The organism is Ruegeria sp. BE9 (genome assembly GCF_056538765.1).
In genome coordinates this window covers 57,126-111,997 of record NZ_JBQFTS010000001.1, presented here as the reverse complement: position 1 = coordinate 111,997, position 54,872 = coordinate 57,126, and the positions used below count along the sequence as shown (strand labels likewise).

Sequence of the window (54,872 nt, the reverse complement as noted above, 5' to 3'; positions counted from 1 at the left end):
GTTGCGACACCTGTCAGAGCAGTTTCCCATTTCCGTCCACGGTGTAGGTCTTTCCATCGGTGGCGAAGGCCCGCTGGACGAAGAGCATCTCGCACGCTTGAAACACCTTGTCGGCTGGCTCAACCCCGCCAGTTTCTCCGAACATCTAGCGTGGTCGACGCATGACAGTCACTTCCTAAACGACCTACTGCCGCTCCCGTATACCGATGCCACGCTGACCCGAATTTGCGAGCACATCGAACAAGTGCAGGAAACTGTCGGCAGACAGATGCTGTTAGAAAACCCCTCAAGCTATCTGGCGTTTGAAGAAAGCACCTGGTCAGAACCCGATTTCCTGCGCGAGATTGCACGCCGCTCGGGCTGCGGTTTGCTGTTGGATGTGAACAACGTTTTTGTCTCGGCCACCAATCTGGATTTCTCACCGCAAGGCTACATCGACGCCTATCCGCTGGATAAAGTTGGTGAGATTCACCTCGGCGGCCATGATGAGGACGAGGACGATCACGGCCACCCCTTGCTGATCGACAGCCACGGGCGCGAAGTGGTGGATCCCGTATGGGCTTTGCTGGATTACGTTTTGGAACGCTCCGGCCCAAAACCTGTGCTGATCGAATGGGACACGGATGTGCCCGATTGGCCAGTTCTGCGTGCCGAAGCAGACCGCGCACAGGCGGCCTTGGACCGCATCCCGGCATGAGTGTTTCGCAAACAACCTTTCACGTGGCCCTGCTGGACCCGTCAGCGGCTATCCCTGACGGATTGCTGGACGCCTCTGCACAGCCAGCGGGTCGCAGGTTCAGCGTGTATAGAAATAACGTCGCCGTTTCTTTGACAGAAGCGATGCATCAGGCGTTTCCGGTGATCACTAGGTTGCTGGGCACAAAGAACATGGATGGTTTGTCGGGGATATTTTTACGCCGACATCCACCGTCTTCCCCTTTGATGATGTTCTATGGCGAAGAGTTCCCTGGCTTCCTGACCGGAATGGAGCAGCTTTCTCATTTAGGGTACCTGCCCGACGTCGCGCGGTTGGAACTGGCCTTACGTCGTTCTTACCATGCTGCTGACAGCACGCCCGCTCCAGCAGACGCGCTGGCCGTGCCACCAGAAGAAATAATGCAAGCGAGGCTGGGGTTCGCCCCATCGATGCAGGTTCTGAACTCGGATTGGCCGATCTTTTCCATCTGGCGCTTCAACACCGAAGAAGAAGCACCCAAACCCGAACCCGGCCCCGAGGCCGTTCTGATTACCCGGCTCGACTATGACCCGATCCCGCACCTTCTGCCCACCGGTGGCGCGCATTGGATCGCTGGTCTTCTGGCCGGGCAAACCATTGGACACGCGTTTGAAGAAACGGCGACCAAATTCCCCGATTTTGACCTTGGGGCCACTCTGGCGCTGCTCCTGCAGGGCGGCGCAATAACCTCTGTGACTATCGAAAGGCTGGCGACATGACTGCCCTGATCTCATTGCACAACAACACCCTGGGACGGTTGGAAGTAACCTCCGGTTGGTTGACGCCAACCCTTGCCCGGCTGGTTTTTGCGGCGACGTTGCTGATCTATTACTGGAACTCGGCGACCACCAAACTTGGCAGCGGCTTCTTGGGCTTTCTTCGCCCATCTGACGGCGCCTACGTTCAGATTTTCCCCAAGGCGATGGAGGCCGTCAGCTATGACAGCTCGCAACTGGGTATCGTTCACTGGGCGATCGCTGTCGCAGGCACATGGGCCGAGTTCCTTTTGCCTGCTTTGATCGTAGTCGGCCTGCTGTCACGGTTCGCCGCCCTCGGTATGATCGCCTTTGTTTGGGTACAGACCATTGTTGACGTCGCTGGTCACGGTGCGGCGCTGGGTAATTGGTTCACGGCTGCACCCAACGTATTGGACCAGCGGACATTGTGGACATTCCTGCTGTTGATGATCGTCATCAATGGCGCAGGTCCACTGTCGCTGGACCGGATCCTGCGTATTAAGTGAGTTAGAAATGTGCCTTGGGCTCGTCCGGTTTACCTGCGGCCAGCCCAAGGAGACCCGCCACAGCCGCAAACGCCACCGGGAACATGGTGAACACATTGAAGCCAAAGGCGTAATACATCCCGGCCGCTGAAATCAGCAAAAGAACCCCACCGATCAATGCGCGCGCATGGGACATCGCGCCTCCGGCTATCGCCAGCAGAGGCGCAATGATCGAAGTCGCCTGAATGACATTCGCGTTGTCTACTTGTTCCGCCAGGCCTTGAACCTCGCCATATCGGTCGATGAGTTCGACATAACCATAGCCGACAAAGCCCACGATCATTCCAATCAAACCGGCAATGACGCCCAAAATCATAGCTGCGTTACGCATTCAAAACCCTCTTGCTTGGATCAACCGACATAGTCACCCATTCAGGTAACTCCAAGCCCTGCCTTTGTTTCGGCGGTCCAGCCCAAATAAAGAGTGCCGTCCTGCTCAATCAGAGGCCGCTTCATCAAGGACGGGTGTTCCGCAAGTAGTTCAAGCGGTGGTCGGGTGCGCTGATCTTCGGCCAATCCACGCCATGTCGTCGATCGAGTATTGAGCAAAGCCCCGCCGAAGGTTTCCAAGGCTTGCTTCATCACAGAGTCAGGCACACCCTGCGCCCTAACATCTACGAACTCGGCATCTTTTATTGATTTCAGTGCCTTACGACATGTATCGCAAGTTTTCAGGCCATAAAGCCGCATTTTCCAGGGACTCCCCTTAATTGTTCAATTTTCAGCAATTTTGCCTACTTGTGCCGGTAATTCTTGATTTTTTACTTCACCATGCAATGTTGAAAAAGACGAAACACGCAATCCGGGCTGTATCGTGTGGGCGACACAGTGACGGTTAGCGGCAGCGTCAATCACTACCCCCACAGATTATGTGGGTAAACGTGTAAGTAGAAGGAGACACGGGAAATGCCAACTGGCACCGTGAAATGGTTTAATACCACTAAAGGCTACGGGTTTATTGCCCCCGACGAAGGCGGCAAAGACGTATTTGTTCATATCTCGGCTGTCGAACGGTCAGGTCTGACCGGCCTCGCCGACAATCAAAAAGTCGAGTACGAGCTGCAAGACGGACGTGACGGCCGCCAAATGGCCGCTGATTTGAAACCGTTATAAAGCTGCCCCGCTCTTAGCGGGATACGAAATAGGACAACGGCCAATTTCCGGCCGTTGACCACCTCCCAAAGGTCATGAACCTTATCCTCGCGCCGGATCATCCTCGGCATGAGTGAACCAGTTTTGGCCCATTGCGACGATGCAGGACGTCCCTGTGGCGTAGGTCACGACCATGGTCCAATCACCTGATTTACTGGTCCATACTTCCATCAGTTGCTCTGGATTCCGCACGCCCGTAGCGGTGCGCTCTGCACCAAATTGCAGCTCAAGCTTTTCGTGCATTCGTGGTGTCGGCTCGCAGATGATTTCAGCTATCGGAGATTTCGCGACAGCCGGTGAAGCCACAGCAAAACACAGGCAAACTATTCGGGATACAGCAGAAAATGTCATGAAGTGAAGGTAACACTTTCATGACATTTTGTATAGACAAACGATATGCGAGAGCCACTTATCCTTCGCGAATTACAGCTTCAAATTCACGCCATTCGCGCGCCGTCATACCCGAGTTTTCCTGCGTGACAGTTTCACCTGCCAACATCCTGCGGAGGCTATCGACCATCTGTGCGGACAGATTTACTGCGCCCAGACGATAGTCTTCGAACGCCTTGTAGGCGAAGGGCACCCAGTCGGCGGCAATTTTGCACATCGCCTCGGCGTATACCCGGATCTCGTACTGTGCGTGCGGGTCGGCCCGCAGACGCAAGAAGTGGAACAGGTTATGCAGATCAACCTTCCAGTACCACTGCGTGTAAATGTTCGCCGGCAGGTTCATCCGAGCAAGCTCGCGGGCGAGCCCTTGCTGTCCATCCTGGCTGATCATCGCTTCGTAGCTGTCGTAACACCGCGCGCTATCAGCCTTTAAAATATCTAGAACACGTGCAGCTTCCTCGCCTTCCAGCGCGGACCCACGGCCTTGGTTGTTCACCTCAGACTGGGCCGCCACGTGATCGGGTGCCGGAATGTAGAACTCACGATCCAAAATCGAATAGCGCGCCGAGTATTCGTTCACATTTGCCGTGCGATGGCGGATCCATTGCCGCGCGACGAACACGGGCAGTTTGACGTGCAATTTAATCTCGCACATTTCGAACGGAGTCGAATGCCAGTGACGCATCAAATAGCGGATCAAACCTTCGTCGTTCTGTACCGATTTAGTGCCCTTGCCATAGGATACACGCGCGGCCTGGCAGATCGCCGCGTCGTCGCCCATATAGTCGATCACACGAACAAAGCCGTGGTCCAAGACCTGATGAGCCTTGTATAGGTGCTCTTCCATTCCCGCAGCCACAACGCGGCGTGTTGGATGCGATTGCGCCCTTTGCGCTTCGATCTCGGCCAGTTGATCAGAGGACAGCGGCATGAAATTTCCTTTCCAGCAATGAGTCGCCCACCACTATATCTCGGCAAACCACCGACCGGAACCGCGATATATGCGCTCATTTTCTCATTTTGGAAAATGTGTCTTCGCTGCCCCTCGACACTCTCGGACCGCGCGCTAAGCTGACGCGCATCACCTGAACAGAAAGGAAGCCACAATGGGGCTGACATATCTTCACACCATGGTCCGAGTGAAGGACCTTGAGAAATCCATGGCGTTTTTTGAGCTGCTGGGCCTCAAGGAAACCCGCCGTTACGACAGCGAAGAAGGACGTTTTTCGTTAATTTTCATGGCGCCTCCCGGGCAAGAGGACCGGCCAATTGAGTTGACCCATAACTGGGACGGTGACGATAAGCTGCCAAGCGACAGTCGTCATTTCGGACACCTCGCTTACGGCGTCGATAATATTTACGAAGTGTGTCAGCACCTGCAGGACAACGGCATTGTCATCAATCGCCCACCGCGAGACGGGCGCATGGCCTTTGTCAGGTCACCTGACAATATCTCGGTCGAATTGCTGCAAAATGGTGAAGCGCTGGAACCAGCAGAGCCTTGGGCCAGCATGGAAAGCACTGGTCACTGGTGAAACGCTGGCTAACAGCCTTGGGGCTGGCTTGCTTGGCCAGCCCATTGCGCGCAGATGCGTGCCGCCTTGCTTTGGCCTTGGCAATGGATATATCGACATCTGTCGATGCGACCGAAGACGCTTTGCAGCGACAAGGGTTGGCGGCCGCTTTGATTGCACCCGAAGTTACCGACGCTTTCTTTTCGTCACCGATGCCCGTTGCTTTGGCGATCTATGAGTGGAGCGGTCGGACCACCCAGCGTGTTATCCTGAATTGGACAATGATCGACACTCAGGCAGATTTGTTAGCCGCCGCAACTATTGTTCAAAAATCAGTCCGATCAGACAGCAGCTCAGCCACCGCTATGGGACACGCGTTGGCGTTTGGCGCTAAACTAATGCAACAGGCACCGTCTTGCTTGTTTCAAACCATCGATCTGTCTGGCGACGGATCAAATAACGATGGTTACGGACCGAGTTCGGCGTACAAGCACTTTCCGTTCGATGGCACGGTGGTCAATGGCTTGGTCATAAATGCTGCCGACTTCGAGGGGGAACTGTTCTTGATCCCTTTCTTCCAAGAAAACGTCTTATATGGACCCGGCGCTTTTCTAGAGGTCGCACAAGGCTTTGAGGACTTCGAACGTGCCATGCGTCGCAAACTTGAAAGAGAGCTCAAGGGGCGGGTCTTTTCAGATGCCAGCCCAGTCATCCGCCCCTGATCAATAGATGTACCGGATTTGATCCGTCCAATAACGTTCGACCCGGCGCAAGGACGTGGTGATGTCGTCGATCCCGTCCAATCCTAGCACGCCACGGGTTTGCAGCCCTTCGGCATGGCGGAAAAAAAGCTCGGCCACAATACCGCGTATCTCCCTGCCGCGCGGCGTCAGACGAACCCGCACAGAGCGTCGGTCAATCTCACATCGCTGGTGGTGCATGTAGCCCATTTCCACCAACTTTTTCAGGTTGTAACTGACATTGCTGCCCTGATAGTAACCACGGCTTTTTAACTCGCCGGCGGTAACCTCATGATCGCCGATGTTAAACAACAACAGGGCCTGCACGGCGTTTATTTCGAGAACGCCAACACGCTCGAACTCATCCTTGATTACGTCCAGCAGCAGGCGGTGCAACCGCTCAACTAAGGCGAGCGCCTCAAGATAGCTGGTCATGAACCCTTTGGCTTCCGGCGCGGAGACCTTCATTTCCATACTCATCCGATCCTCCGATTCAATCGCGCTGTTTCAGGCAGCATGGATCGAAATTCCGAAAAATCGGTTAAGCTGGATTTTCTTTTATTTCTGAAAGGTCTGCGCGATGTCGGCGATCAGATCAGCAAAAGGCGCAGGCGGATGAACCTGCCCAGTGACCCATTGGTACAGGTCCTGATCGTTTTCGTGCAGCAACGCATCGTAGTTATCCAGCGCTGACGGGTCCATATCGTTCAGGTTTCGGTCAGCATAGGCGGAAAGGATCAAGTCCATTTCCTTGATCCCCCGCCGCATGGACCGCATCTTCAGGCGTTTGATCCTGACGTCACGAGCTTCGCTCACTGACCCTGCTCCAACATCAGGCGGATCTTTTTCTCGAGTTTGGCTGCACGCTCTGCACTCGAGCGCATTTCACCGCGAATTGCCCGAAGCTCGGCGACGACCTCCGACATTTCCGGCGCGGTTTCGTTCGCATCCATAGGCGCGTCCATTCCCTCGCCTTCGCCGGTCAGCAGCCACATGATCGAGACATTGACCATCCCGGCCATCATGGACAGGCGGTTAGCTCGCGGCTCGGACAGATCATTTTCCCAACCAGCGATCGTGGCTTTTTTCACACCCAGACGCCGCGCCATTTGTGACTGAGACATTCCTGCAGCTTCGCGCGCTGCAGCAAGGCGATCCCCGAATGTCGCTGAATCCGGCCCATACCAGTTGCTTTCATCGTTCATCAGGGACTCCAATTCTCTTTTTTCATACTGCTTGATCGTCATTCGGGGGCACCCTATGACAGACAGGTTGAACATACAAACCGAGGCCGACCATGAGTTTCCTGTCTGCGACACTGTCACGCGTAAAACCCTCTCCGACCATTGCAATGACAGCAAAAGCGGCTGAGCTAAAAGCCGCCGGTCGCGACGTGATCGGCCTCAGCGCGGGTGAGCCTGACTTTGACACACCGCAAAACATCAAAGATGCAGCCGTTGCCGCTATCGCTGCTGGTAAGACCAAATACACAGCCCCTGATGGCATCCCAGAGCTGAAACAAGCTGCTTGCGCCAAGATGAAGCGCGACCACGGGCTGGATTACACACCTGCGCAGATCTCGGTCGGCACCGGCGGCAAGCAGACACTCTACAACGCGCTGATGGCGACGATGAATGCCGGTGATGAAGTCATCATCCCTGCACCGTACTGGGTCAGCTACCCGGATATGGTGCTGCTGGCGGGCGGCACACCGGTTGTGGTCGAGACGACGCTCGAGAACAGCTTCAAACTGACCGCCGAACAGCTTGAGGCCGCGATCACGCCAAAGACCAAGTGGTTTATCTTCAACTCGCCTTCGAACCCGACCGGCGCGGGCTACAGCCGAGACGAACTGAAGGCGCTGACCGACGTGTTGATGCGTCACCCGCACGTATGGATCATGTCTGACGATATGTATGAACACCTGGCTTACGACGGCTTCGAGTTCTGCACCCCTGCCGAAGTCGAGCCCGGTCTTTATGACCGTACGCTGACCTGCAACGGTGTTTCCAAGGCCTATGCCATGACCGGCTGGCGGATTGGATATGCGGCTGGTCCGGTCGAAATAATCGCTGCGATGCGCAAGATTCAGTCTCAATCCACCTCAAACCCCTGTTCGGTCAGCCAATGGGCCGCCGTTGAGGCATTGAACGGGACGCAGGCGTTTCTGGCCCCGAACAACGAGACGTTCAAACGCCGTCGCAACTTGGTGGTCAGCATGCTGAACGAGATCGATGGCATCACCTGCCCGACACCCGAAGGGGCGTTCTATGTCTATCCCTCTATCTCCGGGCTAATCGGCAAGACCACCTCGGCAGGAACAGTGATTGACTCGGACGAGGCATTTGCGACAGCGTTGCTTGAAGAGGCCGACGTCGCCGTTGTCTTTGGTGCAGCCTTTGGCTTGTCACCGAATTTCCGCGTCAGCTACGCCACTTCGGACGAAGCCTTGACCGAGGCCTGCGCCCGCATTCAGCGCTTCTGCGCGTCCCTGACCTGAGACGGAGTTTCCGATGACCGCAGAGCTGCCCGAATACTATTTCCGCATCCGCGAAAATGGCGCGGCGGTTTTCAGGATCGACACTGAAAACCGCCAACGGCGGATCGAGATGGATCAGATCGCGGTCATCAACATCCGCAATGGTGACGTGAAGCCGCAGGGTCAACGCACCCTGACCGAGGCCGATCAGGCTGAAATCACCCGCTGGATGGCCGAGCGCAAAGCCCTGCTGGCGCAGCGCGATATCGACGATATTCATCGCGCGGTCGACTACATGAACTTGACGACGCAATGGGCGCAATCCAAGGCCACAGAAGAACAGCTAGAGGATGTCACCGACCGGTTGCTGCTGGCGATGCACGATTTGCGCACCGTTCTAGTGCGCAAAAAGGCGGATCGGCTGACCAAGGGCTGACCGGGCGATTATTCTGCCGGCACACCAACCTCACGGACAGAACGCATCCAGAACCGCGCCATCAGCAAAACGGCCGCACAGGCGAGACCCAGCACAAGGCCAAGCCAAATGCCGATCCCATCCATGCCTTGCACAAACCCAAAGTAGTAAGAGGCTGGAATTCCTATCACCCAGTAGCTGAGGCCGGCCATCACCATCGGTATCTTGGCATCCTGCAACCCGCGCAGCAGACCCAGCGCGATCACCTGCGCCCCGTCCACCAGTTGGAACAACGCGGCCATGGCGAGCAATCCGGTACCGATGGCCAGAATCTGTGGGCGCTGCGGATCGTCAGCTTCCATGAACAATGAAATCAACGGCTCGGCGCATGTCAGGAACAGAATGACCGTCAGCACGGACATCACCAAAGACATCCCCGTCACTGCTATCGCACCTTTTTCAAGGTGCGGCCTGTCCTTTCGTCCAAGCGCGTTTCCGGCCCTGATCGTTGCCGCGTTGGACAACCCAAGATGCACCATGAATGTAGCCGAGGCGAGATTCAGCGCGATCCCGTGCGCGGCTAGCGGCACCTGACCCAGCCAGCCCATCATTATAGCTGACATGGCAAACAGGCTGACTTCGGCCAGTGTGGTCAGGCCAATCGGAACACCTAAACGCAGTACGCTCAGGAACATCTCCCAATCCGGCCGCCAGAAGCGTTGGAACAGACTGTGTTCCGGCAACACGCGCACCGCGTAGATCACCACAAACACCAAAGAGACGATCTGCGTCACAACCGAAGCGATGGCAGCACCGATCACACCCATTTCGGGCGCGCCCCAGTTTCCGAAGATCAGCGCATAGTTGGTCAGACCGTTAACGACCGCCGCAGTGACTGTGATCCAAAGTACGATCTGAGTCCGCTCAAGCGCGGCCAGATAGGACTTTAGAACCATAACGATAAGGGCCGGGAACAAACCCCAACCCGCGACACGCAAATATTGCGAAGCAGTTTCCGCCACCTGCGGCTCCTGCTTTAAGGCGATCAGAATCGGATAAGACCACCACAGCAAAGGCATCATCAGCGCGGCATAGATCAGCGACAGCCAAAGCCCCATTCGGGTCGACCGACGAATGCTGGTCTCATCCTCTTCGGCAGCAGCGGTTGCTACCATAGGCATCACCGCCCAGCCGAACCCGGCACCAAAAAGGAACAGTACAAAGTAATAGCTGCTGGCCAACGTTACCGCGGCCAGCGCCTCAACCCCGTACCAGCCCAGCATGATTGTATCCGTCAGGCCAATAGCAAACTGCGCCAGATGTCCGCCGATAAGCGGCAGACCCAGCACTGCAATCGCCCGAAAGTGGGCGCGATATGTCATCACCTTGTTCATCACACCAGCCTTATTCCCGGCCAAGGGCCGGGACAAGGGTGGATCGGTGAAATTTCAGAGTGATACTTGCGAGCCGAGGTCAAAGAGTAACCCCGGCATGGGCATCTGTCCGTTAGCGCGCGTCAGGATGCAGCGCGTTGCCCAGAATATGCTCGGACCGATGGATCACATGGTGGGCCTGCCCAACGATCAGGGGATCAGGGTCTCCAACAATGGAATCGTCCTTGTCCGGATAATCCAGTGTCGACAGGAAATGCCGCATGCAGTTCAAGCGTGCACGCTTCTTATCGTTTGATTTTACGATGGTCCAAGGCGCATCAGCAGTGTCGGTGTAGAAGAACATCGCTTCTTTCGCTTCGGTGTAGTCGTCCCACTTGTTCAGACTTGCTTTGTCGATCGGCGACAGCTTCCACTGCTTCAGAGGATCGGTCTCACGGCTTTTGAACCGGCGCTGCTGTTCAGTTTGCGTGACAGAGAACCAATATTTGTAAAGCTGAATTCCCGAGCGAACCAACATCCGCTCAAGCTCGGGCGTCTGACGCATGAACTCAAGATATTCGTTCGGCGAACAGAATCCCATGACCCGTTCAACGCCCGCGCGGTTGTACCAAGAGCGGTCGTAGAACACCATTTCCCCAACCGTTGGCAATTCTTGGATGTAACGCTGATAATACCACTGGCCCTTTTCTTCCCAGGTCGGTTTGTTCAATGCCACCACGCGTGCCTGACGCGGGTTCAGGTGCTCCATAAAGCGCTTGATGGTTCCGCCTTTACCAGCGGCGTCGCGCCCTTCGAACAACAGAACGAAACGCTGACCTGTCTCTTGTGCCCATAGCTGCACCTTGAGCAGTTCGGCCTGTAGCTGAGCCTTCTCGGCCTCGTATTTGCTGCGAGCCATCTTGCGGGCATAGGGGTATTTACCGCTTTCAAAGGCTTGACGAATCCGCTCCGGGCTTGGCTGCACAGCCTCGGGCTTGGGTGCGGGAATTACTTTAACGGGGGATTGGATTTTCTCGTTCTGCGCCACAGCTTCCATTCAAATGCTCCTCATTTCACTATCCTGAGGAGGAGCTAGCAGATGATCTATTTACGCGCTTTGATTGGGGTCAAATCAGGACGCAAAAATACATCAAAAATCCAACGCTAAAACCCGGCTATGCACACTCGCCTAGGTGTGCCCCCAATCTGCTGGGTCATCCGAATTGTTCGGTGACAATCCAAGAACATCGCCTTTCGTTGAGCACCCCAGTCCAAGAACAGTTCGGTTTGCGTAAGAGAAATACGCACAGACCTGATTGATCTCGAGGATCTCACCATCATCCCACCCTGCATTGCGCAGAGCTTGAACGTCTGCCTCAACCATATCCGCCGGGGCTTCGGTCAATTTTCGAGCGTAATGCATCGCTGCAATTTGTGCGGCATCCAAAGGCGCCGCTTCTGGCTTTTGGGCTTCAATGGCGCTGCGGATGGCGCTGCCCTGCTCCGGATCCTGCAATAGACGTTGCAATCCGCTGAAGTGATGCTCGACACAATATTCACACCGATTAAGAGAGCTGACCCACACTCCCAACACCTCAAGAAACCACTTAGGAATTTTGTTGGCCGAATGGTGCAGAACGTTTTTGTACAACGCCATGTGGCCTTCCATCGAGTGAGGCCGAAGCGAGTGGACCATCATGATATTGTCTACATTGTTGTTCGGCCCGGTGACCCGTTCGTACAGCTTCTTCAACTTGCCGCTCGCCTGATCAAACGGAACAGTCTTTATCCAGCTCATTTAGCCCCCGCCATGTTGTCGCGCCCTGCCCAATCCGGTCTACAAGAGACGAAACTGGATCGGCCCACCATGTCAGGCTAAGCTGCCCTATGGCAAGGGAGGGAGTATCCGATGGAAATGGCGGAAAAAACTGTTGCGGAATGGTATGCTAACCACCCTATTTCTGCGCCACATATTCTGACAAAGCTAAAAGACCTCCGCGGTTCAGTCGATGGTGTGACCCCCAAAGATCTCTACCCCTATGATCAGGATCACTATGATGGGCTGGATGCCAACGCCCGACTGGCAGACAAGGCCCAGATGAACCCCGGAGACAGTGTTCTTGACGTATGCGCTGGGCTTTGCGGCCCCGCGCGCTGGTACGTGTCCGAACGCCAGGTAGAGGTTACAGGCGTCGACATCAGCCCCAACCGTGTAGACGGGGCCAAGGAATTGAATGGACTGGTTGGATTGCAGGACAAGATTCACCCTGTCCTGGGCAGCGCAATGGAAATGCCCTTCGAAGACGCGCAGTTCGACGCAGCTGTCAGTCAGGAATCATTTCTGCACATTCCAAACAAGCCCAAGGCGCTGCATGAAGTGTTTCGCGTTTTGCGTCCGGGCGGACGGTTCGCATTTACCGACTGGGTAATGCACACCCCCCTGCCCGAAGATGAGATGGAGCAATACCGCCTGCGCTTTGCCTGCCAATCCTTGCTGAGCATTCCCGAATACGAAAGCGAGCTCCGACAGGCAGGATTCGAAATAGTCTCTGCCGAAGACGTGTCGGGGCCTTGGGGCGATATTCTCGCGCGTCGACTGAGTATGTATCAGACGCTGGATGCCGAGGCTGAGCGCGCGGGCAACCCATCCAAAGGGGATGACTTCCTGAAAATGTACGCGCATTTTGTCAGCGACGTGCAGCAACACCGCATCGGCGGGGTACGCCTGACTGCTGAAAAACCTAAATAACCCCGTCATTTTAGCCAGTTCTGCACAGTAAAACCGGTATCTGTGATCAGTTCTTTTGAGCGTTCGGCAATGTCAAACGCCCACAACACCTCGGGCCCCTCTTCCCCCGGACCACATCACCTGCCATAATGGGACCCAACCCAAAAACAAGAGCAGCACCGATGCCCGACGATCTGTTGACGCCTAGCGCGACCACCACCTACGACGCCTCCTCAATTGAGGTGCTTGAAGGCCTGGAGCCGGTCCGAAAACGCCCCGGTATGTATATCGGCGGCACTGATGAGCGCGCGCTGCACCATATGGTGGCCGAAATCCTCGACAACTCGATGGACGAAGCAGTCGCCGGTCACGCCAACCGGATCGAGGTTGAGCTGCACGCAGACTACGCCCTGACCGTGCGCGACAACGGGCGTGGTATTCCGATCGACCCGCACCCCAAGTTTCCGGACAAATCGGCGTTGGAGGTCATTCTATGTACCCTGCACGCGGGGGGTAAATTCTCGGGCAAGGCCTATCAGACCTCGGGCGGTCTTCATGGCGTTGGTGCATCCGTTGTGAACGCTCTGTCGGATTCGATGGTCGTTCAGGTGGCGCGAGACAAGACGCTGTTCGAGCAGCGATTCTCGCGCGGTATCCCGTTAGGCCCGGTGGAAAAGGTTGGTGCAGCCCCCAACCGGCGCGGCACCACTGTAACGTTCCACGCCGATGCCGAGATCTTCGGCCATCATAAATTCAAACCGGCGCGGCTGTTCAAATCCATTCGCTCTAAGGCCTACTTGTTCTCGGGCGTTGAAATCCGCTGGAAATCCGCCATCGACGACGGTGAAACCCCGACCGAGGCGACCTTCCACTTCCCCGGTGGACTTTCGGATTACCTGAAGGAGACGATGAACGGTTCCTCCACCTATGCCGAGCAACCCTTTGCCGGCACGGTGGACTTCAATGAAAAGTTCGGAACTCCCGGCAAGGTCGAATGGGCGATCAACTGGACGCCATCGCGCGACGGGTTCATCCAGTCCTACTGTAATACTGTCCCAACACCCGAAGGCGGCACCCATGTGGCAGGCTTCTGGGCTGCTGTTCTCAAGGGGATCAAAGCCTATGGAGAGCTGATCAATAACAAGAAGGCCGGCCAGATAACCCGTGATGACCTGATCACCGGTGGTTGCGCGCTGGTGTCGTGCTTTATCAGCGAGCCGGAATTTGTCGGCCAGACCAAAGACCGCCTCGCTACGGTCGAGGCGCAGCGGCTGGTCGAAAACTCCGTCCGCGACCATTTCGACAACTGGCTGGCCGCGGACACGAAATCCGCCGGCGCCATTCTGGACTTCCTCATCCTGCGGGCTGAGGAACGTCTGCGCCGACGGGCCGAGAAGGAAACACAACGCAAGTCCGCCACTAAGAAACTTCGTCTCCCCGGCAAGCTGGTGGACTGTTCTAGTTCAACACGCGATGGCACGGAACTATTCATTGTCGAAGGCGACTCGGCCGGTGGTTCTGCCAAAATGGGTCGCGATCGTAAAACACAGGCCCTGCTGCCATTGCGCGGCAAAATCCTGAACGTGCTGGGCGCGGCCAGTTCGAAACTGGGCACCAATGCCGAGATCAACGACCTGACGCAGGCGCTGGGTGTGGGCCTTGGCACCAAGTTCAACGTCGACGACCTGCGTTATGACAAGGTCATCATAATGACCGACGCGGATGTAGACGGGGCGCATATCGCCTCGCTGCTGATGACGTTCTTCTTTACCCAGATGCGCCCTATGATCGACGCGGGCCACCTGTACCTCGCCTGCCCACCCCTCTATCGCCTGACGCAAGGGGCGAAACGGGTCTATTGTCTGGACGAGGCTGAGCGCGACGAATGGCTTGAGAAAGGCCTAGGCGGCAAGGGCAAGATCGACGTCTCACGCTTCAAGGGTCTGGGCGAGATGGACGCCAAGGACCTGAAAGAGACCACGATGGACCCCGCATCCCGCAAACTAATCCGCGTCACCATCGACGAGGACGAACCCGGCGAGACCGGCGACCTTGTCGAGCGCCTGATGGGCAAAAAACCCGAAATGCGGTTCCAATACATTCAGGAGAACGCACGGTTTGTGGAGGAGTTGGATGTTTGAGGCCGAGTTCTTCGTGGCGATCTCATGAAAAGTGCCAAGTTAACTGTTAAGTCATGTTTAGGTTGAGGGTTACTTGGCCATCGCTCAATAGATAGTTTTCAATCCGGTTTTTTAGCTCTGCGGGTTTCATTCCTTTTTCAACTTCCAGAAATGGAATGCCAGCCCTTCTCAATGCCTCCCGCTTTACTGCATCGCGCATGAACGCTTTTTGTTGATGATGCCCACTACCTTGGTATTCAACGGCCAGCACGACAAAACCGTTTTTGTCAACAACGCAAAAATCCAACCGCTTAGAGTTAATTGACGCGAAGGCGTTTTTTTTCGCTCGCCAATCTCCTTCATCACGGCTTGGCTTTATAATTTCGCCTAAACTTGTTTGAGCCATCACTCGATGCCCAGCCCCGATACTGGCGATAGTATTCTCTAAGAACTTAAAAACCCTGTATTCTGCCGCGTTCATCAATTTGACTTTTTCAAAGTTGACACGGGACACTGCCTCAAGTTGATTTTTTGGGTCTGCTAGGCCCCAGTTGTCGGCAGGGCCTCTGTTGCGAGGCTTCCGGTGAAGTAGTTTTCTTCGCGTTTTTCGGTATGCCTTGACTGTAAAAACTGCGACAATGACAAGCAGAACTAAAAAAACAAAAAAAGTTTCCACAAAAACCTTCCCTCGACAACCAATCTAAAATTCCAACCAGTGAATGTATTTTAGTACAAATACACAGGGATCAAAAGCAACGTTGGATTTCCAGACTCTGAAAGGCAACAGGTAATACAAAAACACGCCCCTTGCCTAACCCGTTGATCTCGTTCACACTTACCCTCGAAATCGTCATTCAAGAACGACATTTGGGGTTCCGAGCGTCCAAGACCCAATGAGACCAAACACAAGATTTCGAACGGGAGGACAACATGAAGACATTACCCCTTGGGCTAGCCTTTGCACTGCTGGCCAGCCAAGCAACCGCGCAGCAAACGCTTAGCCTCGCTTCGCCCATTCCGGACGGCGCCGAGACTAAGTTCTGCTATTATGATGGAATGGCCTACTCCGAGGACGCTTTTGTCCTGCTGACCGGAGACAACACTGTCACGGAAACGGTCAGTACGATTCAGGAACGCCTGCTGCGTTGTCACCGTGAAAGCGACGGCACCCTTAAATGGAAGCCGCAGAGCACATTCTCGACCAATAATTGAATCGGTTGGTGGGCGGACCTAGCCCACCTTATCCTCCAGCCAGTCCGCGATCTGCGTGGCTGGCTTTTCCCAGCCGGGCTCCATGAACAGGAAATGCGCGTGATCTTCGACGGGCATGAAGGTCGCGCGGTCACCGTACAGATCTGCCAGCGCGCGGCAGGTGTTGGGGTTCACGGCCCGGTCTTCAGTTCCCGAGACAATCAGCACCGGGCAATCGACCTTGTCGATGTCCACCTTCATCGCGTGGTGATCGTCAAACATCCAGAAGAACATCTCGAACATCACCCGCCCGCTTTCAGCACCCAATTTGTCAAACACCTCATGCTGCTGCGCCTCGGGCATCTTGTTGAGTGCAAAGGGGGCCATCAGGTCGAACTCAACCCGCATGGGCTGTTTCCAAAATGCCCCGCCCTCCATCAACGCGCGTGGGATGGCGCGCTCGTCGTCAGTCTCGGGTAACGTCCCCCACGCGGCGTTCGGGTTGATCAGGACGACAGCGCTGGCCAACCCACAAGATGCGACCTGTTGCGCCACCACTCCTGCGATGGCATGGCCGAGCAGAACGGGTTTGCAATCCAATCCTCGCACAAACTCAGCGATATCATTGGCGTAGTCCAAAACGCTGGTGTCAGTCAGTCCCGGATCAGGTTCAGCTTTGGGGTCGCCCCCATGATAGCGCAGCGCTGGGGTGTGCACCGTCCATCCCCGGTCGCGGAAGAAACCTGCGTAATCTTCCATACACCATGGCCCGGCAAAGGCCCCGTGGATCAGAACAATCTCTTTTGTCATGAAAACCTCCCTCACCTCTGATCAGTATGAGAGGTGAGGGATGGGTTAGACAAGCCTGTTACAATGCGGCCTTGAACAGCGTGCTCAGATTGTCTTCGGTCAGTTCAATCGGGTTGCCGCCGCAAGACGGGTCGATGATCGCGCCTTTGACCAGTTCAGGGATCGCATCCTCGGTCACGCCCAGATCGGACAGTTTGCGCGGGATACCCAGCGAGTCGTTGAATTCCTGAACAAAGGCACGGAACCCGTCAAAACCACCATTGATGTTCAAGTAAGCAGCAGCGGACTGAAACCGGTCCGCAATGGCAGGTGCGTTGAAGTCCAGCACAGCGGGCATACAGACTGCATTGGTGGTGCCGTGATGGGTATTGAATACCGCGCCCACAGGGTGGCTCATTGCGTGGATCGCGCCGAGGCCTTTTTGGAAGGCGGTTGCGCCCATAGCCGCCGCGCTCATCATCTGGGCACGGGCTTCAATATCGGTGCCGTCCGCGTAGGCCCGCGGCAGGTACTCCATGACCAGACGCATACCTTCCAGCGCAATGCCCTGGCTCATGGGGTGATAATGGGGGCTGGAATACGCCTCGACGCAGTGTGCAAACGCATCCAAACCGGTGCCTGCGGTGATGAACTTTGGCATTCCTACGGTCAGTTCCGGATCGCAAATAACCACCGAAGGCAGGACTTTGGGGTGGAAGATGATCTTCTTTGCGTGCGTTTCCGAATTGGTGATGACGCTTGCACGCCCGACCTCGGACCCGGTGCCTGCAGTGGTCGGCACGGCTATGATTGGCGCGATGGCGTCGGCGTCCGCTCGGGTCCACCAATCACCAATATCCTCAAAATCCCAAACCGGGCGTGTCTGACCCGCCATGAAAGCAACCATCTTGCCCAGGTCCAGCCCAGAGCCGCCACCGAACGCGATTACGCCGTCGTGGTCACCTGCTTTATAGGCCGCAACACCCGCATCGAGGTTCTTTTCATTAGGGTTCGGGTCCACGTCACTGAACAGGCCGCGCCCCAGCCCTGCGGCCTCCATGATATCAAGCGTGGCTGTCGTAATCGGCAGATCGGCCAGTCCTTTGTCCGTGACCAGCAAAGGGCGCTTCATACCAGCGGCCTCGCAGGCCTCGGGCAGCTCCTTGATACGCCCTGCTCCGAATTTGATTGCGGTCGGATAGGACCAATTTCCAACAAGTGTCATGTCAGGTTTCCTTTGTAGTTTCAGACCTGCTCTGGCGAGGGGGTCAGTCCAGAGCAGGCCGTTGCCCTTAGCCTGTGACCTTCTTCAGGTGGTAGGATTTAGGACGTGTCAGGTTGTGATATCCAATGACCGAAAGGCCGCCGCCGCGCCCGGTATTCTTACAACCAGTCCAGCAGAGCCCCGGGTCCAAATAGTCGGCTCGGTTCATGAAGACGGTACCAGTTTCGATCTGATCACCTACGCGCGCAGCGCGGTCTACGTCACGGGTCCAGAGGCTGGCTGTCAGGCCAAACTCACTGTCATTCATAAGCGCGATGGCTTCCTCGTCAGAAGACACTTTCATAATGCCCACAACCGGACCAAAGCTTTCGTCCCGCATTACGCGCATGTCGTGGGTAACGTTGGTCAGGATCTGCGGCGTAAGGTATGCGCCACCGTCGTCTTCGGGGAACGTATCGATATGGGCGACAGCACCAGCCTCAACAGCCTCGGAAATTTGCGCGCGCACTTCGTCGGCAAAGCGGACATTGGCCATCGGGCCGATTGTCGTATCAGCTTCGAGCGGATTGCCCAGCTTGTAACCTTTCACAACCTCAACCGCTTTGGTGACAAAGTCATCATAGAGGCTTTCATGCACGTAGATCCGCTCGATCCCGCAGCAGCACTGGCCCGAGTTGAACATCGCGCCATCGATCAGCGTATCGACTGCTGCATCCAGATCAGCGTCGTCCATAACATAGCCTGGGTCTTTGCCACCCAACTCTGTTCCAACGCCGGTAAATGTCCCCGCTGCAGCACGCTCCATGGCCTGCCCGCCACCGACTGAACCAGTGAAGTTCACGAAGTCGAACGCGTTGCCTGCGATCAAGTCATTCGTCACATCATGGCTGAGAAAGACATTCTGGAACACATCCTCAGGCACACCAGCCGCATGGAAGGCCTGCGCCATGCGCTCACCTACCAGCAGGGTTTGCGTAGCGTGTTTCAGGACCACTGTGTTGCCGGCGATCAGGGCTGGGGCGACCGTGTTGATCGCGGTCATGTAGGGGTAATTCCAAGGGGCCACCACAAACACAACCCCATGCGGGATACGTTTAATGTAGCGCTTGAACGTCGCATCCTCGCCCACAGCGATTTCCGCCAGGGACGTCTCAGCAATCTCGGCCATATAGCTGGCGCGTTCGTTGAATCCACCAAACTCACCACCATAGCGCACCGGACGGCCCATCATGTGCGCCAGCTCGGGCACGATGTCGTCGTTCATGGCGCCAACAGTAGCGACACCGGCCATCACAAGATCAATACGTTCTTGCAGCGGTTTGGCAGCCCAACTCTTTTGAGCATCCTTCGCTTTTTGTGCGACTTCAAAAGCCGCCTCGCGCGACAGTGTTTCGCGTTCCGCATAAACCGATCCATCAATCGGTGAGATGCATTTCAGTGTCTGGCCCATGCCATCAACTCCACCTAGAGGGCGCATTCGCCCTGCTTCCTTTTCTTAGTTTCCTGTGCTTGCTGCGTTGAGCGTCACACTTTGGATCAAGCCCGCTCGAACCCGCGCGCAACCTCCCAGTCAGTCACGACGCGCTCGAATTCCTCAATCTCAACCTCGGCCGCCCGTGCGTAGTGATCGACCACTTCATCGCCCATCGCCGTACGCAACATAGCTGATCCGAGTAATGCCTCGCGCGCCTCACGCAAGTTGCCCGGGATCATGCCCGTTTCGCCTTGATAGACGTCGCCCGTTGCAGCGGACTGCAACTCCAGCCCCTCTTCGATGCCTGCAATCCCAGCCGCCAGCATCCCGGCCATCGCCAGATACGGGTTCATGTCCGACCCCGGAATACGGCACTCAACCCGCACCGCTTTGGTGCCGTCGCCACACAGGCGGAAACCGGCGGTACGGTTGTCCACCGACCAAATAATCCGCGTCGGAGCAAAGGTGCCCTTCATAAAGCGCTTATAGCTGTTGATGTAAGGCGCCATGAAATAGGTGTAATCAGAGGCGTATTTCAGCAGCCCGGCCATATAGCTTTTCATCAGCGCTGACATGCCAAGCTCATCTGACTTGTCAAAGAACGCTGGTTGGCCGTCGGCCCAGAGCGACTGATGTACGTGGGACGAGCTGCCCACTTTGTCATGGTGCCATTTTGGCAGGAACGTCGCCGCATGGCCGTGCTGCCAAGCAATTTCCTTCACGGCGTTCTTGGCGATCGAGTGATATTCGGCCGTGTCCATCGCGCCTGCGTATTTGATATTCAGTTCTTCCTGCCCAGTCTCGGCCTCGCCTTTCGAGTTCTCGACAGGGATGCCCGCATTCCACAGATGATTGCGGATCGGGCGCATCACGTGCTCTTCCTTGGTGGTCTGTAGGATGTGGTAATCTTCGTTATAGCCCGAGATCGGCTCCAGATCGCGGAAGCCTTCCTTGCGTATCTGGTCAAAGCTCTTCTCAAACAGAAAGAACTCCAACTCAGTCGCGCACATGGCGTCATAGCCCATAGCTTTCAGGCGGTTGACCTGCTTCTTTAGGATCGATCGGGGCGCGTGAGGCACCTCTTCATGCGTGTGATGATCCAGCACGTCGCACATGACCATCGCGGTTCCTTCAAGCCACGGCACCGGACGCAGAGTGCTCAGATCGGGCTTCATGACATAGTCGCCATAGCCGCGCTCCCAGCTGGTGGCCGCATAGCCATCGGGGGTCGCCATCTCAAGATCAGTGGCCAGCAGATAGTTGCAGCAATGAGTTTCTTCCCATGCGCCCGCCACAAAGTGACCCGCATGGAACCGCTTGCCCATCAAACGCCCCTGCATGTCGACCATGCAGACCAGCACAGTATCAACCTCACCTGCAGAAACCTGCGCCTTCAGATCGTCCAGAGTCATATCAGCCTCATTCCCCGTTGGTCAGGGCAGGCGAAACCGCCTGCCCTAAATTGTATTAGCCGTAACGATAAGGCCGTCCGGCCTTGAGCATTTCGGCGTTGTAGCGCTTGAAGATGTCGACAACCTTCGCTTTGGTTTCCGACTCAGCTGCGATCTCGTCCCAGAACTTAACGGCAGCTTCTTCGACGGTCGCCCATTCTTCGTCCGGAATGGTTGTCAGCTGCATCTTGGTGCCGTTGACGCGCAGGTTGGCCTCACCACCCCAGTACCACCACTGACGATAGTAGTGTGACTGGTCACAGCACACCTTGAACAGGGTCTGTAGATCTTCGGGCAGCTCGTTCCATCGGTCCATGTTGGCAAAGAAGTGACCCGCCCATGCGCCCGAGATGTTGTTGGTCAGGAAGTAGTTGGTCACGTCGGCCCAGCCCACGGTGTAATCTTCGGTGATACCCGACCACGCAATGCCGTCCAGCTCGCCGGTCTGTACCGCAACCTCAATGTCTTCCCATGGCAGAGTGACCGGCACGACGCCGAACTGGCTTAGGAAACGACCCGCTGTCGGGAAGGTAAAGATGCGCTTGCCTTTCATGTCTTCCAGCGAGTTGATCGGGTCTTTGGTCGCAAAGTGGCACGGATCCCAAGCACCGGCGCTGATGTGTTTCACACCAACCTTCGAGTATTCCTCGTCCCAGATCTCGTTCAGGCCCCACTGGTTGAATAGCACCGGAACGTCCAGCGAATAGCGCGACGCAAAGGGGAAGTATCCGCCGAATACGGTTACTTCGGTCGGCGACGCCATCGAGTCATCGTCCGACTGTACCGCGTCAATTGTGCCTTTCTGCATAGCACGGAACAGCTCTCCGGTGGGGACTAGCTGATCAGCATAGAACAGCTCGATCTGCATCCGGTCGCCAGCGATCTGGTTGAACATCTTGATCGCAGGATCGATCACATGCTCGGCCAGAGCAGGACCAGCATAGGTCTGCATCCGCCATGTGATTGTATTCTGCGCCAGGGCTGGCGTGGCCAAAGGTGCGGCGGCAACGCCCACCCCGGCGGTTTTCAGAAACTTACGTCTTGTCGTCATGTCAATTTCCTCTCCGTTGAAGTTTGCGTGCCCTTTCGCCGGGCATTCTTGTTAGTTTCCATAGACATAACCGGGTAGCCAAAGAGCGATTTCCGGGAATGCCATTATTATAATCAGGGCCAGCACCATCACGCCCACAAACGGAACGATCGAGCGGTAAATATCCTTCAACCCGATCTCGGGCGGCGCCATGGCGCGCATCAAGAACAAGTTGTATCCGAAGGGCGGAGTCATATAGGCGATCTGAGTGGTGATCGTGTACAGGACGCCATACCAAATCAGGTCAAAGCCCAGTGCACCGACCAGTGGTACATACAGCGGCGCTACGATGACCAGCATTGCCGTATCATCCAGAAACGTGCCCATGACGATAAAGCTGAGCTGCATCAGGATGAGGATCATCCACGGTGACAGGCCGAGCTGTTCAGTAAACAGGTTCTCGATCGCTTTCACAGCGCCAAGACCATCGAACACAGCGCCAAAGCCCAGCGCGGCCAGAATGATCCACATGAACATGCAGGAAATTGCCATCGTCTGCTTGGTGCAGTCCTCAAATATCTTCCAGGTCATCCGGCGTTTGAGGACAGACACAACCAGCGCTGTCAGTGCCCCGATGGCCGAGCTTTCGACCAGAGAAGTCCAACCGTTGACGAACGGCACCATCATGGCGGCAAAGATGATCAGCGGCAGCGCCCCTGCACCTAGCAATCGGATTTTCTCAGCACGGGGCACTTCGTGAGCGTCTTCCATGGCTGGGCCGAGTTCTGGCTGAATACGGCAACGAATCCAGATGTAGAGAATGAACATCCCCGCCATCAGCAATCCCGGAAGAATCCCGGCCAACCACAATTGTCCAACTGGCTGCCGCGCGATCATGGCATAAAGCACCAGAACAACGGACGGTGGCACTAGGATACCCAGACTGGACCCGGCCTGAATGACCCCCGTCACCATTGTCTTGTCATAACCACGCCGCAAGAGTTCCGGCAACGCAATCGTCGCGCCGATTGCCATTCCAGCTACGCTGAGACCATTCATAGCGGAAACCAGCACCATCAGCCCGATAGTGCCAATCGCCAGCCCGCCATTCACCGGCCCCATCCACACATGGAACATACGGTAGAGGTCATCTGCCAAACGGCTTTCTGACAGTACGTAGCCCATGAAAATGAACATTGGCAGGGTCAGCAGTGGATACCATTTCATCAGCTTCATCGCGGCTGAAAAGGTAATGTCTTGCCCACCTGTTCCCCAAAGCGCCAATGCGGCAATGGTAGCAACTGCGCCGATCGCGCCAAAGACACGCTGGCCGGTAAACAGCATCAGCATCATCAACGCGAACATGAAGATGGCGATAAATTCCTGGCTCATGCCCGTGGCACCCCGATCTCCTGCCCGTTGATCCGGGCTATGTCTTTGAAGAATTCTGATATTGCCTGCAGCAGCATCAGAAAGAAGCCGAACACCATGATGGCTTTGACCGGCCAGATATAAGGGCGCCATGCCGTAGAAGACCGCTCCAGTCGCCCGATCTCTTCACTGCCCGTCAAGAGCCCGACGAAGTATGAGACCGGCTCATCCCCCCAGTATCCAAGGCTGTAGGCCGTTGACCCTAGTCCACCGTAGAACAGCACACCCAGATACAAGATCAGAAGCATTACTGTAAAAGCGTCGAACCAAGCTTTCTTTTTGTGGCTCCAGTTGTGATAGAACAGATCCATCCGCACGTTCGAACCCAGTTGGATCGAGTACGGACCACCCACAATGTAATAGGTCACCATCGCGAACTGCGCCATTTCCAGCGTCCAGAGCGACGGCAGGAAGAATGTCTTGGAGATCGAGGACCACAGCAGGATCCCCATCATCACGAACAGCCCCCACATCATCACGCGACCAATTCGGTAGTTCACCGCGTCGACGACCCGTACGTATGACGCCATTGCTCTGATCACGCAGCACCCCCTTCGCCAAACCCGGCGAGTGTCTGGTCAATCCACGGCACCAAGTGCGCGGCCATGGCGTGTTGTTGTTCGACCGAGCGGATCAAATCGTTGCGTATCTCAATCATGACGTTCAACAAGCTGTTGGGATACGCCTGCACATCCAACGTATGCGCGACACCGTCTGCAGCCGAATATGGTTCGTTCAGGCGGGTAACAAACGAAGGGCTCTCAGGAACGGTTCCCATCATCGCCGAAGCGAACCGATCGTCGAGGCCATGCAAAATGCCCAGCTCTACTGCCCGCTGGTGACCGTTGTACACCGGGGTGAAGCTGTGCACGGTAACCATCAATTGCAGGGATGGGCGGTGTTGCGCGATCTGCCCTGAAACAGCCTCGGTAAAAGGCAGGTAGATGTTATCAACCCGGTCCTGACGATCCTCCGGCGTCATCTGGATGTTGGCGGGGATGTCATACTGCTCGCTTTTTACCGGCATGGCCCCCGCAGCCTCGGGCGGACGATTACAATCGTAAACCAGTCGAGAGACCCCGCCATGGACCAACGGCACCGACATCACCTGGGCCATGTGCTGCGCAACACCCAGCGCCCCTGGATCCCACGCAATGTGGCTCTCGCGTGCATCGGCCGTCAGCCCCATGTCGCCAAGGAACGCAGGTATTCGGTTCGAGGCATGCTCGCACACCAGCAGCACCTTTGGTGCGCTGTTCGCCCTATCCGTGTGAACAACCGTTCCGAAGTCCAATGTACCGTCCTGCGATTCCGTAAAAGAGATTTGTGAAAAAATTTCCACACGAACCATTCACCTGTCAATAATTTTCCTGTACAAAACTGAACAAAGCAAAATGTGCTGAAAAATTCTGCACAATTTCGCCAATTCTGATGCAGGAGGACCAACGGGTGCGGGTAACGGACAGGCTGCTGGCCCATCGTGACAAGATGACCCCGTCTGAACGGCAACTGATCAGCGTTCTGCTGGACGACTACCCAATGGCGGGTCTTGGCAGCATTACCGAATTGGCCAGTACGGCCTCAGTATCGACGACAACAGTTGCTCGGATGCTGCAAAAGACCGGGTTTGATGGCTACCCTCAGTTTCAGGCTGCCCTAAGGGGCGAGGTCAAAGAGATGATCTCGGGCCCTGTCGCCAAGCGGGATGTCTGGCAGAACGATCTGCCAGAAGAGCATATCCTGAACCGGTATTCTCAACAGGCACTGGCCAACCAGAAACGCACGATTGACGAGGTCGATCCGGCAGAGTTCGACAGTTTCTGCAACCTGCTTTGTGATCCCAATCGACGAATTTTCATTACCGGGGGGCGCATCACAGGTGCGCTGGCGCAGTATCTTTATTTGCACCTGCAAATGATCCGGCCCGATGTGCGGATGCTGCCTGTTGCCGCCTCATGGACCCATGACTTGCTGGATGTGCGTAAGGACGACGTCCTGATCGCACTGGATGTACGACGCTATGAGAACTCGACCATGTTAATCGGGCAACTCTGCCAGGAACGTGAAGCTGAGATCGTTTTGTTTACTGATCAATGGCGCTCGCCCATTCACAGACTAGCCAAGCACACCTTTGCGGCACGTATCGCGGTTCCCTCTGCTTGGGACTCGATGGCATCAATTTTGGTGCTGATGGAGTGCGTCATCGCCGAAGCACAGGAACGTCTGTGGGATTCGGTCAAGGACCGTACAGCCGAGCTGGAACAGGCTTTTGATCGCACCAAATTGTTCCGTAAATTCGGTCAAAGCTCGGGTTCCTAAGAACAACTGCACGTGAGGAGTGTTGCCAGCACGCCGGCAGGTGGTCACTTTGGTGTCATGACATTTGTGACCGAAAACCAATTGCCATTGCTTATCCTATTCTTTGTGGCCGGAGCGATTGGCACCGCGTTTCTGTTTCGCAAACCGGCGGGCCACAGGGCTTGGAAGCTGGCTGACCTGGTCTGGGTTGTGTTGGGCGGCATAGGTGCGCTGGTTGCGGTTCTGGCGGGGCTTTATACCTCGGACAGTTCGCGGTTGGATCGGCAGATCGACGTGGCTTATGCGGCAACGCTGGCCTTTGACCGTGACGCGGCCCGGTTTCGATTGCGCTTTTGTGATCCGGCCTATGACCCGGACACCGCCGTTTTGTGCGACAGGGTCGAGTTCCTGTCGGCGTCAACCGCTAGCAACGCCGACTTGCCCCTCTTTATAGCCGTGACAAACGAGGTCGCCCCATTGCAGGGCTTGCATTTCCTGTTCGGCCGTGAGGCGAAAGAGGAAAAGGATGATATGCGCGCAATGGCGGCCAAGGCGGATGCCTTCAACATCGACCAATTCCTAGTATTCACGACTATGGATGACGATACTCAGGCTGCAATTGACAATATGCGCCGAAAGGTGCCCGCCATCGCCGGAGATTACCTAATCCTCGCTCAAAGCTATGATGATCTGGTCGAACAAGTCGGCAAACTGAAAGACGAGTGGGAGTACCTGCAGGAAAACGCACATATTCTAGTGTTGCAGATCATCGCGCTTTGTCTGGTCAGTTTTGCCGCGCCCTTCCGTCTGGGGAAATCCGTGGTCGAGCTGCGAACAACTCTTAACGTCGATACGCCTGCGCCAGACGCTCGGGATCAGCGCCAAGAAAGTACCGAGTCAGAGTCCACAAGTTCCGAGCCCCCCGACGCAGCCACCCCGCCCGCGCATAGCGGTCCGCACTCGTAACAGCACGGGTGTTCAGCAAGGTGATACGTGGCAAGGCGCGCACCAGCGCTACGTCTTCCATCAGAGGCTGATCTGGAAAACCTCCAGATTTTTCATACAGGTGACGCGGCAGCAATAACCCCTGATCACCATATGGAAGCCCGAACATTCGACTGCGCAGATTGGCCCATCCCGAAACCCATGCGGGCCAGAACCCTTTCGCTCCAAAGGCCAAACGAAAAGCAGCAGGTATACCGGTCGCGAGGTGTTCACCGACCTCTTTGCTCCACCCTTCTTGCAGTACAGTGTCGGCATGCAGAACCAGCAACCATTCGCTTTTGGCCGTCGCGCACCCCCGTCGCAACTGCCCCCCGCGGGACGGCGCGCCGGTTACGATCTCAGCCCCTGCCTCGTCGGCAATTTCCAAGGTCAGGTCGGTCGACCCTCCATCGGTCACGATCAATTCACGGATCAGTCCCGTGTGCAGGCCTTCCATCAAGGCTGGCAAGCTGTCCAACAGGGCCTCGGCCGCGTTCAGGGTCGGGATGACGATACTGATCGGTGCTGGCAAAGCGGAAACCCTCTGGTCATGGCGGCGGGAACTCCTATATCACGAGGCCGAGGGAAATGACGAGGACCACCCGATGCCCAATCGCCGTATTCTGCGCCTTAGCGGTTCGGACACTGACAGCTTTCTTCAGGGGCTGGTCACCAATGATATTGCAGGACTGGAAAACGGGCTGGTGTATGCCGCCTTATTAACCCCACAGGGCAAGTATCTGGCTGATTTCTTTCTGAAGCGGGATGATGACTCTGTATTGTTGGATGTCTCAGAAGAGATCGCCGACGGGTTGGCAAAACGACTGGGCATGTACAAGCTTCGCGCTGATGTCACCATTGAGAATAGTGGTCTGAACCTGCAACGCGGCACTGGGCCTGCCCCTGAAGGTGCCCTACCCGACCCGCGCCATCCCGATATGGGCTGGCGGGCTTATTCACCAGAGGCTGAGGCCGAAGACAGCACCGACTGGGATTCCATCCGCGTTCAACACTGTATCCCGGAAACCGGTATCGAGCTTACACCCGATAGTTACATCCTAGAATCCGGGTTCGAAGCCCTGAACGGCGTCGATTTCAAAAAGGGCTGTTACGTCGGCCAAGAAGTCACGGCCCGCATGAAGCACAAGACCGAGCTGCGCAAAGGGTTGCGGAGTGTCCGTGTAGACGGCTCTGCTCCGGTCGGGTCCGAGATCAAGTCAGGCGAAAAGCCCGCGGGTACACTATTTACCCAGTCGAATGGTCAGGGGATCGCGTACTTGCGCTTTGACCGAGCCACCGGGGAAATGCAGGCCGATGGGGCATCGGTCACTCTGAACCCCTAACATGTTGCTATTCCGGCACGGCTAAAGCGTCCTGCAATTCGGCACTGTTTGAACAAGCCCCATGGCGCTGCCAAACTGGGGTCAACTCAAAGATCCGGATGCGTATATGTTAAAGCTGTACAGAGCAATCTGGCGTGCAAGCGCCGGGCGGCAGATTATCCTTATAATCCTGTCCATTGCCATCGCAGGCCTGGCAGCAGTTCCGCTGGAGTTTCAGCGGGACATCGTCAACCATCTCACTTCGGATGACATCAGCACAGAACGTCTGGTCTATCTGGGCGTGGGCATGATGTCAGTCATACTGCTAAGCCTCGCCCTGAAATGGCTGCTGGGCTATCGCGCAGGGACTCTGGGCGAAGACATGATCCGCATGATCCGGCAACGGCTTCTCGTTCGTGCAGCGGATATTGGTGAAAACGGTGAGACGGTACGCAAGGGCACCATGACCACTGCAATTTCGGCCGAGGCAGAGGAGTTGGGGAAATTCGCCGGAGGAGCTTTTTCGGACCCGGTCGTACAGATCGGTACCCTGATCAGTGTGATCGGCTATATCTCTTCGACCCAACCCGGTTTGGGCATGATTGCCCTATCTATGATTGCGCCTCAGATCATCATCGTGCTGATCTCGCAGCGCAAGGTGAACATCTTTGTCGCCGAACGCGTCCGTATTCTCCGCAGTGCAACTGACAGGCTTACAGCTGAGGATATTGACGCCGTTGCGCGGGATATCGACGCTCAGTTTGACGATATTTACAACACCCGCCGCAGAATGTTCCTTTGGAAGCTGTCCGCCAAATTCCTGCTAAGCGTGATAAACGGCGCAGGCACTGTCGGCGTTCTTATGCTGGGTGGCTACTTGGTTCTGAATGGCAAAACAGATGTCGGCACAGTCGTGGCCGCAACCAGTGGCTTGAGCCGCATTCAGGGTCCAACCGCCTTTCTAATCGCGTTCTACCGTCAAGTCAGCGCCAACCGCATCAAGTACGAGTTGATGCTGGAACTGTTCGGTCCTAACCCCGAGCGCTATCGTCATGTGAAGCGACCGCATTAAAAAAGACCGCGCGGTATGTGCCGGCGCGGTCTTTTCCGTTTCGGGATACGAAGCGTTACGCGCGTTCCGAATATTCCATGGTCTCAGTGTTCACCACGATCATTTCGTCTTGGCCGATGAACGGCGGAACCATGACCTTAACACCATTGTCCAGAATGGCCGGCTTGAACGAGTTCGCAGCTGTCTGGCCTTTGACGACCGGCTCGGTTTCAACGATTTTGCAAGTCACTTTCTGGGGCAGCGTGGCATTTAGAGCCTCGCTTTCATAAAATTCGACAACAATCGTCATGCCGTCCTGCAGAAACGGGCGGCGCTCGCCGAGCAGTTCGGCCGGCAGTTCGATCTGTTCGTACGTCTCAGAATCCATGAACACCAACATGCCGTCGGATTCGTACAGGAACTGCTGATCCTTCTGCTCAAGGCGTACGCGCTCAACCTTGTCCGCCGAGCGGAAACGCTCGTTCAGCTTGGAACCGTTGCGCAGGTTGCGCAGTTCGACCTGGGCAAAAGCGCCGCCTTTACCGGGCTTTACGTGATCGACTTTGACAGCCGCCCAAAGCCCATCGTTATGCTCAAGCACATTGCCGGGGCGAATTTCGTTCCCATTTATCTTGGGCATTACATAAATCCTTCACAAACGGTTGATGCGTCAGTTCCCGTCCCTATATCTGGCGGGACCACACCTGACAAGACAACGACACCTAGTGCTGCACTTGCAGCAAGCCATGCAAATGACGCAACGCAACTATGCATTTTAGCTGTATCCGAATCGCGCCTAATAGGTCATAAGGACCGTCACGCCGAAAATGCAAGAGCAAGAACAACAAGGAAGACGAGATGAGAGATTTCGTTGACGGCACTGCCTTTAATAACGAACAAGGCAATCGTGCACGCAAACTTTTCGCGGCCGTTGTGTTGGCTGCACTTGATGACGCTATCGCCGATGACAAGAAGTACGGCAATGGCCCCGAACAAATCGCCCGCTGGGCACGCTCGCGCGATGGTCGCGAGGTGTTGTCCTGCGCGGGTATCGACCCGAACGAGCGGGTTGTCAGCGGACTGATGGAGTTCGTTGGTCGTGGCGTGCGTACTTCGGTCGCTCTGTCGCGTGAAGAAAGCGAGCGCCGCAACGCCGCACAGCAAGCCGAAGCTGCCTGATCAAGGCGCCTTCTGAATGAAAAAACGCGCTCCCGAACACCGGGGCGCGTTTTTCTTTTGGCCTGTCAAAAAAACAGAAGCCATTGCCGGGCGACCCAAAGCTCAGCCCCAAGCAGCGCTGCAAAGAACAGCTTGGACGGCGCAGTCAGCCCCCTATTCCACAGCACGATGTAAGAACCCACGCAGATCAAAGCTGATATCGGCGCGACCCAAAACGCGTAATGGGAGCTATCCCAATAGCTGACAGGGCTGTGAAACACCCAATCGCTTATCGGCCAGAACTGCGGTCGCCCATCGCCCGCATGCAGCAAGAAATCCAGAGACAGATGTAACAGACCCGCTGACGCGGCAACTGTCAGGAAACGCCATCCGCTCCAAAGTCCAATACAGACCGCTAGCCCCCAGAGGACAAAAGAGTTATCGATCGCAAAAACCGTTTGCCACGCGGGAGAAAAGTAAAGCTGATCGAACACTACCTGCGGCGGGATGCGGAGTATGAACAGCGATACCCCCGCCATTACGTACAGTGACAGATCAGGCAGCAAAGATCCTAACACCGCTGCCCAAAGGATGCGCCCCTGCGCAGGCCGCGCAAACGCGGCGGCGCCGATCAAAAGATGCGCTGGCGTGTTCATCCGGGCTTTTCCTTTGCGCTCAAATCAGGTCATCTGCGCGTCAAGATATAGGAGACGGCTATGGTTCGCGCCATCATGATTCAGGGCACCGGCAGCAATGTTGGAAAATCGATTTTGGTTGCCGGACTGGCGCGTGCTTTTACGCGGCGCGGTCTTAGGGTCGCTCCGTTTAAACCTCAAAATATGTCCAACAATGCCGCGGTGACTGAAAACGGCGGAGAGATCGGTCGAGCACAAGCGCTGCAGGCCCGAGCAGCCAAGCGCCCCACCCATACGGACATGAACCCAATTCTGCTTAAGCCAGAAACCGACACCGGCGCACAGATCATCGTTCAAGGTCAACGTGCGGGCACGATGAAGGCGGGCGATTACCGCAAGGACAAGTCCAAGCTTTTGGGCGCCGCGTTGGAGAGCTTTGACAGGCTTTGCAGTGACGCCGATCTGGTACTGGTCGAGGGCGCGGGTAGCCCTGCTGAAACCAACCTTCGAAAAAGTGACATCGCCAATATGGGCTTTGCCTGCGCCGCTGGCGTGCCCGTCGTTCTGGTCGGAGATATTCACCGGGGTGGCGTTATCGCTCAGATTGTCGGAACACAGGCCGTTCTGGACGCAGATGACCTGGCAATGATCAACGGCTTTGCCATCAATCGGTTCAAAGGCGATGTGTCCCTGTTTGACGAAGGGCGCGACGACATCGCGGCAAGAACAGGGTGGCCCTGTGTGGGCGTTGTCCCCTGGTTCCATGACGCTTGGAAGTTGCCTGCGGAAGATATGATGGATATCCGCTCGCACAGCGGCGGAGCTTGCAAAGTCGTCGTGCCACAGCTTGAGCGGATGGCCAATTTCGATGACCTGGACCCGTTGTCGGCAGAGCCCGGCGTCTCGGTTGAGATCGTCCCCGGCGGCCGCCCCCTGCCCGGCGACGCGAACCTAGTGCTATTGCCCGGCAGTAAATCGACAATAGGCGATCTGACGTATTTCCGGGCGCAGGGTTGGGATATCGACCTATACGCCCACGTCCGCCGCGGTGGTCATGTAATGGGCCTTTGTGGAGGCTTTCAGATGTTGGGCAAGACTATCGCAGACCCAGACGGGGTCGACGGGCGCCCCGGCACCGTGGAAGGGTTGGGCCTGTTAGACGTGCACACGGTCATGGCCGGAAAGAAGCAAGTCACTCTTCGCTCTGCGCAAACGATACCGGGCGGCGAGCCAGTCAGTGGCTACGAAATCCACATGGGTCGAACCGAAGGTCCGGATTGCGCCCGCGCATGGCTCGAAGTCGAAAACAGGCCGGAGGGGGCAGCGGATTCAACCGGGCGTATACGCGGAAGTTACCTGCACGGGATATTCTCGTCGGACGCCTTCAGATCCAGTTACCTCGAACAACTGGGTGCGGCTTCGGATCTTTCCTATGAGGATGGGATAGAAGAAACGCTTGATGCTTTGGCCGATCATCTGGAACAGCACATGGATCTGGACCAGATATTGGCCATGGCCACGCCCCCGAAGAGGCATGGAAGCTAGTCGGTTTTTTGCTCGGCCAGTGCGCGGTAAATCTCGCGACGTACCATCTTGCGAACGTTGCGGGTGATCCGCTCTCCCAAAACGCCCTGAAGTTCCTCGCGCACGACCTGAGCGATAAGGTCACGCAACGAATCTTCATCCAAGCTTAGAGCCACCGGTTGAGGTTGGGTCGGTGTGCGCTCAGCGATTTCGGTATCCCGTATGAACGTAGCTTTGGTAAGCTCAGGCTGTTCAGGTTCTGCCACTTTGGCCGTGGTGCTGTCTGCCACAATGAATTCATCTTCAATGTGCCAATGCAACGCTCGGGTCGTTGTGCCGGAATAGGCATCATCGCTGTCGCCGTCCGGCTCCCATTGGTCCTCAGTTTTGGCAATCGCAGCCTCTAGCGCCTCGATCTTGGCGCTTAGGCTATCAACCGGACCATCTTCCGGCTCGGATTCTGTATTCTGCTCAACCGCGGGCTCGGCGTGTTTAACGATATCGCAGGCCCGCAGGAGCATCGGCTTTACAGAATCCTCAGCCTTGTAGGCTGGTTCTTGTGTGGCTGATTGGGAATCCTGCGGCGCATCGCCAACGCGCAACGCGTCCGTCAGCACCAACCTGCTTGGTTTTCTTTTGATGGCTGAGGCCAGCGGGCCCGGAGTACTCCGATCCTCTTCGCTGACCATCCTTTTGATCGAGGACAACACGTCCTCGATACCCGCTTTCGCGACTTTATCCGTCATTGTTCTCTACCGCTCTATCCTCAGGAATGAGTGTAGCCAAACAAATCGGGCGTCACAACCGGTAGTATTGCGCCTTAGTCGCGGCGCAATGCTTTGAGTACACGATCCAGGTCGCGGCTTTGCTTGCTGAGCTGTGCTGGAGCTTTCTTCACCAAGTTGTAGTAAAGAGTCGGATCGTAGATCTGAACCGCCAGTCCCAGACGCTCAGCCGTAAGCAAACCCTGAGCTTGCAACAGCTGATATGCAGCACGAGACCGCTCGGTGCGCGATGCAACCTCGGCCAGCTGCGCATCCAGTAAGTCCTGCTGAGCATTCAAAACATCCAGCGTTGTACGGGCGCCCAGTGTCGCTTCTTCCCGGATACCGTCAAACGCAACCTGCGACGCACGAACCCGTTCTGTCGATGCTCGAAGGCTGGCAGTGGCGGCCTGGAATGCAGCGTAGGCATCCGCGACGCCTTGCGTAATGTTCTTCTGAACGTTCAGCAAGTTTGCGCGCGACGCATCCCGCGTCGCCATCGCACGACGTACACTAGCGGCCAAACGGCCACCGGCATAGATCGGCTGATTGAGCCGCAGAGCCACGGTTGCATCTTCTAGGTTGTCGTCGTTTTCGAAGTCTTCGCGAATCCCCGCGTCGGCATCCAAGCTGACATTAGGACCAAGGTTGGCACGTTGCTGTTGAACAACCAGGTCCAGCGCACGCACCTGATGCTGCGCCGACAAAATGGCCGGGTGATTGCGTTGCGCCAAGCTTACAGCTTCCGCTTCCGAACCTGGTAAATTCGGCAAGCTGGGCTGACCGGCAGTACGTCCAGGCTCTTTTCCAACGGCGTTGACATACTCAGCTTGGGCAATGCTCAAGTTACCGCGAGCAACCGCAAGGTCAGCTTGCGAGCTCGCCAGCTGGGCTTCGGACAGCGCGACGTCGGTGCGTGTTACCTCACCCACATCGAAGCGGTCCTGAGAGGCCCGCAATTCCTCTGCTGACACGTCCACGTTGTTCAAACGAATCTGCACGGTTTCTTCTTGCAGAAGAACACCCAGATAAGCGTTCAGACCGCGAAACAGGACTTGTTGCTCAACGTCCAGCAGTGTCTGCCGTGTGGCTAGCACTGTTTCCTGAGCAGACTGTTTGCCCAGCACAGAAAAGCCGCCATCGTAGATCAGCTGAGTCAGCGTGAGTCCCGTGAAAAACGTAAAAGGCTCGTTTCGGTTGATGACGTCGCTCACTCTACTACGAGTGTAGTCCTGACTGATTTCCGCCGTCCAGTTGATGATCGGACGAAGTGCCGACAATGCGATAGCGACATCTTCGTCAGCCGCGCGCAACAAAGCCCGGTTCTGTTCCAGCAATCCGCTGGTGTTGTAAGCTCCGATAAAGGCATCAGTCAGGTTATCAGCCCAAACCGTTCGCCCCGGCACTGCACTGAGCGCGATTCCCGCGGTCAACGCCAACGCCTTTACAAACTTCCCCCCCGTCCTTGAACGCATAACTAAATCCTTCTCAAACCAAAATTACGCTGCCCTGAGTGTAGTTTGCGCGTTTGTTTTCAACTAATCAAGGCAACACAACAATATGAGATGGAATTATAGCGAAAATGCACACTCGGTGGAAAAAGCCTGTAAAATCGGTGCGTTGGCATTGAAGGCATGACGCCAAGTCACCTGGTTGCCGGTTTTACGCCCAATACGAACGGTACCTAGCTCTCCATCAACGAACAAACACGCAATGCGTCCGTGATCTTTCAGCTGCTCAATCAGAGCTTCCGGCACTTGTTGAACGCCGCCCTGAATCATGATGACGTCATAGGGCCCATGTTCGGTTGCGCCTTGCTCCAAAGGACCTGTGTGTACGATTGCGTTGTCGATATCGGCTTCCATCAAAAGCGTTTGCGCTTCGCCAGCCAGATCCTCGTCTTCTTCAACCGCAACTACGAGCTGAGCCATGCGCGCAGCAACTGCTGTCGAATACCCAAGCGCCGGGGCGATATCCAAAACAACTTCATCATTGGAGATGTTCAACGCATCCAGAATCTTGGCCAAAGTCCGAACCTCTAACAGACAACGCCCGTTACCAAGTTCGATCACCCCTTCGGCATAGGCTGCTTCGCGTTGCGCGTCCGGCACGAAGTTCTCTCGCTGAACGGTCAGCATCGCGTCGATGATTGGGAATTTCGTGACATCAGAGGGTCGAACTTGCGTATCAACCATTGTGCGGCGCCGAGTTGCGAAATCTGTCATTGGATCGCTCGTGTTAGTCCCAAGGATGTTTGGCTTGTGCCATATCCGAACGAAACCAGCAACGGCTCTGACGCTGAAAGTTCCACCAGATTGCATGAACTTGGCCATACGCCACGCATTTGTATTTTGAACGGCGCTTGTTTTTTAGCACCTACCTACTGGACGCCCCAGAAGAAAGGTGTTAAAACGCCGCCCACACCACGGCAAGTATTTGATTTTACTTGAAAAGGCGAGTTGGCGGAGTGGTGACGCAGCGGATTGCAAATCCGTGTACACCGGTTCGATTCCGGTACTCGCCTCCACTCCTCCTTATTTGGTTTTTTCTCAGTATCTTGGGAACTTTAAGCGTCTCGGGGAAGATACAGGCGTTTAACCACCCCGCGAATAACCTGTAGAAGAATTAAGTTAAGTCATCCGCGCTCCTGACTACACCAACAGAGCTGCGACAGTTTTTCTACGGCAGGACGCAACTCAAGAAATCTACGGGCAGAAGTGATTGGGCAGATACCAAGCTTGGAAGGCACAACGTTTCCGCCGCCCTTTTTGAACAATTCGACGACAGAAAGCTGGCCCCACCAGTATTTACCAGCGATTTACTATGCGCGGTTGGCGATGCGTTCGAATTTCAGCGCGTGAAAGAAACGAGGAAGATGGCTTTGCAATCGAAGTGGTCAATACGGAGGCCTTTAAGGTTTATTGCGAGTGGAAAGCCTGTGTCGCTGAAGGAAACCAGCACTGGGGACAATTTACCTAACCGTTGCTTCTGGGGTGTATTTTGAAACGTGGTCCTACAGCACAGCAAAACCCAAAGAACCGCGGAACACGCGCTCCAATAGTTCACAGTACGTTTAGAAGGAGATCGCGCTATCAGAAGTGACCCCGGTCAAGCCGCGTCCGCTTAGCGCCTGTCTTCGAACTTGGCATTGTGATTTTTTCAACCGCGCTTGACTAATTGTGGGGTCAATCCTCCCAAGGAGGTTTGGCGCCAATCTCTGCGATCAGAAAATCCATGAACACCCGCACTTTAGGGGATAATACATTGGACTTGGGATAGATAAGCCAAAGAACATTATCTTCTTTGGCCTCAAAGTTCGGCAGAACTTGGGTCAACCGGCCCGATTTCAGGTGCTCATGCACACTCCACAGAGCGTTCAGAGAAATACCAGCCCCGGCCAGCGTGGCACAGACCTGGCTTTGGCCGTCATCGATTATCAATTGACCCTTGGCCGATGCGGGATCGAAAACTGCATCCTTGCCCGCAGGTCCTGTAAGCGGGCGTGGTTGGCGATTTCGGAAAGCGATTAAGTGGTGGTTTGTTAGATCGCTTGGAATTTTGGGGATGCCGTGTTTGTCGAGATAATGCGGCGCGGCACATAGAACGCGCCGGTCATCTGCCAGTTTTCGACCTTTCAGGCTGGTGTCTACTAGCGGCGCGTTCCTCAGTGCCAAGTCATAACTGCCTTCGATAAGATCGAATTGAACATCGGACAGACGTAAATCGAGTGTGAGGTCGGGGTGTTGCTGAAGAAATCTAGGCAAGATCGGTGCGATGTATCGCTGTGCAAACGTGCTGGGCGCAGCGAAGCGCAATGTGCCTCGGATGGTGGTTGTTTGCTTGCCCAAAGCCGTAAGCGCCGCCTCCTCCTGTGCGATGATCTCTCGGGCAAAAGGTAGGAAATCGGCACCTTCGACGGACAGTGACACTTTGCGCGTTGTGCGATGCAAAAGCTCGGAACCAAGGCTCTGCTCCAACTTGGCGAGCTTTGCGCTCGAGACCGCTGGAGCCATACCCAGTGCGCGCCCAGCAGCGCTTATGTTTAGCATTTCCGCTGCTGCCACAAACAATCGCAGCGCATCTGTATCAAGACCCATTATATCGAAAACCCGAATTATCAATCCACAAATGGGCAGTTTATATGCAAATGGATTGGCGTTAAATCCCTTTCATCGATGCAACAAAGCGTAGGAAGGAGGCGCAAATGACGCGGATGGCCACAGTCAACTACCACGTTCACAAGCCTTACCGGCAAGCCTTTGAACTAGATGCAGGCGGGATTGCTGGTAATCTGGTTTCCCCCGAACTAGCCTCCACAGCCGTTGCGTTAGAAGATACCCGCGCTACGACCAACACAGTTAAGTTTGCATCTGATGCTGTCGAATTCATGCCGCTGGAAACGCAAGTCCAAAACTTTGCCAGCGATGCTTGGAAACCAACATACGATTCGGAACTGACAGCAATGCTATTGCGCAGGCTGGGCGTGCGTGAAGTTGTAGTCTTTGATCATACCGTTCGAACAGATGACCCTGGTGCGACACGCAAACCCGCGCGCAACGTCCACAGTGACTATAGCAAGGACGGAGCCGAACAGCGGCTTGTCGACCTGTTGGGCGCCGAAACCGCAGCGGAATGGGCGCAAGGTCACTATGCTTTTGTGAATGTGTGGCACCCTGTGGGTCATCCTATCAATTCAGCTCCGCTTGGCTTTGTTCGCCCATCATCGGTTGACCCGTCTGACTGGATCCTGCTGGACCTGATCTATCCCGAACGCAAAGGGCAAATCATGGGGCTGGTGGGAAACCCCGAACATGAGTGGATCTATCAATCCAAGATGACGCCGGATGAGGTCGCGATCTTTAACATCTACGACAATCGCGGCTTGCCATCGATTGCGCATAGCGCGCTTGATATGGTCGAGGATCCAAATGTCACTACCATTCGCAAGAGCATCGAGAGCCGCACGTTGGTGCGCTATTAAAGGAGGTCCTGACATGTTGGATGAAACGCAGCCAGCTGAGTTTGCCCAAATGAGCGTGGCCTACAACCGGGTGTTTCGCCCGGGGCGTCTAAGCGTCGGCCTTGTGTTACCGCTTGAAGCATACGCAGTCGGCGCAGAGCCGACGCTGCGGGAACATCTGGAAGCGGCTCAGAGGGCAGAGGAACTTGGGTTTGCAGCACTGTGGCTGCGGGACGTGCCGTTTAATGTTCCAAGCTTTGGTGATCCCGGACAGGTCTTCGATCCCTTTGTTTATCTGGGTGCACTTGCAACGGCGACAGACCGGATTGCGCTTGGAACGTCGAGTGTAATTCTACCATTGCGCCACCCGGCACATGTGGCCAAGGCAGCGGCGACCGCAGATGTGCTGTCGGGCGGACGGTTGTTGTTGGGTGTAGCTTCGGGCGACCGCCCCGAGGAGTACCCGGCGATGAACCAGAGCTATGATGACAGGGGTGAGCGTTTCCGCGACAGCGTTGACTACATCCGCGCGGTTGGATCGGACTATCCCAAGCATGAAAGCGCTCAGGGCACGCTGTCTGGTGGGATTGACCTATTGCCAAAACCGCATGGAGCCCGCCTGCCGATGCTCATTACCGGTGGTAGCCAGCAAACGCCCGATTGGGTGGCACAGAACGGCGACGGTTGGATGACCTATCCGCGCAACGCCGCAGCACAGGGGCAGGTCATCGCGGATTACCGGAAACGGGTGAAGGAAGCAGGCCAAACGGACAAGCCGGTCATGCAATCGCTTTACGTCGATGTCGTTGCTGATCCAGCTGCCCCTCCTCGCCCGATCCATCTTGGGTTTCAATCTGGCACTGACTTCCTTCGCAACTACCTGCGCGAGATTGAAATGCTTGGAGTCAATCACGTCGCACTGAACCTAAGGTTCAATCAAGCGCCCATCGAGGCGACCCTCGAACACTTGGCGGATACTTTGCTGCCTGACTTTTCTTAAAGGATCAGACCAATGACCAAAACTGTTCTCGTTACAGGCTCAACTGACGGCATTGGCTTGCTCACGGCAAAGAAGCTAGCAGCCGCCGGGCACAAAGTGCTCTTGCATGGTCGTAGCGTATCTAAATTGGAGAGCGCGGCTGCCGCAGTCGGCGGTGATGTTGAAACCTATGCCGCCGATCTAAGCGATCTGTCCGCAGTGCGAAATCTGGCCGAAAGCGTACGGGCCAAGCATGACAAACTGGATGTGTTGATCAACAACGCAGGTGTTTTGAAAGCCCCGAAATCCGTCCTTGAGAATGGGCAGGACATCCGTTTTGTCGTGAACACGCTCGCACCTTATCTGCTGACCGAATTGCTGCTGCCGATCATTCCCGCTGACGGTCGCGTTGTGAACCTGTCATCGGCAGCGCAAGCCCCGGTAAACATCAAAGCCATGCAAGGCAATGTGCCGCTGGCGGATATGGAAGCATATGCCCAAAGCAAATTGGCTATCACCATCTGGACCTTGGATTGGGCAAAATCGCGAGCGGATACTCCGGTAATCGTTGCTGTAAATCCCGGATCACTTTTGGCCTCAAAGATGGTGAAAGAAGGCTTTGGCGTTACCGGCAACGACATGAGCATTGGTGCCGATATCCTGATTGAAGCAGCGCTAGGCGAGAGGTTCGCCGACGCTTCAGGTGCCTATTTCGACAATGATATTGGTGCTTTCGCAAATCCGCATGCCGCAGCACGGGACAAAGATCACATTGCCGACGTCATGACCACGATCAGGGACTTGATTAGCCGGGCTGGCTAACCCTCGCGGCGCGAAAGCGCCACACACTTCCACCTTTAACTCTCCGACACCCCTCACGCATGCCGCGTCGAGGCCCAAGAAAGGACTGCCTGATGAAATATGAGAACTTTCAAACCTTTGACGTAGACGTTGAAAACGGCATCGCCACCGTGACATTCAACTTTGGTTCCGTGAACGTACAAGGTCAGGAAATGTTGGCCGATCTCAACAGCCTGGCAATGCGGCTGGAGCGTGACCGCGAAACCAAAGTCGTAATCTTCCAATCGGCCAATCCGGAAATCTGGGTCTGCCACTACGACACCGAGCTTCTCAAGGATATGTCGACCGAGGCGGTATCTCGTGACGATGCACAGCTTTTGGACCTGCAATCGGTTTGCCAAAGGATCAGCAAGGTGCCGCAGGCCACCATCGCAAAACTGGAAGGGTTTGCACGCGGTGGCGGGCACGAATTGGCGTTGGCGCTCGACATGCGCTTTGCTGCGCGAGGAAAGTACAAGTTCATGCAGATGGAGGTCGGCATGGGTATCCTACCCTGCGGCGGTGGCGCCTCTCGCATGGCGCGGCAAACCGGTCTTGGCAAAGCACTCGAGATCATCCTGAGCGCGCAGGACTATGACGCGGATGACGCAGAGCGTTTGGGCACCATCAACAAGGCGTTGGAGCCGGATGAAATTGGCCCATATGTGACCGCACTGGCCGAACGGATTGCAAAATTCCCAGCGGAGTCAATCAATGCCTGTAAGCAGATGGTTTACGAATCCATCGACAAACCCATTGATGAGGCGCTGAAGGCCGAAGCCTACTGGCTATATCAGGCCACCAGCAAAACCCCGGCCGTCAAACGTTTCACCATCGCGGATGAACAGGGCTTGGAACACGACATCAAAAACCAGCGCAAATGGGGCGAACTGGTGATGCAGGTGCAGGATATCAACTGACCTCCCCCCCAATACATCGATCTCGTCAGGCGTGCGTTGTTGCGACGTGCCCCTGACATTACGTCACAAAAAGGAACTAACCAATGAAAGCAATGGTTCTAAAATCATACGGGCCAGATGCGCCGTTCGAGATTGCCGAAATGCCCGACCCGGTCGCGACTTCTGGACAGGTGGTTGTCAAAGTAGCCGCCGCCAGCGTCAACACCGTCGACACAATGATCCGAAGCATGGGCGCTGACCTACCCCTTTCCCCCGCACTACCTGCGGTGCTCGGCATGGACTTTGCTGGCACAGTCGTCGCTATTGGCGAAGGTGTGACGGGTTTTGCCATAGGCGATGAGGTGTATGGCTGTGCCGGTGGCTTAGTGGACCTGCCGGGCTCTTTGGCAGAGTACATTAATGCGGACGCCCGCTTGATTGCCCACAAACCCAAGACGCTGAGCATGCGAGAAGCCGCAGCGCTGCCTCTTGTTGGCATCACCGCATACGAAGGGTTGACGCGCGCCGGTGTTGACCAAGGGCAAACCGTACTCGTCCAAGGCGGCGCCGGTGGCGTTGGTCATGTCGCCGTTCAGATCGCCCGACACCTCGGCGCCACCGTTTCCGCGACAGGTCGTGGCGCAGATCAGATGGCCCTGATCGAGAGTATTGGTGCGCGTCCCTTGGACTTCACAACGCAAAAGGTTGAGGACTACGTGGCTGAGCACACCGATGGCGTAGGCTTTGACGTGGTGTTTGACAGCGTGGGTGGACCGAACATGACGAACTCGTTTGAAGCGGCGAAGCTCAATGGCCATGTCGCTTCAACGGTTGCGATGGTCGAGATTGATTTGACGCCCGCGCATTTCAAAGGTCTGTCTCTGCATGTCGTCTTCATGTTGATCCCGATGATGCACGATGTCGGACGGCAAACCCATGGTGACATCTTGCGGACACTAGCGGAACTGGCGGACGCCGGCGGGCTCAAACCGATTGTTGACGAACATAAGTTTGGCTGGACCAATGTCGACGCAGCTTATGCGCAACTGACTACCGGAGCTGCGGTCGGAAAAGTCGTTGTGGAACTGTGATTTAGTCCGAAGGTGATTGGTGCGTATACATAACCTTGCGCACCAAATTAGTATGGGCTGCCGTTGATGCCTCCTATCCGTACTTGGTTGACCCAAATGCAAATTGAAGCACGGATTGCTTCGGTCTCAGACCGGTCGCTGAGGTGCTCACTGCGAGTGGACAGTTGGCTTAAAAGTTGCAGCCCTACCCAACAAATAAGAGAGATCAACAGCGCCAATGACGGCGTTGGTGATCTCCCCTTGGCTTGAAACCTTGCAATAAAGGCTTGTCAGGAAGACAACTCGCAGAATGAGAAAACTCAGTCTATCTAGTGATGAACGTGAGTTTTTTGAGCTTGGGCATCATATTGCTTGCGCTATGCGGCACAATCTTTGGAAGTCCGATCCCACATTTCAAAGAGTAATCTACGATAGAGCGGAGTCAGCCTACGGGCATGGCTGCGGCTTGATGTTTAATCTGGGCGTATTCCGCTTGAGCGCCTCGGAATACAACTTCACGACGTCGCTCGGTGACGTGCTAGGGCACCTCCGAGACTTGATCCCACAAACGGCGTATTCTTTCGAGTAGATCATCTGTAATTTCTTGAAGGCTTTAGATTACCGAGGCGAAATCTCAGCCGAGGAAGAACCGTTTGATGTTCCAGGATATCTCCAACAAGCTTTGTGGGGTTTCGTGAAACTTGGATATTCATTGAAAGGCCCCTACGGATTCAAGTTGAGTGAACGGACCGCTACAAGGACGATAGCGGAATACTTCTTGCCCAAAGAAGGAGATTGCTTTCGGACGCCTGATAAGGTCACGGCCAACACACTCGCAGAAGAAATGTGGGATGCGTTGCCGATTTGGCAGCGCAATGTCATGGCAGGGTGGATCACGGGTAAAAGTGAGCTTGATCTCTTCCCGCGCCCCCTCATCGATCGTTTATAGTTCCACCAAAGCCTTGAGCTTAAACGAGCACCACCTAGTTGTCTGAGGGCTCGTTTTAAGAACCCTCTCGCTTCCGATACTCGCTACCACTCTCCTGAATTCACATCGACTTTCTATCCCGCGAGCGTTTCGTCATTCGACCCCACGACCTTGGGGTATGACTTCGTACCCGGGCTCTTCCGGTTCGTCATCCTGCATTTCTGGAGGAAAACCGGGCGCTGTAATTTCGAGGCCCGTAGCCTCTTCCAGTCGTTTGATAATATTTGGGGACAACTCTCGGTCTCCGTAACGGGCTATTCCGTCTTCGAAAATCTGGATCATCACCGGGTTGATCTCAAGCGGAACACCAGCACGGTCAGCAACTTCCTGAAACAGACCGATATCCTTCTTCACAAGATCCATCGTAAATGAAATGTCCCGTGAGCCATTCAGTATCACCTGACTTTCCGTCTCGTGGACGAACGAAGTACCCGAAGAAATCTTGATCGCCTCGTATGTGGTATTGAGGTCCATCCCGGCGGCCTTTGCAGTCACCAAAGCCTCGGCGCAGGTGATAAGATTGGCCGTCGCGAGGTAGTTCGTCAGTACTTTCAAAACAGAGGCAGACCCCAACTCGCCCGTGTGCAGAACGCGCCGGCCCATAGTTGTGAGGAACGGTAGAATCCTGTCGAATGTTGGTCGATCGCATCCCGCAAAGATCGAGATGTTACCCGTTGCGGCTCGGTGACAGCCGCCAGACACCGGACAATCGACTGCTGCGCCGCCGCGTTCGATAACCAACGCGCCAAGACGTTTGGCTTCGGCCTCGTCAGTTGTGGACATCTCCATCCAAATTTTTCCAGGTACGACTTCAGGCAGCATCTCTTGCATGACCGCGTCCGAAGCCGCTGGGGACGGAAGGCAAGTGATGACCGCGTCGCAATCACGCATCAACTGTGCAGGGCTCTCCGCAGGTTTGGCGCCCCTTCCAACGAATTCCGCCACCAATTCCGGATTGAGATCGTGCACTGTCAGATCAACTCCATTGCGCAGAAGTGACCCAGACAGCTTGCCGCCGACGTTGCCCAAACCGATAAATCCGACTTTCATTTTTTCCTCCAGCTAGTCGTGTTGGTTCCAAGTATCCCCGTTGCCAAGCAGAAACTAAAATGAATAATAACGCCCATAATGATCGGATTATTTTGGTGATAAATGGACAGACTTCCAAACCCAGTATGGCTGCGCAGTTTTGAATCCGCCGCACGCCATCTCAACTTCACCACAACAGCGCAAGAACTTGGCCTGACTCAAACGGCTGTTTCACTGCACATCAGGTCACTAGAGGCCGAACTGGGACAGAAGCTATTCATCCGAAACGCGCGACGTTTGAACTTGACGGAACTGGGGCAGTCGTACTCGCTAACAGTCCGGCGTGCGCTGGGGGATATCGCACTGTCCACCAACAGCTTGTTCGGCCCGTCATCCCGGCAAACTTTGACAATACGGGCTGCTATTTCGACGGCGACCTATTGGATTGCCGCAGAACTCCCCGAGTTTTCAGCTCAGCATCCCGAGATACCGGTTCGGTTGGTGTCACATATCTGGAATGACAGCATAGCGCCCAATGATGTGGATGTTGAGATCCGCCTGGGTTACGGCGACTGGCCCGGGGTCAAATCTGAAAAACTCTCAGACGAAAAGCTGGTTCCAATCTGCCGATCCGAGAGCGAAATCCCAGACCTAATCTCACCCGATTGTGGCCCATTGATCCAAATCCTAGGGTATGAGGACAACTGGGCACGTTACTTCGAAGCCAACACCATTACACCCGCCGAACAGTCGCCGCAGCATTCAGTAGATACAACAGTCGCCGCATTGCAGCTTGTAATGGCAGGAGCGGGCTACGCGACCATCCTTGAAAGGTTCGCCCAGAACGCCATCCGTCAGGGTGCGCCGATCGCTATTGCCGGCCCCGCGATTCCTTTTGCCCAGTCGCATTATCTGATTAGCCCTCAGGGGGATGCGCAGCGAACGGCCGCGTCTGGTTTGTTCTGCTCATGGCTGCGGGATCGTCTGGCGACAGATGCCGCTGATTGACAAAGGCTGGTCGCTTTTCTTTCCTCTTTGGTTTCAACCCTTGTCTCGTGCTTGACAAGGCCCCTACCCGTGCCGCATGTCCCCTTGCGTTGGTGTCCATTTAAACGTGGATGAAAAGGGAATGCGTCAACGGTTATCCGCCAAACGCAGCCGCCCCCGCGACCGTGACCGGAGAAGGTGCCCAAAGCCACTGGCCCAAAAGGCCGGGAAGGCGGGACACCTGCCAGAGCTCAGCCTCTGACATCCGCAAGCCGGGAGACCTGCCAGCACCCGAAGTTGCAACCGGGCGGGGTGTTCCGGTGTCGGGTCCATGTCGGAATACGTGGCCCGCATGAAACCCCGTCCCCCACGAAGAGGTTTGGGGGGATGAGAGACATGACTGAGACCACGCCAGTCGAACTGCTGGTTTGTACCACTTGCCGTCGCGGCCTGCCTGTCGAGGATGACGCGCAGCGACCTGGTGCCTTGCTGCACAAAGCGTTGGAAAACGCCGATTTACCCAATGGAATCGAACTGAAACCAGTCGAATGCCTGTCGAACTGCGATCAGGGGTGCTCGATCGTTCTTCGTGGTGGGCCGTCTCGTTGGACCTTCGTGTACGAAAACCTGAATGAAACCGATCACGTCGAAACCATCGTCGAAGGTGTGACCAAATATCTGGCCACCGAAGATGGGTTGGTCAAATGGCGTGAGCGTCCAGAACACTTCCGCAAAAACTGCGCTGCCCGTATTCCCCCGATTGGAGCCTAAAATGTCGAATCTCGAAAAACTTCCCGTCACAGTGATCACCGGCTTTCTGGGATCGGGCAAAACCACTCTGGTCAAGCACCTGATGCAGAACCCACAGGGCAAGCGTCTGGCGGTTGTGGTCAACGAATTCGGCGATGTTGGTGTTGACGGCGACATCCTGAAATCCTGCGCGATCCCGGATTGCCCAGCGGAAAACATCATGGAGCTGGCAAACGGCTGCATCTGCTGCACCGTGGCTGATGACTTCATCCCGACCATCGAGGCCCTGATGGCGCTTGAGCCGCGCCCCGATCACATCCTGATCGAAACGTCCGGTCTCGCCCTGCCCAAGCCGCTGCTGAAAGCGTTTGATTGGCCAGATATCCGTTCGAAAATTACGGTCGATGGCGTGATCGCTCTGGCCGATGCCGAAGCTGTTGCTGCCGGTCGTTTTGCCCCGAATGTCGAGGCCGTAGACGCCCAGCGCCTGGCCGATGACTCGATCGATCACGAAACGCCTCTGTCTGAAGTGTTTGAAGATCAGATTTCCTGCGCCGACATCATCCTGCTGACCAAGCCCGATCTGGCCGGTCCAGAAGGTGTTGCCAAAGCGAAAGCGGTCATCGCCGCCGAAGCGCCGCGCCCCCTGCCCGTTGTCGAGGTTGCCGAAGGTGCCGTAGACGTACGCGTTGTTCTAGGCCTAGAAGCCGCTGCAGAAGACGACATGGACGCCCGTCCGTCGCATCACGACGGTCACCATGATCACGAGCATGACGACTTCGAAAGCATCATCGTTGAGTTGCCAGAACAGTCCGATCCAGCCGATTTGGTTGCCAAGATCGAACGCCTGGCCAATGAACTGAATATCCTGCGTGTCAAAGGGTATGCTGCCGTCGCAGGCAAGCCAATGCGCTTGCTTGTGCAAGCTGTTGGCGCGCGCGTCCGTCACCAGTACGACCGTCCGTGGGAGCCGGGTGAAGAGCGCCGCTCGCGTCTGGTTGTCATCGCCGAGCATGACGACATCAAAGAGGCTGCAATCCGCGATATTCTCGTGGGTGTGACCGAGGCTGCCGAGTAAGCCATGCACGTCGTCTTCCGCGAAAGCCACGGGTTAGAAGAAACTGAAACCCCAACCGATCTGGGCCAGAGCCCAGCGGATTTGGTGGTGCTGTCCTTCTCGGACAGTGACCTTGGCGCTTTCGCGGCAGGCTGGCATCGTGGTGGAGGCCCCGAGGGGCGTATGCCCACGATGCGATTGGCTAACTTGACCGCGCTGAAACACCCTCTGTCCGTCGACACTTATGTAGAACAGACATTGGAGGGCGCAAAGGGCATCCTAATTCGCCTGATCGGCGGAGTGCCTTACTGGACCTACGGGTTGCAGCAGGTTCTGGCGCTTGCGCAAGCCAAGGGTATTGCCTTGGCTGTTTTGCCAGCGGACGGGCGTGAAGACACAAGGCTCGACGAATACTCGACTCTACCAGTCTCGACCCTGCGCCGATTGGCACATCTCTGCGACACCGGCGGAGAAGTCGCGGCTCAGGCCGCCTTGGCACAGATGGCTTTGGCAGCTGGCCTGTATGCCGGTCCGGTGATGGGGGCCAAGACCCTGCCCGAATGCGGTGCGTGGTGCCCAGACCGGGGCGTAATTCCCGCGGACACTGCTTTTACCGATAGCTCAAAACGCATCGTTGTCACCTTCTACCGCGCCTATCTGACCTCAGCCGACACCGCACCGGTTGCGGCCCTGATCCGTAGCTTAAGAGGCCGTGGGCTCGAGGCCGTCGGCATGTTCGCGCCATCCCTGAAAGCTCCGGCAGCCGCTGATTGGTTGCGCGACAGTCTCGTTGCGATGAACCCGTCAGCGATCATCAACGCAACGTCCTTCTCGGGAAAGGGCGCGTCGGGCACTTCGCCCTTGGACGCTGCGAATGTACCAGTCTTTCAGGTTGCTCTTGCCACGTCCCGCCGCAAAGCATGGGCCGAGGCGGAACGCGGCCTGTCCCCTGCTGACCTCGCGATGCATGTCGTATTGCCCGAAGTTGATGGACGGATTTCAGCGGGCATCGCATCGTTCAAAGAACCGGGCAAGCGCGATCCGCATCTGGAGTATTCCCGTTTCGCCCACCGAGCCGAGCCTGAGCGCATCGAAGCGATACTGGACCGCGTTACGGGTTGGCTAAACCTCAACGACAAATCCAAGGCTGATCAGATTCCAGCTTTGGTATTGTCGGCCTATCCCGGCAAAGACTGGCAGATGGCCCACGCAGTCGGCTTGGACGCCTTGGCCTCGGCCGAGGCGATGCTGTCAGATCTTGAAGGCGAAGGTTATGATACGGCACCGGCAGAGCCGATTGCTGAAACCCTGCTGGACGCTCGTATTTCGTGGTCGCTGCTGGACTACCAGAACGAATTGGCAGAGCTGCCTGAACAACTACGGGCAGACCTGAAAACAGTTTGGGGCATTCCCGAGGACGACCCAGCCTTTTCAGATGGTGCGTTCCACTTCACCGCCATGCGCCGAGGCAAAGCCTTGGTGGCGTTGCAACCCGAGCGTGGTACACCTGAGCTACGCGACGACGATTATCACGACCTGTCGCGCACCCCGCGCCACAGCTATGTCGCCTTTTATCTTTGGCTGCGCAAAGGCCTCGGTGCCGACGCTTTGATCCATATTGGCGCGCACGGGACACTGGAATGGCTGCCGGGTAAGTCGGTCGCCCTGTCCGGCGACTGCTGGCCCGAGGTTCTGATCCGCGATCTGCCTGTGATCTACCCGTTCATCGTCAACGACCCCGGCGAGGCTGCGCAGGCCAAGCGGCGGATCGGCGCTGTAACACTTGGCCACATCCCGCCACCGATGAAAGAAAGTGGTACACCCGATCGGATGGTGCGGCTGGAATCCCTGCTGGACGAATTCTCGAACGCCGATGGTCTCGACCCTAAACGTCGTGACCGCCTGCAAGAGGACATCCGCGACGAAGCGCAAGCCATCGGGTTAGAAAGCGACCTCGGGCTTGATCAGGCCACCTGCACTGCCGAGGCGATCACCCGCATCGACCGCTTTGTCTGTGACATCAAGGAAAGCCAGTTCGGGGACGGGCTGCACATCTTTGGCCGCGTTCCAGAAGTGACCGGCAATTTCGACCCTGCACCCTCGGCGCACGCCGAACGCAACGCGCTGCTCGACGCGCTGGCTGGCAAGCGGATTGAGGCCGGGCCATCCGGCTCGCCCTATCGCGGCCGGTCGGACGTGCTTCCGACAGGTCGGAACCTCTATACCACCGACCCGCGCTCGGTCCCAACCCGCGCGGCCTATACCCAAGGGGTGAAGCTGGCTGAGGAACTCGTCCGTCGGCACTTGCAGGAAGAAGGCGACTATCCCAAAGGGCTGATTGTTGACCTGTGGGGGTCGGCAACAATGCGCACGGCGGGTGAAGAGTTCGCCATGGCGCTGCACCTGCTGGGCGTGAAACCGGTTTGGGACAAGGGGTCCGAGCGTGTGTCGGGCATTGAAGTTCTTCCGATCACCGACCTCAGCCGCCCGCGCCTTGACGTAACACTGCGCGTCTCGGGCCTGTTCCGCGATGTATTCCCAACGCTTTCGGCGCTCTACGGACAAGCCGTTCGAGCGTTGGCTGACCGTGATGAGGCACCGGATTGGAACCCTTACGCCGGTCAGGCTCCGGCAGCGCGCGTGTTTGGTCCTGCTCCGGGAAGCTATGGCTTGAACATGACCCACCTTTCCGAAACCTACACGGATGAGGCTCGGGCGCAGGCTGGCGAAGCATGGCTTGAGGCCAGCTCCTTTGCTTTGGAAGGCGAACATATTGCGCAGGACAAAGCAGGCATCACCGAGCGTGTCGCCAACGCGGACAGCTTTGTACACCTGCAGGATCTGACCGAAACCGATTTGCTGCTGGCAAACGATTATGCAACGCACGAGGCCGGGTTCGCCGCTGCCAAGAAGATCACCGGCGGCACGGCGCAGCTCTACCACCTGGACAATACCAACCCGGAGAATCCGCGTGCGCGTACCCTGCCCGAAGAGATCAGCCGCGTTGTACATGCCCGAGCAGCAAATCCCGATTGGATCGGCGGAATGCAAAGGCATGGGTTCAGGGGGGCTGCTGAGATCGCGGCAACGCTGGACCACATGGCTTCGTTTGCGCATTTGTCCGGTACGGTCGCGCCGCATTTGTTCGATCTCTATCACGACGCCACCCTTGGCAACGAAGAGGTGGATGCGTTCCTGCAAGAGGCCAACCCAAAGGCCCATCAGGCGATGCAGGACCGGTTCCGCGCATTGTTGGAAGCAGGTCTTTGGAACACGCGCCGGAATTCTATCCGGGCCGATCTGGAGGGGCTGAGATGAGCGCGCCTATCGTTCAAGGCTGGTGCCCCGGAGCGCATCGCCCGATGATGTCAGGTGATGGGTTGGTTGTTCGCGTTCGCCCTCGGCTTGCGCGCCTGAACGTCGAACAGGCATTGGGATTGTGTGATTTGGCCAATCGGTTTGGCAATGGCACGATCGATCTGACCAACCGCGCAAACCTTCAGCTACGCGGGGTGAAGGAAACCGATCACCAGCCCTTGCTGGCCGAGCTTTCAGCGCTCGACTTGTTGGACGCGGAACCCGGTATCGAGGTGCGTCGCAACATCTTGGTAACGCCGCTCTATCAGGCGGGCGACCTGACAGCGCGGTTGACCCAAGAACTCATTGACCGTCTGGCTGAGCTGCCCGCCCTACCCGCCAAGTTCGGCGTCGCCATCGATACCGGAGCCCAGCGCCTTTTGGCTGGGGACTCGGCTGACATCCGGCTTGAGACTGCGACCGATGGCCTGATCCTGCGCGCTGATGGTGCACAAACCGGGCGGCTCGTTTCAGAGGCAGAGGCCGTCGACCAACTGATCGCGCTGGCGGACTGGTTCTCTGAGAATTTCACATCTGAGACACGGCGCATGGCTCGAGTGGTCGCCACGCAAACCCTGCCGTCAGAATGGCAAGGCCACGCCCCCGGGCCTAACGGCGCACCGCTTCAGCCAGGCAGCTGCAATCTGGGTGCTTTTTATGGTGCCCCCTTTGGGCAATTGCCCGCTCAGGAGCTCTATGAGCTGATCCAGACCAGCGGTGCCTCTGCCTTACGGGTCACGCCGTGGCGACTGATCCTTCTGGAAGGCGCGGCGGCGATATACACCCCGGATTTTGTCACGGATGGCACCGACCCGCTCATGACCACCGACGCTTGCCCCGGCGCACCGTTCTGCCCTCAGGCGCAAGCCGAAACCCGCGACATCGCGCGCGCATTAGCGCCTCGAGTCTCTGGCATTCTGCATGTCTCAGGCTGTTCCAAAGGATGCGCCCGGATGGGCGTCGCGGATGTCACTTTAGTCGGCCACGATGGACGATTTGATCTTGTCAAACAGGGCCGCGCGGGGGATGAGCCCTGCCAGCGCGGGCTAAGCCCCGAAACACTTATGACCATGGACTTCACCTGATGCCCTATGAATACGAAACCGATGGCGCGGCGATCTATAAGGAAAGCTTTACCACCATCCGGTCCGAGGCCGACCTGGCCCGGTTCGACGCCGACGAAGAGCAGGTCGCCGTCCGCATGATCCACGCCGCCGGTATGGTTGGGCTGGAGGAGTTCGTTCATTTCTCACCGGGCTTTGTCTCGTCTGCGCGAACGGCGCTAGAGAACGGCGCACCGATCCTGTGTGACGCGCGCATGGTTAGCGAAGGTGTGACCCGGTTCCGCCTGCCCGCTGACAACGAAGTGATCTGTACGCTGCACGACGAACGCGTACGTCCGCTGGCCGCTGAGATGAGCAACACGCGCTCGGCCGCAGCGCTGGAACTGTGGCGTCCCCACCTCGAGGGCGCTCTTGTCGCCATCGGGAACGCGCCCACTGCGCTGTTTCACTTGCTGAACATGCTTGAAGACCCCGATTGCCCACGCCCTGCCGCCATCATCGGCTGTCCAGTTGGCTTTGTCGGCGCGGTCGAGTCCAAAGATGCTTTGTGGGAGGCCCAGCCGGTACCGTCATGCATCGTCAAAGGCCGTCTGGGCGGCAGTGCCATCACCGTCGCCGCCGTCAACGCTATCGCGAGCCGTGCCGAATGAGCGCGGGTAAGATATACGGCGTGGGCCTCGGCCCCGGTGACCCAGACCTGATGAGCGTCAGGGCCGACCGCCTGTTGCGCAATGCCCGCCACGTGGCCTTCTTTCGCAAACCGGGCCGCAGCGGTCAGGCGCGCAAGATCGTCAACGGCATGATCCCCGACGGTGCAGTGGAATTCCCGATGGAATACCCGGTCACCACCGAAATCCCGCTGACCGATCCGCGTTACAACGAATTGCTCTCGGCCTTTTACCAAGACTGCGCCGCACATCTGAAATCCCTGTCGGATCAGGGCGAAGACGTGGTGGTTCTGTGTGAGGGCGACCCGTTCTTCTACGGCTCTTTCATGCACCTTTATAGCCGCTTGCGCGATGAAGCTAATGTTGAAGTCGTGCCTGCCATCACCGGCATGTCCGGCGCGTGGACGGCGACCGGCGATCCGATCACTTGGGGCGATGACGTACTGACCGTATTGGTAGGCACCCTGCCCGAGGACGATCTGGCGCAGCGCATGGCACAGACAGACGCTCTGGTCGTGATGAAGATCGGCCGCAATATCGACAAGGTTAAGCGGGCGCTACAAACGGCTGGTTTGTATGACCGGGCCTGGATCGTTGAATTCGCGCAAATGCCCGACCAGACAGTGACCAAACTGTCTGAGGCGTGCGACAAGGTCACTCCATATTTCTCGATCATCATCGTTCATGGGCAGGGGCGTCGGCCATGAGCGGGTGGGTCAAGATCGCGGGCCTTGGCCCCGGCAACGAAGCTCTGGTTACCCCTGAGGTCACGGCCGCTCTGGCCGAGGCGACTGATGTCGTAGGCTATATTCCCTATGTCGCGCGTGTGGCCCAGCGCGAAGGATTAACGCTGCACGCCAGTGACAATCGGGTTGAGATTGACCGATCTCAGCATGCCCTGCAAATGGCAGCCGAAGGTAAACGGGTGGTCGTTGTATCCTCGGGCGATCCGGGGGTGTTTGCGATGGCCGCTGCGGTTTTCGAAGCGCTGGAAAACGGACCGCTGGAATGGCGGGAGATTCAGATCGATGTGCTGCCAGGGATCACCGCGATGTTGGCGGCATCTGCGCGTGCTGGCGCTCCGATGGGGCACGATTTCTGCGCCATCAACCTCAGCGACAACCTAAAGCCGTGGTCACTGATCGAAAAGCGTTTACGTCTGGCAGCGCAAGCCGATTTCTCCATGGCCTTTTACAATCCACGCTCGAAATCCAGGCCCGAAGGATTTGTAAAGACGCTGGAAATCCTGCGCGAAGAGTGCGAGCCAGAGCGACTGATCCTGTTCGCCCGCGCCGTCTCGCGCGAAGACGAAGCAATTCGGATTTCGACGTTGGCCGAAGCCACCCCAGAGATGGCGGATATGCAGACCGTGGTTATCGTTGGCTCATCGCGTACTCGCGTGATCGAACGCAGCGGCGCCCCAATAGTGTACACACCGCGTTTCACCCCGGACGAGGGTCAGGGATGATCCAACCAGTCCAGAACCTGTGCAACACTCGACCATTCCGTCCGCTGCGGCAGGACCGGGCGGTCGATCATAAGCACTGGCAGGCCCAAAGCACGCGCGGCGTCCAGCTTGGCGCGCGCACCGGTGCCGCCTGCGTTCTTGGACACCACCAGCTCGATTCCGTGATGCTGCATCAGCCTCAGATCGTCCGAAACGGTAAACGGCCCGCGCGAGACAACCACATCACAATTCGGCAACGGCAAACTGTCAGGCTCATCAACCAGACGCAAAAGGTAATGGTGCTGGGGTTGAACGCTAAAGTCTTCGAGATGCATTCGTCCAACGGCCAGAAAGATACGCTGAGACGTACCAGACAGCGACGTAACGGCTGCATCGATGTCAGGGACATGAGTCCAGCGGTCACCATCTTGCGCAGTCCAAGCCGCGCGCGTCAGAGCGGCCAAATGCACTCCGGCTTTTTCGCAAGCCGCGATGGCGTTCCCGCTCATCTGCGCTGCAAAGGGGTGAGTGGCATCAATCACATGGGTAATCGAGTGATCCCGCAAATAGCTCGTCAGTCCGTCGATGCCGCCAAATCCACCGACACGAACCGGCAATGGCTGCGGTCGCGGATTTTCGACACGCCCCGCGTAAGAATAGGTCGCTGGAAAGTCATGCTCAGCCACGACCTTGGCCAGCGCATTGGCTTCGGTCGTGCCGCCGAGGATCAGGAGGTTTGTCATGTCTGAAGCTCCGTGGCTGACCGTTCTGGGGTTGGGCGAAGATGGACTGGATGGACTGCCCCCTGCAAGCCGTCAAGTGCTGGAGCGCGCTGAAATCATCATGGGCCCACCGCGCCACTTGTCTCTGGTCGCGGAAACCGATGCAGAGAGGGTCGAGTGGCCCGTTCCCTTTGCTGATGGCTTTCCGATCCTGACTGGATTCCGCGGGCGGCCAACCGTTGTTTTGGCCTCTGGTGATCCCTTCTGGTTTGGCGCCGGCTCGGTCATCGCGCGCAATTTCGAGGTCGGAGAGTGGACGGCCCTGCCGGGTCAGTCGACCTTTTCCCTTGCAGCCGCGCGATTGGGCTGGCCGCTGGAGAGTACACTGACGTTTGGCCTGCACGCGGCGCCGCTAACCCGGCTTAGGCCACACCTGTCGCCGGGCCTGCGTGCAATTCTGTTGCTGCGCAATGGAGCAGCCGTGGCGGAATTGGCAACCTATCTGACCGAAACCGGTTTTGCAGATAGCGCCCTGCACGTGATGGAGGCGCTTGGTGGTCCCCGTGAACGATCACGTACCGTGTCCCTGACCGAGGCGCTTTTAGGCAGCTTTGACCATCCCGTATGCGTCGGCCTTGAGGTTGCGGGCGAAGGACGCGCCTTTCCCAAAGCGTCAGGGAAACCGGATGAGATTTTCGAAACCGACGGGCAGATCACAAAGCGTCCGGTTCGGGCTCTTACACTGTCGGCGCTGGCACCTCAGCGGGGCGAGCACCTATGGGATATTGGCGGTGGCACC

58 protein-coding genes, 1 tRNA gene and 1 riboswitch (2 of these 60 cut by a window edge) are annotated in these 54,872 nt (G+C 56.5%); of the genes, 31 read left to right on the top strand and 28 right to left on the bottom strand.

Annotated features, from left to right (window positions below; genetic code table 11):
• The 3 genes in view from bufB to ACR0EO_RS00550 are tightly spaced (each overlapping or abutting the next) and all read left to right on the top strand, a layout consistent with a single transcriptional unit that may run on beyond the window.
• On the top strand, positions 1–697 hold the 3' portion of the coding sequence (gene bufB / locus ACR0EO_RS00560; RefSeq protein WP_480686447.1) for an MNIO family bufferin maturase. 161 nt of this gene lie to the left of the window's left edge; the window shows 697 of its 858 coding nt (coding positions 162–858); the start codon falls outside the window, past its left edge; it ends in the stop codon at positions 695–697.
• Positions 694–1,455 (top strand): HvfC/BufC family peptide modification chaperone, encoded by a 762-nt coding sequence (locus tag ACR0EO_RS00555; protein ID WP_480686446.1) that lies wholly within the window; start codon positions 694–696, stop codon positions 1,453–1,455. Before bufB ends, ACR0EO_RS00555 begins: the two co-directional genes overlap by 4 nt.
• On the top strand, positions 1,452–1,979 hold the full coding sequence (locus ACR0EO_RS00550) for a DoxX family protein (protein WP_480686445.1): 528 nt from the start codon (positions 1,452–1,454) through the stop codon (positions 1,977–1,979). Before ACR0EO_RS00555 ends, ACR0EO_RS00550 begins: the two co-directional genes overlap by 4 nt.
• Before the next feature lies 1 nt (position 1,980).
• Here ACR0EO_RS00550 and ACR0EO_RS00545 read toward each other — a convergent pair whose 3' ends face one another.
• Together ACR0EO_RS00545 and ACR0EO_RS00540 are read right to left on the bottom strand one after the other, a co-directional pair.
• Entirely contained in the window at positions 1,981–2,349 is a 369-nt protein-coding gene (locus tag ACR0EO_RS00545) for a hypothetical protein (protein WP_480686444.1), read from the bottom strand.
• A 41-nt stretch (positions 2,350–2,390) separates the two neighbouring features.
• Positions 2,391–2,708 carry an ArsC/Spx/MgsR family protein gene (locus tag ACR0EO_RS00540; RefSeq protein ID WP_480686443.1) on the bottom strand — a complete coding sequence of 106 codons (318 nt, stop codon included), beginning with the start codon at positions 2,706–2,708 and terminating at the stop codon, positions 2,391–2,393.
• 216 nt (positions 2,709–2,924) lie between these two features.
• Here ACR0EO_RS00540 and ACR0EO_RS00535 point away from each other — a divergent pair, with 216 nt between their 5' ends.
• Positions 2,925–3,131, top strand: coding sequence for a cold-shock protein (locus ACR0EO_RS00535; RefSeq protein ID WP_480686442.1), 207 nt, complete (start codon positions 2,925–2,927; stop codon positions 3,129–3,131).
• 81 nt (positions 3,132–3,212) lie between these two features.
• On the opposite strand, the gene ACR0EO_RS00530 is transcribed toward ACR0EO_RS00535, so the two are convergent.
• Together ACR0EO_RS00530 and thyX are read right to left on the bottom strand one after the other, a co-directional pair.
• On the bottom strand, positions 3,213–3,413 hold the full coding sequence (locus tag ACR0EO_RS00530) for a hypothetical protein (protein ID WP_480686441.1): 201 nt from the start codon (positions 3,411–3,413) through the stop codon (positions 3,213–3,215).
• A gap of 166 nt (positions 3,414–3,579) precedes the next feature.
• Positions 3,580–4,491 carry an FAD-dependent thymidylate synthase gene (gene thyX / locus ACR0EO_RS00525; protein WP_480686440.1) on the bottom strand — a complete coding sequence of 304 codons (912 nt, stop codon included), beginning with the start codon at positions 4,489–4,491 and terminating at the stop codon, positions 3,580–3,582.
• A gap of 175 nt (positions 4,492–4,666) precedes the next feature.
• Here thyX and ACR0EO_RS00520 point away from each other — a divergent pair, with 175 nt between their 5' ends.
• Positions 4,667–5,095, top strand: a complete 429-nt coding sequence (locus tag ACR0EO_RS00520) for a VOC family protein (protein WP_480686439.1) — start codon at positions 4,667–4,669, stop codon at positions 5,093–5,095.
• Entirely contained in the window at positions 5,092–5,796 is a 705-nt protein-coding gene (locus ACR0EO_RS00515; protein ID WP_480686438.1) for a DUF1194 domain-containing protein, read from the top strand. Before ACR0EO_RS00520 ends, ACR0EO_RS00515 begins: the two co-directional genes overlap by 4 nt.
• Here ACR0EO_RS00515 and ACR0EO_RS00510 read toward each other — a convergent pair whose 3' ends face one another.
• From ACR0EO_RS00510 to ACR0EO_RS00500, 3 genes are all read right to left on the bottom strand, one after another.
• Complete coding sequence (locus ACR0EO_RS00510; protein WP_480686437.1) at positions 5,797–6,294, bottom strand: MarR family winged helix-turn-helix transcriptional regulator; 498 nt, start codon at positions 6,292–6,294, stop codon at positions 5,797–5,799.
• 78 nt (positions 6,295–6,372) lie between these two features.
• Positions 6,373–6,591, bottom strand: coding sequence for a succinate dehydrogenase assembly factor 2 (locus ACR0EO_RS00505; RefSeq protein ID WP_480688201.1), 219 nt, complete (start codon positions 6,589–6,591; stop codon positions 6,373–6,375).
• Positions 6,592–6,626: 35 nt separating this feature from the next.
• The gene (locus ACR0EO_RS00500) at positions 6,627–7,019 is read right to left on the bottom strand and encodes a helix-turn-helix domain-containing protein (RefSeq protein ID WP_480686436.1); all 393 of its coding nucleotides are present in this window, start codon (positions 7,017–7,019) and stop codon (positions 6,627–6,629) included.
• A 92-nt stretch (positions 7,020–7,111) separates the two neighbouring features.
• On the opposite strand from ACR0EO_RS00500, the gene ACR0EO_RS00495 reads away from it, so the two are divergent.
• Together ACR0EO_RS00495 and ACR0EO_RS00490 are read left to right on the top strand one after the other, a co-directional pair.
• Complete coding sequence (locus tag ACR0EO_RS00495) at positions 7,112–8,314, top strand: pyridoxal phosphate-dependent aminotransferase (protein ID WP_480686435.1); 1,203 nt, start codon at positions 7,112–7,114, stop codon at positions 8,312–8,314.
• Between the two features lie 13 nt (positions 8,315–8,327).
• Positions 8,328–8,729, top strand: coding sequence for a hypothetical protein (locus ACR0EO_RS00490; protein ID WP_480686434.1), 402 nt, complete (start codon positions 8,328–8,330; stop codon positions 8,727–8,729).
• A gap of 8 nt (positions 8,730–8,737) precedes the next feature.
• Here ACR0EO_RS00490 and ACR0EO_RS00485 read toward each other — a convergent pair whose 3' ends face one another.
• The 3 genes from ACR0EO_RS00485 to ACR0EO_RS00475 all read right to left on the bottom strand — a co-directional run bounded on the left by ACR0EO_RS00485 (position 8,738) and on the right by ACR0EO_RS00475 (position 11,879).
• Positions 8,738–10,102, bottom strand: a complete 1,365-nt coding sequence (locus ACR0EO_RS00485) for an MATE family efflux transporter (RefSeq protein WP_480686433.1) — start codon at positions 10,100–10,102, stop codon at positions 8,738–8,740.
• Between the two features lie 112 nt (positions 10,103–10,214).
• On the bottom strand, positions 10,215–11,138 hold the full coding sequence (ppk2, locus tag ACR0EO_RS00480; protein WP_480686432.1) for a polyphosphate kinase 2: 924 nt from the start codon (positions 11,136–11,138) through the stop codon (positions 10,215–10,217).
• A 132-nt stretch (positions 11,139–11,270) separates the two neighbouring features.
• Entirely contained in the window at positions 11,271–11,879 is a 609-nt protein-coding gene (locus tag ACR0EO_RS00475; protein WP_480686431.1) for a carboxymuconolactone decarboxylase family protein, read from the bottom strand.
• Between the two features lie 111 nt (positions 11,880–11,990).
• On the opposite strand from ACR0EO_RS00475, the gene ACR0EO_RS00470 reads away from it, so the two are divergent.
• Both ACR0EO_RS00470 and parE read left to right on the top strand, forming a co-directional pair.
• Positions 11,991–12,830, top strand: coding sequence for a class I SAM-dependent methyltransferase (locus ACR0EO_RS00470; protein ID WP_480686430.1), 840 nt, complete (start codon positions 11,991–11,993; stop codon positions 12,828–12,830).
• Positions 12,831–12,991: 161 nt separating this feature from the next.
• Positions 12,992–14,950, top strand: a complete 1,959-nt coding sequence (gene parE / locus ACR0EO_RS00465; protein ID WP_480686429.1) for a DNA topoisomerase IV subunit B — start codon at positions 12,992–12,994, stop codon at positions 14,948–14,950.
• A 46-nt stretch (positions 14,951–14,996) separates the two neighbouring features.
• On the opposite strand, the gene ACR0EO_RS00460 is transcribed toward parE, so the two are convergent.
• On the bottom strand, positions 14,997–15,605 hold the full coding sequence (locus ACR0EO_RS00460) for a DUF2726 domain-containing protein (protein ID WP_480686428.1): 609 nt from the start codon (positions 15,603–15,605) through the stop codon (positions 14,997–14,999).
• A 254-nt stretch (positions 15,606–15,859) separates the two neighbouring features.
• Between ACR0EO_RS00460 and ACR0EO_RS00455 the strand changes: the two genes are divergently transcribed.
• Complete coding sequence (locus ACR0EO_RS00455; RefSeq protein WP_480686427.1) at positions 15,860–16,141, top strand: hypothetical protein; 282 nt, start codon at positions 15,860–15,862, stop codon at positions 16,139–16,141.
• Between the two features lie 18 nt (positions 16,142–16,159).
• On the opposite strand, the gene ACR0EO_RS00450 is transcribed toward ACR0EO_RS00455, so the two are convergent.
• The 8 genes from ACR0EO_RS00450 to ACR0EO_RS00415 all read right to left on the bottom strand — a co-directional run bounded on the left by ACR0EO_RS00450 (position 16,160) and on the right by ACR0EO_RS00415 (position 24,814).
• A complete protein-coding gene (locus tag ACR0EO_RS00450) occupies positions 16,160–16,930 on the bottom strand; it encodes an alpha/beta hydrolase (protein WP_480686426.1) in 771 nt (256 codons plus the stop codon).
• A gap of 58 nt (positions 16,931–16,988) precedes the next feature.
• Complete coding sequence (locus ACR0EO_RS00445; RefSeq protein WP_480686425.1) at positions 16,989–18,134, bottom strand: iron-containing alcohol dehydrogenase; 1,146 nt, start codon at positions 18,132–18,134, stop codon at positions 16,989–16,991.
• A gap of 67 nt (positions 18,135–18,201) precedes the next feature.
• The gene (locus ACR0EO_RS00440; RefSeq protein ID WP_480686424.1) at positions 18,202–19,584 is read right to left on the bottom strand and encodes an aldehyde dehydrogenase family protein; all 1,383 of its coding nucleotides are present in this window, start codon (positions 19,582–19,584) and stop codon (positions 18,202–18,204) included.
• An 86-nt stretch (positions 19,585–19,670) separates the two neighbouring features.
• Entirely contained in the window at positions 19,671–21,020 is a 1,350-nt protein-coding gene (locus ACR0EO_RS00435; RefSeq protein ID WP_480686423.1) for a glutamine synthetase family protein, read from the bottom strand.
• A gap of 55 nt (positions 21,021–21,075) precedes the next feature.
• Positions 21,076–22,110, bottom strand: coding sequence for a TRAP transporter substrate-binding protein (locus ACR0EO_RS00430; RefSeq protein ID WP_480686422.1), 1,035 nt, complete (start codon positions 22,108–22,110; stop codon positions 21,076–21,078).
• Positions 22,111–22,161: 51 nt separating this feature from the next.
• A complete protein-coding gene (locus ACR0EO_RS00425; RefSeq protein ID WP_480686421.1) occupies positions 22,162–23,481 on the bottom strand; it encodes a TRAP transporter large permease in 1,320 nt (439 codons plus the stop codon).
• A complete protein-coding gene (locus tag ACR0EO_RS00420; protein ID WP_480686420.1) occupies positions 23,478–24,062 on the bottom strand; it encodes a TRAP transporter small permease subunit in 585 nt (194 codons plus the stop codon). Before ACR0EO_RS00420 ends, ACR0EO_RS00425 begins: the two co-directional genes overlap by 4 nt.
• Positions 24,059–24,814, bottom strand: coding sequence for an N-formylglutamate amidohydrolase (locus tag ACR0EO_RS00415; protein WP_480686419.1), 756 nt, complete (start codon positions 24,812–24,814; stop codon positions 24,059–24,061). Before ACR0EO_RS00415 ends, ACR0EO_RS00420 begins: the two co-directional genes overlap by 4 nt.
• A gap of 155 nt (positions 24,815–24,969) precedes the next feature.
• Here ACR0EO_RS00415 and ACR0EO_RS00410 point away from each other — a divergent pair, with 155 nt between their 5' ends.
• Positions 24,970–25,839: a MurR/RpiR family transcriptional regulator gene (locus ACR0EO_RS00410; protein ID WP_480686418.1), complete on the top strand. Its 870-nt coding sequence runs from the start codon at positions 24,970–24,972 to the stop codon at positions 25,837–25,839.
• 820 nt (positions 25,840–26,659) lie between these two features.
• Here ACR0EO_RS00410 and ACR0EO_RS00405 read toward each other — a convergent pair.
• Positions 26,660–27,334 (bottom strand): TIGR04283 family arsenosugar biosynthesis glycosyltransferase, encoded by a 675-nt coding sequence (locus ACR0EO_RS00405; protein WP_480686417.1) that lies wholly within the window; start codon positions 27,332–27,334, stop codon positions 26,660–26,662.
• Positions 27,335–27,407: 73 nt separating this feature from the next.
• On the opposite strand from ACR0EO_RS00405, the gene ygfZ reads away from it, so the two are divergent.
• On the top strand, positions 27,408–28,145 hold the full coding sequence (gene ygfZ / locus ACR0EO_RS00400) for a CAF17-like 4Fe-4S cluster assembly/insertion protein YgfZ (protein ID WP_480688199.1): 738 nt from the start codon (positions 27,408–27,410) through the stop codon (positions 28,143–28,145).
• Between the two features lie 61 nt (positions 28,146–28,206).
• Entirely contained in the window at positions 28,207–29,196 is a 990-nt protein-coding gene (locus ACR0EO_RS00395) for an ABC transporter transmembrane domain-containing protein (protein WP_480686416.1), read from the top strand.
• Between the two features lie 55 nt (positions 29,197–29,251).
• On the opposite strand, the gene efp is transcribed toward ACR0EO_RS00395, so the two are convergent.
• Positions 29,252–29,815: an elongation factor P gene (gene efp, locus ACR0EO_RS00390; RefSeq protein ID WP_170325421.1), complete on the bottom strand. Its 564-nt coding sequence runs from the start codon at positions 29,813–29,815 to the stop codon at positions 29,252–29,254.
• Positions 29,816–30,033: 218 nt separating this feature from the next.
• Here efp and ACR0EO_RS00385 point away from each other — a divergent pair, with 218 nt between their 5' ends.
• Complete coding sequence (locus tag ACR0EO_RS00385; RefSeq protein ID WP_037310273.1) at positions 30,034–30,354, top strand: DUF6280 family protein; 321 nt, start codon at positions 30,034–30,036, stop codon at positions 30,352–30,354.
• Positions 30,355–30,419: 65 nt separating this feature from the next.
• Here the strand turns inward: ACR0EO_RS00385 and ACR0EO_RS00380 are convergent, their stop codons facing one another.
• On the bottom strand, positions 30,420–30,989 hold the full coding sequence (locus ACR0EO_RS00380) for a cobalamin biosynthesis protein CobQ (protein WP_480686415.1): 570 nt from the start codon (positions 30,987–30,989) through the stop codon (positions 30,420–30,422).
• 60 nt (positions 30,990–31,049) lie between these two features.
• Here ACR0EO_RS00380 and ACR0EO_RS00375 point away from each other — a divergent pair, with 60 nt between their 5' ends.
• Positions 31,050–32,513 carry a cobyric acid synthase gene (locus tag ACR0EO_RS00375; protein ID WP_480686414.1) on the top strand — a complete coding sequence of 488 codons (1,464 nt, stop codon included), beginning with the start codon at positions 31,050–31,052 and terminating at the stop codon, positions 32,511–32,513.
• Here ACR0EO_RS00375 and ACR0EO_RS00370 read toward each other — a convergent pair.
• From ACR0EO_RS00370 to ACR0EO_RS00360, 3 genes are all read right to left on the bottom strand, one after another.
• Positions 32,510–33,238 carry a hypothetical protein gene (locus ACR0EO_RS00370; RefSeq protein WP_480686413.1) on the bottom strand — a complete coding sequence of 243 codons (729 nt, stop codon included), beginning with the start codon at positions 33,236–33,238 and terminating at the stop codon, positions 32,510–32,512. The genes ACR0EO_RS00375 and ACR0EO_RS00370 overlap by 4 nt on opposite strands.
• A gap of 74 nt (positions 33,239–33,312) precedes the next feature.
• Positions 33,313–34,731, bottom strand: coding sequence for a TolC family outer membrane protein (locus ACR0EO_RS00365; RefSeq protein WP_480686412.1), 1,419 nt, complete (start codon positions 34,729–34,731; stop codon positions 33,313–33,315).
• Between the two features lie 96 nt (positions 34,732–34,827).
• Entirely contained in the window at positions 34,828–35,481 is a 654-nt protein-coding gene (locus ACR0EO_RS00360) for a protein-L-isoaspartate O-methyltransferase family protein (protein WP_480686411.1), read from the bottom strand.
• A 228-nt stretch (positions 35,482–35,709) separates the two neighbouring features.
• Here ACR0EO_RS00360 and ACR0EO_RS00355 point away from each other — a divergent pair.
• Positions 35,710–35,783: transfer RNA gene (locus ACR0EO_RS00355), tRNA-Cys, on the top strand.
• Positions 35,784–36,441: 658 nt separating this feature from the next.
• Here the strand turns inward: ACR0EO_RS00355 and ACR0EO_RS00350 are convergent.
• Positions 36,442–37,353 (bottom strand): LysR family transcriptional regulator, encoded by a 912-nt coding sequence (locus ACR0EO_RS00350; protein ID WP_480686410.1) that lies wholly within the window; start codon positions 37,351–37,353, stop codon positions 36,442–36,444.
• Between the two features lie 107 nt (positions 37,354–37,460).
• On the opposite strand from ACR0EO_RS00350, the gene ACR0EO_RS00345 reads away from it, so the two are divergent.
• The 5 genes from ACR0EO_RS00345 to ACR0EO_RS00325 all read left to right on the top strand — a co-directional run bounded on the left by ACR0EO_RS00345 (position 37,461) and on the right by ACR0EO_RS00325 (position 42,025).
• Positions 37,461–38,237 (top strand): CmcJ/NvfI family oxidoreductase, encoded by a 777-nt coding sequence (locus tag ACR0EO_RS00345; RefSeq protein WP_480686409.1) that lies wholly within the window; start codon positions 37,461–37,463, stop codon positions 38,235–38,237.
• Positions 38,238–38,250: 13 nt separating this feature from the next.
• A complete protein-coding gene (locus ACR0EO_RS00340; RefSeq protein ID WP_480686408.1) occupies positions 38,251–39,216 on the top strand; it encodes an LLM class oxidoreductase in 966 nt (321 codons plus the stop codon).
• 12 nt (positions 39,217–39,228) lie between these two features.
• On the top strand, positions 39,229–40,017 hold the full coding sequence (locus ACR0EO_RS00335) for an SDR family NAD(P)-dependent oxidoreductase (protein ID WP_480686407.1): 789 nt from the start codon (positions 39,229–39,231) through the stop codon (positions 40,015–40,017).
• A gap of 92 nt (positions 40,018–40,109) precedes the next feature.
• The gene (locus ACR0EO_RS00330) at positions 40,110–40,955 is read left to right on the top strand and encodes an enoyl-CoA hydratase/isomerase family protein (protein ID WP_480686406.1); all 846 of its coding nucleotides are present in this window, start codon (positions 40,110–40,112) and stop codon (positions 40,953–40,955) included.
• A gap of 83 nt (positions 40,956–41,038) precedes the next feature.
• Complete coding sequence (locus tag ACR0EO_RS00325) at positions 41,039–42,025, top strand: zinc-dependent alcohol dehydrogenase family protein (protein ID WP_480686405.1); 987 nt, start codon at positions 41,039–41,041, stop codon at positions 42,023–42,025.
• A 1,060-nt stretch (positions 42,026–43,085) separates the two neighbouring features.
• On the opposite strand, the gene ACR0EO_RS00320 is transcribed toward ACR0EO_RS00325, so the two are convergent.
• The gene (locus tag ACR0EO_RS00320) at positions 43,086–44,042 is read right to left on the bottom strand and encodes an NAD(P)-dependent oxidoreductase (RefSeq protein ID WP_480686404.1); all 957 of its coding nucleotides are present in this window, start codon (positions 44,040–44,042) and stop codon (positions 43,086–43,088) included.
• A 102-nt stretch (positions 44,043–44,144) separates the two neighbouring features.
• Here ACR0EO_RS00320 and ACR0EO_RS00315 point away from each other — a divergent pair, with 102 nt between their 5' ends.
• The 8 genes from ACR0EO_RS00315 to cobJ all read left to right on the top strand — a co-directional run bounded on the left by ACR0EO_RS00315 (position 44,145) and on the right by cobJ (position 53,372).
• On the top strand, positions 44,145–45,029 hold the full coding sequence (locus tag ACR0EO_RS00315; RefSeq protein ID WP_480686403.1) for a LysR substrate-binding domain-containing protein: 885 nt from the start codon (positions 44,145–44,147) through the stop codon (positions 45,027–45,029).
• Between the two features lie 73 nt (positions 45,030–45,102).
• A riboswitch (cobalamin riboswitch) is annotated at positions 45,103–45,311 on the top strand.
• Positions 45,312–45,404: 93 nt separating this feature from the next.
• Positions 45,405–45,779: a DUF1636 family protein gene (locus ACR0EO_RS00310; protein ID WP_480686402.1), complete on the top strand. Its 375-nt coding sequence runs from the start codon at positions 45,405–45,407 to the stop codon at positions 45,777–45,779.
• 1 nt (position 45,780) lies between these two features.
• Positions 45,781–46,836, top strand: a complete 1,056-nt coding sequence (gene cobW, locus ACR0EO_RS00305) for a cobalamin biosynthesis protein CobW (RefSeq protein ID WP_480686401.1) — start codon at positions 45,781–45,783, stop codon at positions 46,834–46,836.
• Positions 46,837–46,839: 3 nt separating this feature from the next.
• Complete coding sequence (gene cobN / locus ACR0EO_RS00300; protein WP_480686400.1) at positions 46,840–50,133, top strand: cobaltochelatase subunit CobN; 3,294 nt, start codon at positions 46,840–46,842, stop codon at positions 50,131–50,133.
• Positions 50,130–51,257, top strand: coding sequence for a cobalamin biosynthesis protein CobG (locus ACR0EO_RS00295; RefSeq protein WP_480686399.1), 1,128 nt, complete (start codon positions 50,130–50,132; stop codon positions 51,255–51,257). The genes cobN and ACR0EO_RS00295 overlap by 4 nt, the downstream gene beginning before the upstream one ends.
• Positions 51,257–51,886, top strand: a complete 630-nt coding sequence (locus ACR0EO_RS00290; protein WP_480686398.1) for a precorrin-8X methylmutase — start codon at positions 51,257–51,259, stop codon at positions 51,884–51,886. The genes ACR0EO_RS00295 and ACR0EO_RS00290 overlap by 1 nt, the downstream gene beginning before the upstream one ends.
• Positions 51,883–52,611 carry a precorrin-2 C(20)-methyltransferase gene (locus tag ACR0EO_RS00285; RefSeq protein WP_480686397.1) on the top strand — a complete coding sequence of 243 codons (729 nt, stop codon included), beginning with the start codon at positions 51,883–51,885 and terminating at the stop codon, positions 52,609–52,611. The genes ACR0EO_RS00290 and ACR0EO_RS00285 overlap by 4 nt, the downstream gene beginning before the upstream one ends.
• A complete protein-coding gene (cobJ, locus tag ACR0EO_RS00280; RefSeq protein ID WP_480686396.1) occupies positions 52,608–53,372 on the top strand; it encodes a precorrin-3B C(17)-methyltransferase in 765 nt (254 codons plus the stop codon). The genes ACR0EO_RS00285 and cobJ overlap by 4 nt, the downstream gene beginning before the upstream one ends.
• Here the strand turns inward: cobJ and ACR0EO_RS00275 are convergent.
• Positions 53,363–54,094, bottom strand: coding sequence for a cobalt-precorrin-6A reductase (locus ACR0EO_RS00275; RefSeq protein WP_480686395.1), 732 nt, complete (start codon positions 54,092–54,094; stop codon positions 53,363–53,365). The two genes, cobJ and ACR0EO_RS00275, sit on opposite strands and share 10 nt — an antisense overlap.
• Between ACR0EO_RS00275 and cbiE the strand changes: the two genes are divergently transcribed.
• Positions 54,093–54,872 carry the 5' portion of a precorrin-6y C5,15-methyltransferase (decarboxylating) subunit CbiE gene (gene cbiE / locus ACR0EO_RS00270; RefSeq protein ID WP_480686394.1) on the top strand. The gene runs 420 nt beyond the window's last position, so the window shows 780 of its 1,200 coding nt (coding positions 1–780); it begins with the start codon at positions 54,093–54,095; its stop codon lies beyond the right edge, outside the window. The two genes, ACR0EO_RS00275 and cbiE, sit on opposite strands and share 2 nt — an antisense overlap.

What these genes read in the sequence shown, in the direction of transcription:
- ACR0EO_RS00385 (WP_037310273.1), top strand. Translation starts at nt 30,034, where the DNA reads ATGAGAGATTTCGTTGACGGCACTGCCTTTAATAACGAACAAGGCAAT.
- ACR0EO_RS00495 (WP_480686435.1), top strand. Translation starts at nt 7,112, where the DNA reads ATGAGTTTCCTGTCTGCGACACTGTCACGCGTAAAACCCTCTCCGACC.
- ACR0EO_RS00380 (WP_480686415.1), bottom strand. Translation starts at nt 30,989, where the DNA reads ATGAACACGCCAGCGCATCTTTTGATCGGCGCCGCCGCGTTTGCGCGG.
- cobW (WP_480686401.1), top strand. Translation starts at nt 45,781, where the DNA reads ATGTCGAATCTCGAAAAACTTCCCGTCACAGTGATCACCGGCTTTCTG.
- cobN (WP_480686400.1), top strand. Translation starts at nt 46,840, where the DNA reads ATGCACGTCGTCTTCCGCGAAAGCCACGGGTTAGAAGAAACTGAAACC.
- cobJ (WP_480686396.1), top strand. Translation starts at nt 52,608, where the DNA reads ATGAGCGGGTGGGTCAAGATCGCGGGCCTTGGCCCCGGCAACGAAGCT.
- ACR0EO_RS00485 (WP_480686433.1), bottom strand. Translation starts at nt 10,102, where the DNA reads ATGAACAAGGTGATGACATATCGCGCCCACTTTCGGGCGATTGCAGTG.
- ACR0EO_RS00290 (WP_480686398.1), top strand. Translation starts at nt 51,257, where the DNA reads ATGCCCTATGAATACGAAACCGATGGCGCGGCGATCTATAAGGAAAGC.
- ACR0EO_RS00310 (WP_480686402.1), top strand. Translation starts at nt 45,405, where the DNA reads ATGACTGAGACCACGCCAGTCGAACTGCTGGTTTGTACCACTTGCCGT.
- ACR0EO_RS00540 (WP_480686443.1), bottom strand. Translation starts at nt 2,708, where the DNA reads ATGCGGCTTTATGGCCTGAAAACTTGCGATACATGTCGTAAGGCACTG.
- ACR0EO_RS00345 (WP_480686409.1), top strand. Translation starts at nt 37,461, where the DNA reads ATGACGCGGATGGCCACAGTCAACTACCACGTTCACAAGCCTTACCGG.
- ygfZ (WP_480688199.1), top strand. Translation starts at nt 27,408, where the DNA reads ATGCCCAATCGCCGTATTCTGCGCCTTAGCGGTTCGGACACTGACAGC.
- ACR0EO_RS00350 (WP_480686410.1), bottom strand. Translation starts at nt 37,353, where the DNA reads ATGGGTCTTGATACAGATGCGCTGCGATTGTTTGTGGCAGCAGCGGAA.
- ACR0EO_RS00395 (WP_480686416.1), top strand. Translation starts at nt 28,207, where the DNA reads ATGGCGCTGCCAAACTGGGGTCAACTCAAAGATCCGGATGCGTATATG.
- ACR0EO_RS00510 (WP_480686437.1), bottom strand. Translation starts at nt 6,294, where the DNA reads ATGAGTATGGAAATGAAGGTCTCCGCGCCGGAAGCCAAAGGGTTCATG.
- ACR0EO_RS00445 (WP_480686425.1), bottom strand. Translation starts at nt 18,134, where the DNA reads ATGACACTTGTTGGAAATTGGTCCTATCCGACCGCAATCAAATTCGGA.
- ACR0EO_RS00370 (WP_480686413.1), bottom strand. Translation starts at nt 33,238, where the DNA reads ATGACGGATAAAGTCGCGAAAGCGGGTATCGAGGACGTGTTGTCCTCG.
- ACR0EO_RS00520 (WP_480686439.1), top strand. Translation starts at nt 4,667, where the DNA reads ATGGGGCTGACATATCTTCACACCATGGTCCGAGTGAAGGACCTTGAG.
- thyX (WP_480686440.1), bottom strand. Translation starts at nt 4,491, where the DNA reads ATGCCGCTGTCCTCTGATCAACTGGCCGAGATCGAAGCGCAAAGGGCG.
- ACR0EO_RS00275 (WP_480686395.1), bottom strand. Translation starts at nt 54,094, where the DNA reads ATGACAAACCTCCTGATCCTCGGCGGCACGACCGAAGCCAATGCGCTG.
- ACR0EO_RS00365 (WP_480686412.1), bottom strand. Translation starts at nt 34,731, where the DNA reads ATGCGTTCAAGGACGGGGGGGAAGTTTGTAAAGGCGTTGGCGTTGACC.
- ACR0EO_RS00315 (WP_480686403.1), top strand. Translation starts at nt 44,145, where the DNA reads ATGGACAGACTTCCAAACCCAGTATGGCTGCGCAGTTTTGAATCCGCC.
- ACR0EO_RS00285 (WP_480686397.1), top strand. Translation starts at nt 51,883, where the DNA reads ATGAGCGCGGGTAAGATATACGGCGTGGGCCTCGGCCCCGGTGACCCA.
- ACR0EO_RS00425 (WP_480686421.1), bottom strand. Translation starts at nt 23,481, where the DNA reads ATGAGCCAGGAATTTATCGCCATCTTCATGTTCGCGTTGATGATGCTG.
- ACR0EO_RS00320 (WP_480686404.1), bottom strand. Translation starts at nt 44,042, where the DNA reads ATGAAAGTCGGATTTATCGGTTTGGGCAACGTCGGCGGCAAGCTGTCT.
- ppk2 (WP_480686432.1), bottom strand. Translation starts at nt 11,138, where the DNA reads ATGGAAGCTGTGGCGCAGAACGAGAAAATCCAATCCCCCGTTAAAGTA.
- ACR0EO_RS00375 (WP_480686414.1), top strand. Translation starts at nt 31,050, where the DNA reads ATGGTTCGCGCCATCATGATTCAGGGCACCGGCAGCAATGTTGGAAAA.
- ACR0EO_RS00470 (WP_480686430.1), top strand. Translation starts at nt 11,991, where the DNA reads ATGGAAATGGCGGAAAAAACTGTTGCGGAATGGTATGCTAACCACCCT.
- ACR0EO_RS00555 (WP_480686446.1), top strand. Translation starts at nt 694, where the DNA reads ATGAGTGTTTCGCAAACAACCTTTCACGTGGCCCTGCTGGACCCGTCA.
- ACR0EO_RS00550 (WP_480686445.1), top strand. Translation starts at nt 1,452, where the DNA reads ATGACTGCCCTGATCTCATTGCACAACAACACCCTGGGACGGTTGGAA.
- ACR0EO_RS00430 (WP_480686422.1), bottom strand. Translation starts at nt 22,110, where the DNA reads ATGACGACAAGACGTAAGTTTCTGAAAACCGCCGGGGTGGGCGTTGCC.
- ACR0EO_RS00500 (WP_480686436.1), bottom strand. Translation starts at nt 7,019, where the DNA reads ATGAACGATGAAAGCAACTGGTATGGGCCGGATTCAGCGACATTCGGG.
- ACR0EO_RS00330 (WP_480686406.1), top strand. Translation starts at nt 40,110, where the DNA reads ATGAAATATGAGAACTTTCAAACCTTTGACGTAGACGTTGAAAACGGC.
- ACR0EO_RS00450 (WP_480686426.1), bottom strand. Translation starts at nt 16,930, where the DNA reads ATGACAAAAGAGATTGTTCTGATCCACGGGGCCTTTGCCGGGCCATGG.
- ACR0EO_RS00475 (WP_480686431.1), bottom strand. Translation starts at nt 11,879, where the DNA reads ATGAGCTGGATAAAGACTGTTCCGTTTGATCAGGCGAGCGGCAAGTTG.
- ACR0EO_RS00490 (WP_480686434.1), top strand. Translation starts at nt 8,328, where the DNA reads ATGACCGCAGAGCTGCCCGAATACTATTTCCGCATCCGCGAAAATGGC.
- ACR0EO_RS00535 (WP_480686442.1), top strand. Translation starts at nt 2,925, where the DNA reads ATGCCAACTGGCACCGTGAAATGGTTTAATACCACTAAAGGCTACGGG.
- ACR0EO_RS00440 (WP_480686424.1), bottom strand. Translation starts at nt 19,584, where the DNA reads ATGGGCCAGACACTGAAATGCATCTCACCGATTGATGGATCGGTTTAT.
- ACR0EO_RS00335 (WP_480686407.1), top strand. Translation starts at nt 39,229, where the DNA reads ATGACCAAAACTGTTCTCGTTACAGGCTCAACTGACGGCATTGGCTTG.
- ACR0EO_RS00530 (WP_480686441.1), bottom strand. Translation starts at nt 3,413, where the DNA reads ATGCACGAAAAGCTTGAGCTGCAATTTGGTGCAGAGCGCACCGCTACG.
- parE (WP_480686429.1), top strand. Translation starts at nt 12,992, where the DNA reads ATGCCCGACGATCTGTTGACGCCTAGCGCGACCACCACCTACGACGCC.
- ACR0EO_RS00545 (WP_480686444.1), bottom strand. Translation starts at nt 2,349, where the DNA reads ATGCGTAACGCAGCTATGATTTTGGGCGTCATTGCCGGTTTGATTGGA.
- ACR0EO_RS00295 (WP_480686399.1), top strand. Translation starts at nt 50,130, where the DNA reads ATGAGCGCGCCTATCGTTCAAGGCTGGTGCCCCGGAGCGCATCGCCCG.
- ACR0EO_RS00455 (WP_480686427.1), top strand. Translation starts at nt 15,860, where the DNA reads ATGAAGACATTACCCCTTGGGCTAGCCTTTGCACTGCTGGCCAGCCAA.
- ACR0EO_RS00505 (WP_480688201.1), bottom strand. Translation starts at nt 6,591, where the DNA reads ATGCGGTCCATGCGGCGGGGGATCAAGGAAATGGACTTGATCCTTTCC.
- ACR0EO_RS00325 (WP_480686405.1), top strand. Translation starts at nt 41,039, where the DNA reads ATGAAAGCAATGGTTCTAAAATCATACGGGCCAGATGCGCCGTTCGAG.
- ACR0EO_RS00360 (WP_480686411.1), bottom strand. Translation starts at nt 35,481, where the DNA reads ATGACAGATTTCGCAACTCGGCGCCGCACAATGGTTGATACGCAAGTT.
- ACR0EO_RS00340 (WP_480686408.1), top strand. Translation starts at nt 38,251, where the DNA reads ATGTTGGATGAAACGCAGCCAGCTGAGTTTGCCCAAATGAGCGTGGCC.
- efp (WP_170325421.1), bottom strand. Translation starts at nt 29,815, where the DNA reads ATGCCCAAGATAAATGGGAACGAAATTCGCCCCGGCAATGTGCTTGAG.
- ACR0EO_RS00435 (WP_480686423.1), bottom strand. Translation starts at nt 21,020, where the DNA reads ATGACTCTGGACGATCTGAAGGCGCAGGTTTCTGCAGGTGAGGTTGAT.